This is a genomic window from Nonomuraea sp. NPDC059023 (genome assembly GCF_042740095.1).
Lineage (GTDB): Bacteria > Actinomycetota > Actinomycetes > Streptosporangiales > Streptosporangiaceae > Nonomuraea.
The window spans coordinates 1-55,102 of sequence record NZ_JBHYIO010000055.1 but is presented as its reverse complement, the minus strand read 5'-3'; the positions used below and the strand labels follow the sequence as shown (position 1 = coordinate 55,102).

Here is a 55,102-nt window from a genome sequence, read left to right as displayed (position 1 = left end):
TCAAGGGAGCAAGCCTGGCCTCCAGCCGCGCCGGCGACGTCCTCGAACTTCTCGACCGACTGCTGATCCGCCCCTGACCCCCGTCGGCCCCAGCAGAAGGAACATTCCATGTCCGCATGTCCACTCCGGGTCGTCATCGTCGGCGGCGGCATCGGCGGCCTGTGCCTGGCCCAGGGCCTGCACGCCGCCGGGATCGACGTCACGGTTTACGAACGCGACGCCGCGCCCGATGCCCGGGTACAGGGATACCGGCTCAACATCGAACCGGTCGGCAGCCGGGCGCTTCACGACTGCCTTCCCGCGCCCCTCTGGCACATCCTGGTGGCCACCGCCGGTGATCCTGGCTCCGGGATGGGGGTGTTCACCGAGCGGATTCGGCTGCTGATGCGAGAGGACACCCCGCCCGCGGAGCGCGACCCGGCCGAACAGACGCACGCGGTCAGCCGGATCACGTTACGACGGCTGCTGCTCGCCGGCCTGGATGACATCGTCCACTTCGGCAAGGAGTTCACCGGCTACCGGCACAACGCCTACGGCACCGTCACCGCCCTTTTCGCCGACGACACCACGGCCATCGGCGACCTGCTGGTCGGCGCGGATGGGGCCAACTCGCGCGTACGCCGGCAACTGCTGCCGCACGCGCGACGCTCCCCCGCACCCGGCGTCGGGATCGGCGGCAAACTCCCGCTCGGCGAAGGGGCGGCGTGGCTGCCCGAGGAGGTGATCAGCGGTAAGCGCCTTGGCCGACCACGAACGTGACCTTGCTGGGCGATGCCACTCCATGCCACCGGTCGGCGGGCTCGGCGGCAACGCCGCGCTGGACGACGCCAACGCGCTGCGCCGCGCGTTGATCGCGGTCGGCCGGGGTGAGGACGACCTGCTGCCCGCCATCGCCGGGTACGAGCGCACGATGTTGGAGAACGGCTTCGCCGCCGTACGAGCCGCGACCACGTACCTGCGCCTGGCCACCCTGCGCAGCCGCGCGGTCCGGACCATCGCAAGGACGTTCTTCCGGCTGTGCGGCCTGCTCCCCCACTGCGCCGCGCGATCTTCTCGGACTGACCTCAACGCCCGATCCCGGCCGCGGAAGTGTCGCCGCGCCGCATCGGGTCGCCACGCAGCGACAGGTAACGGCGCTCGGCCAGCCACCGGATCGCGGCGAGCTCGCCGAGCATCTGCCGCGGGGCGGTGGCGCTGCCTGGCTCGCGTACGGCGATCGCCTCCCGCGGGGTGATCTTCCCCCACACCCAGGGGATGTGGCGGGCCACCTCGCCATCGGCGAAGTTGTAGAGGACCGCGTGCACCACCTCGGCCGGTGCCGTCCCCAGCGGCGCGGCCCGGCCCGCGAAGTACCCGTCCCAGTAGGTGCGCATGCCGACGGCCAGGAACGCCGCGTTGGGCACCTCGGAGAAGGTGACGGTGGCGATCGGCTCGACGAGCTCGAACATGCGGTGGATCTTGACCTGTGGGTGCGGCATGGTCGGATCTCCTGCGATCGTGGCTGCGCCCCGGATGGGCGGCCTCTCATCCTGGCTACGAACGATGTCGCCTGGATACGACAAAACTCCGGCGCGGCGACGGGGTGGTCGTGGGCAGGCCGTTGGCCACGGGATAGATGCTGCGCTGCAGCGGCAACGGATGCCTCCCTTGGCGACCGGCCTGCCGTACCACCTGCACCATGCCCACCACCGGGCACAGCGCATGCTCAGCCGAACAGCCGCATCCGTGCCATCCCACCGGGGAGGGACGCTTCACGGGTTCGTTTCAGCAGCTCGGGAGTGTGCAGCTCGGGCACGCCTCCGGTGGACGTTCATCGAGCGACCACTCATGCAACCAGCCTCCGGCCCCCCTTACATAAAGCAGATCTAAAGCGCGTGTCATTACCATCTCCGTCGTGATCAAGAAGGCCGCAGCCCACCCCGGGCCCGGTGGCCAGGAGTTGGTCGGCGGACAGCACGATGAGTCCTGCACAGTGCCTTCGCGAGGCACCCGGGCCTCATGAGTCACGCACCCACAACCCTCGGCACTGATGCAGGCGGAAAGGTAGAGATGGCAGACCCCAACGTCCTAGAAGCGCAAAAGTGGGTGAACGCCACCTACCTCGGGAAGGCCCCCGGCTACATCCGATGTATCGAGGACGGCCGCACCGGCTGGGGCGTCGTGTTATCCCTCACTCAGGCACTTCAGCATGAACTGGGCATCTCCCCGACGGTGCAGAACTTCGGGCCCGGCACCTTCGCCAAGGTGGCGAGCGGCATCAAGCCGGATCTGACCCAGCAGACGAACACGAACATCCTGCGCATCTACAACTACGCGTTGTGGTGCAAGGGGTACTACGGCTCTTCGAACGCGGGCACCTGGGACCACCGCGCCAAGCTCTCCATGGGCGAACTCCTCGGGGACATGGGCCTGCCCGACACCCAGAACCCGATCGAGCCTCGCATGTGGGCGCACGTCACCAAAGCGCTCCTGCGGATGGACCAGTTCCGGCTCATACCCGGCGGCGACGGCGTCATCCGAGAGTTCCAGCAAACCCTCAACCGTGACTATGTACGGCTGGGCGTGGTACCGGCGATGGGCCTGTCGCCCTGCGACGGCAACTATGACCGCGTCACCCAGCAGTGCCTGATGATGGCCATCCAATACCGCCTCGGCCTCAACCCCGCCGACATCACCGGCTACTTCGGCGACGGCACCACGCGGGAACTGAAAAAGCACACCCTCACCACCGACAGTGCCGCCTCCGAGCTCACCTACCTGCTGCACGCGGCCTGCTACTTCAACTCTCCCGCCTACAAGGGCGCACCGTACGGGTCCGGCGGCGAGACGTTCGATTTTCCCTGGGACACGATCCGCCGTGTCGGCAACGGCCGCAAATTCACCGCCGACACCGCAGCGTGGCTCCGGCACTACCAGGAGTTCATGCTGCTGGCCACCAGTGGCAATGCCACCTTCGACACCTGGGCGCAGTTGCTGATCTCCCGGGGGGACCAGTATCGGGCCGCCACCGGCTCCGACACCTCCGTCACCATCACCCCCGAGCGAGCCAAAGCCCTGGTCGCCAAGGGCTACAAGGTCGTCGGCCGATACCTCGATGAGCATCTGCCGCCCGACGACCCCTACTACATCGGCAAGGCCCTGGTTCCCGGCGAACCCAAAACCATCATCGACGCCGGGCTGCGACTCATGCCGATCTTCCAGTACAACGGCTCGGTACCCGAGAACTTCACCTTCCAGAAGGGCTACGACCAGGCCGGCAAGGCGCACGACAAGATGGTTGAGCACCACATGCTCCAGGGCGCGTGCATCTACTTCGCCGTCGACTACGACGCCCAGGACCATGAGATCAGCCAGTTCGTCATCCCCTACTTCAACGGCGTCCGCAAGGCCCTCGCCGACAAGGGCGGCTGGTATTGGTTCGGGGTGTACGGCACGCGCAACGTGTGCACGCGGGTGTCGGAGGCGACCGGGGCCAGGTGGTCGTTCGTGTCCGGCATGTCGTTCGAATTCTCCGGCAACCTGGGATTCCCGATGCCGCAGAACTGGTCGTTCAGCCAGATATACGAGTTCAACCCCGCCAACGGGACCGGGTTCATCGACGGGAACATCACACCGATCGGGCTCGACAAGAACGTGTGGCGTGGCGACGGCTACGACCCGGCCGTCAAGTCCCTGCACCTCAAGGATGACCAGTACGCGGAGATCACCGCGTTCATGGGGTATGTCAAAGCCTTGGAGAACGCGTTCGCCCGCTACCGCCGCGACAACGGCGAATCATTGGCGATCGCCGACCAGCGCCAGGATCTGTGCCTGTTCTTCCGGCAGTACAAGTACATTGATCTTCACTGGAATGAACTACTCGGCGCCCCAGACGCCGAACGCAACAACTATGCCGCCGGCCAGGCCGGGGCCCTCACCGAGAACAACGCCTGGCCGAGGGATCCGATCCTGGGCATCACCCTGGACATGCAGCATTGCATCTCCAATGTGCAGGGCTACTTGAAGTCCACCAGCGGCGGCGACGAGGTCCGGATGGGGGACGCCACCGGCTGGTTCGGTGACGCGATCACCCTGTACGTCGAATGGCGCAACACCTACCGGCATCTGTCCGGGGCGGAGATGGTGAACCGCTACCTGGCCAGCACCACCCACTCCAGCGCGTGGGCACTGGACGACTACCTTTCCGACGCCGACGCCCTCAGCCTGAGTCAGCTACTCCTCGGCAACCCGGACTTGCTGTTCTCCGACGTCCTCACCCACTACTACTCCCCCACCAATCCGAGCGTCCACGCCCGCCACCGCTACCGCAACTTCTTCAAGGGCCGGTTCCAGAGCGACCAGGGCACGGCACGCTCCCGCATCACCGGTCAGATGCTGGGCGAGGACATGCTCGGCAACGCCATCGTCTACGCCCTGGCCAGGGAACTGATCCTCAAGGGCGAGATGCCCGACGACCTGCCCCTCGCCGAACTCGAAAGCTTCACCCACGCCATCGCCGACCGAATGTACCGCGACGCCACCGAGGAGCCCACGTGACCACCCCCACCCGCCGGAGTGTCCTCATCGGCGGCACCATCGGCGCCGTGGCGGCACTGATCGGGTCAGCACCCACGGCTCTGGCCGCATCAGCATCCGCAAGCGGTGGCGGCGCGGTCGGCCGTACCTGGAACCGCGACACCAGCCGCAACGGATGGCGCATCGACCCGCGAATCGTCCAGCCCTTCTACGTGTCCGGGGCGGCGCGGACGGTCACCCTGCATCCGGCCGCCGCGCAGGTGCTGCTGCACGTGGTGCGCCGCTGGCACTACGAGATCCAGCGGCTCACCGACGGCACCGGAACCACGCTGCACGGGCACACCACCGACCGGACCGTGTACGCCGACTATGAATCCAATCACCTGTCGGGGTCGGCGGTGGCGCTGCATCCGGGGGCGTTCCCAGCAGGCGGCGGAGACGGCCTCTATCCGCATCAGCAGCGCATCGTCGGCGACATTATCGCCGACTGCGATGGCCTGGTCACCTGGGGTGGGGACCTGAAACCCGCCAAGTACGGCCACTTCCACATCAACGTGCCCGCAGCCAGCCCCCGGCTGAAGGAGCTGGCCAAGCGCCTGGGAGACCCTACCGGGGAACGCCCCTACGACCCCGCCGGAGCGCCCGCCGACCCCGCCGACCCGGCACGCCGCCAGCAGGCCGTACGAGCCCGCGGCCTCGCCCGCCGCAACGAGCACTAGACACCCCCACCGGGTAGACCATGGGAATGAAAACCGGCGGCGGGTGCCGTGCTCACCGCAGCATCCGCTCAGGCCGCGGAACCCAAGCCCAACTACTGTCAGCGCGGTCAGGCGCCGACGCAGGTTCTCGATGCGCTCGCGCAGGCCGGGGTTACGGACGGCAGATCACACGACAGCGGACGCCCTGGACGTCCCCGCCCACCACCCGGACGTCCAGGACGTCCCGCCCCTCGTCCTGGACGTCTGCGTCACCCACGCCGCCGGGGCCGTGGCGGGTGCCTGCCACGGACGGGACGGAACTGTGCTCTTCCGGGTAAAAATGATCTTGAATGGTTCTGCCGCACGCGACGGCCGGTGGGTGCCAGGCCGGATGCCGAACTTGGCCGGGAGCGCGGTGAGGAGGTCGTTCAGCGCGTCAGCTTGACGCAGCTTGGTTCGGCGGTCTCGCTCATCGCGCGTCTTGGTCCTTCGCAGCGTTGGCGGAGAAGATCTCGGCGTCCACCTCCATGACGGCGTCGCGCCACCGCCGGTAGGCCTCCTCCTCGCCGATCAGGGCCCACATGCGGACGTACTCGTCCGGGAAGCGCGCAGCATCCATGGCCTCGCCGGTGCTCACGCTCTCGTTGAGGCGCTGACGCACGATCGGGATCAGCGACGGCCCGGTGGTGGCGGCCGTGGGCGGCTCGTGGATCAAGGCCGGGTTGTACGCCACGATCTCCCACCTGGAGCCTTCGGGCAGGGTGATGCTCTCGCGGGCCTCGTCCAGGGTGGCGATCCACTGCGGAGCGTGGTGCTCGGGGATGGGGCCGATGCGGACAGTGTCATATCCCGGCTTGGTGATGACGATCGAGACGGGGACGTCGGCAGCGTTGAGCTCGTCCATGATGGCGACCTTCTGGGTGTGCTCGGTGAGTGTCCGGTCCGAGACCTTAGAGGGCTGACGGCCGGAGCGTGGCGGCGATGTCGGTCTCGATGGCCTCGACGGCGGTGATCACGCCGTAGGCCAGCAGGTGGGTGGTGCAGTGGTCGCTGAGGCGGCGGTCACTGGCACGCCATTCCGCGACGTCCTCGTCGGTGAGGGCGTCGGGGGCCAGGCCGGCCAGGATGGCGATCTTCGCGCCCGCCCGGCCCCCGCCCTCCAGCGGGGCCAGGGCCTGGTCCAGCCACGCGCCGGCGGGCACGCGGCGCCCGCGATGGGTGGTGATCGTGGCGGTCACGACATCCGACGCGGCCGGGGAGAGCAGCGCGGCGCCCTGGCCCGCGATCGCGGTCAGCGCGGCGTAGGCGGCGCCGACCGGGGTGCCCTCGGCCCAGGCGGGCTCCTCCAGCGAGGGCAGGCCGTCGAGCAGTGCCAGGGTGGCGCCCGGCTTCAGGTCGCCGGTGGGCTCGCGCAGAACCGGGGCGTCGTCGAACGCGGGCGGGTCCTCGGGGTCCAGGGTGCCGGGGGTCAGGCCCGCGGGCAGCATCGCCGCGGCCACCCGGTTGATGAAATGAGTGAACAGGACCGTGCCGACCAGTTCGGCGGCGGTCTCGCCGGTGAACGGCGGTTCGCCCGGCTCGCGTACGCCGGTGGAGGAAGCCCAGGCAAGCAGCGCGCCGAGCCGTACATCAGCCGGACCTTCACCACGCTGGACGGCGTCGGCGAGCGCGCCCGCCCCCAGGCGGCGGACCACCACCACAAGCGTCTCGATCTCGTACGGCACGCCGTTGGCCAGCGCCGTGCCCAGGGCGGCGACCGCCTTGTCGAGCATCGGTACCGCGCCGGCCAGTTGCGCCTCGCGCATCAGCGACCACCCGGCCGCCATCAACTCCTCCGACGGCGACAACATCATCACCGCCGGGCCGATGCTGCTGAACTCCCTGTTCACCTGCGCGTACACCTCGGCGACCAGGCCGCGGGCCCGCTCCGGCCGGACAGGGCTGATATGGCGGATGAGGGAAGACATCCCCGACGCTCCTCACGATCGTGCGAGTGGAGCCTCGATCCTCGCCGCCCGGCCCGCGGTGTGTCGTCGCACCGGGGAAGGCATCCGGCGGTGGTAGGGCGGCTACGACGAGGGGCGTAGAAGGACAGCTCTCGCGGTCCACAGCGGGCAGGCTACGTTTCACGCCGGGTGAGCACCAAGGGGACGTCGTCGGTGATGGCGATCGTGTGCTCGGAGTGGGCCGTGCGTGAACCGTCGGCCGAGCGGATGGTCCAGCCGTCGGCGTCGTAGACGATCCGGTCGGTCGTACGCGCGAACCAGGGTTCGAGCGCGAGGGTCAGCCCCGGCCGGAGTATCAGGCCGCGGCCCGCCCGGCCCTTGTTGGGAACGTGGAGCTCCTCGTGCATGGTACGCCCGATGCCGTGGCCGCCGAACTCGGTGTTGACCGGATAGCCGTAGTCGCGCGCCACCGCCCAGACGGCCGCCGAGATGTCACCCAGGCGATTGCCCGGACGTGCCGCCTCGATCGCCGCCTCCAGCGCCTCCTCGGTGGCGCGGATGATCCGCAGGTCCTCCTCGGCGGCGGTGCCGACGATGACGGTACGCGCCGAGTCGGCCACCCAGCCGTCGATGCCGACCGCGAGGTCCGCGCTGAGCACGTCCCCGTCGCGCAGCGTGTAGTCGCGGGGCAGGCCGTGCAGGACGGCGTCGTTGACGGACAGGCAGATGACATTGCGGAACGGGCCGCGCCCGAAGGAGGGCGCGTAGTCCCAATAGCACGAGTCCGCCCCGCGCCGTTTGATCATGTCGCGCACGTGGCGTTCCAGGTCCAGCAGGTTGACGCCCACCTCGGCGAGCCGGCCGATCTCGGAGAGCACCTCGGCCACGAAACGCCCGGCCACCCGCATGCGCTCGATCTCGGCAGGCGTCTTCAGTTCAATCACGGAAACCTCGCGTCAAAGTTGGTATTACTATACCGGCACCCTAACACTTGCCGGTATAGTAATACCAACCCTATGCTGGGGACATGGTCCGCCAACCGCTCACACCTGAGCAGATCGAAGCCGGCCGGCGTCTCGGCACCCTGTTGCGCCGCGCGCGAGCGGGACGCGACCTGGCAGAGGTCGCGGACGTGGCCGGCATCTCGCCGGAAACCCTGCGCAAGATCGAGACCGGACGACTGCCGTCCCCCGGATTCGGCACGATCGTCCGCCTCGGCGAGGCGCTCAATGTGCCGGTTCAGGAGCTGGCGGCCAGCTGGCGCGGCAGCGACGTACCCCTGGAGGCCGTCTCGTAGCCCGTTGACTTTGTCGCAAGGCTTGTCGCACCATGTTGCTACAAAGCTTGCGACAAAGGAGGCGTCGTGACCCGTGACACCGACGAGCTGCGGCTGGCGGGTGAGTGGCTCGCCCGGCACGACCTTGCCGGCGCCCGGCCGACCCCGCTGCTGGCCGGCCGGCTGGCGGCTCGCAGACGCGCCCGCCTGGCCACGTACGTCATCCTGGCCGCGCTGATCATCGTGTGCGCTCTCACCGCCACTTCCAGCTTCGGCGGCCTCCAGCCGTATCGCCCGCTGCTGCTGGTGGCCCTGGCCGTGTCGGTGGCCGGGCTATTGCTGGCGCAGTCGCTGCTCGACCGGTGGGTACGACGCGTCGACCAGCGGGCGGGGGCGACGCTGTCGCGCCGGGCCGCCCATCCGATCCAGCCCGGCTGGCGGACCGTGCTCGGCCGGCCGTTCGCCGTCTTCGTGGTCGCCACGTTCGCCGGCGCGATGGCGCTGGCCGCGAGCGCCCTGACCGTTCCCGGCCCCACCGTGCAGTTGGCCGTCGTCGTGCTGATCGGCCTGCTCGGCGCGACGGCCATCACCGCGATGCAGCTGCGCCACCTGCTCAGGTTCCCGGTCGTGGCGGAGGACGAGGAGTCGCTGACCGCCGACGTCATCATGCGCGTCGAGGACGCCCGCGAGCTCACCACGCCGAGCGTGCAGTGGTCGCTGCCAGTGGTGCTGTTCGGCACCGCGCCCGGCTGGTGGGGCGCCGCCGCGTTCGCGTACATCGTCCTGAGCCTGGCCGCGTGCGTCGCGCTCCATGCCAGGACGGCGTCGTGCGCGACGGTGGCCCGGCAGGTCATGATCGTTCGATGATCGTCATCGACGCGACCTCGCCGGTGCCGCCGTTCGAGCAACTGCGGGTCCAGCTCGCCCGGCAGATCCAGGACCGCACGCTGGCCGTGGGCGCCCGGCTGCCGACCATTCGCCACCTCGCGGCCGACCTCGGCCTGGCCGTCAACACGGTCGGCCGGGCCTACCGGGAACTGGAGGAGGCGGGGCTGATCGAGACCCGCGGACGGGCGGGCTCGTTCGTGTCGGCCGCCGGCGAGGACGGCCGCGAACGCGCCCGCCAAGCCGCCGCCGACTACGCGGCCGTGATCGCCGGCGTCGGCCTCGACGCGGGCGAGGCGCTCCGCATCGTCCAGGCGGCATTGGCCGCGCGCTGACCGCGGTCCTGATGGTTGGAGCGGGTACGGCGAGCGCGGGCCGGCGGCGCCCGGATCATGATCCACAAAACGTCGTTTCGGAATATTCGCGGAATGATCAACGTTGGAGGATGCGGCCGGCCCCGCTCCAGCGCTGATCAGGCGACGATTTCGCACGCGAATCGATATTGCACATCGAGTGGGGCGCCTGCTTTATGGTGGGGTGCGCCGGAGCGAGATCGATTCAGGAGACCTGTTGCTGTACCAAGTGGTCAAGTTCGCTGCCACCCCCCTCGCGAACGTCATGTGCCGCCCGCACATCTCGGGTGGGTCGAACGTCCCCAGGACGGGCGGTGCCATCCTGGCCGCCAACCACCTGTCGATGATCGACTCCTTCCTGCTGCCCGCGCTGCTGCCCCGCCACGTGACCTTCGCCGCCAAGAGCGAGTACTTCTCCGGCAACCCGGTCTCCCAGTGGTTCATGCGGCTCGGCGGCAGCCTGCCCACCGACCGCGACAGCGCCCACGCCGCGCAGGCCATGCTCGATGCCGCCGCCGACCTCCTGGAGCGCGGCGAACTGTTCGGCATCCACCCCGAGGGCACCCGCTCCCCCGACGGCCGCCTGTACCGGGGCAAGATCGGCGTGGCGTGGCTGGCGCTCAAGACGGGCAAGCCGGTGCTGCCGGTGGCGCTGTCCGGCACCGAGAAGGTCATGCCGGTCGGCGCCAAGGTCCCGCGCCCGGCCAAGATCGGGATCACGATCGGGGAGCCGATGCGCTTCGAAGGCGACTACAAGAGCGCCCGCGACCGGCGCCGCGTGACCGACGACATCATGTCCGCCATCCAGCACCTCTCCGGCCAGGAGTACGTCGCCCGCTACGCCGCCAGCCTCAAAGCCGCGTCGTAGACGACCTCACTATCCTCACAACATTCCGTCACGGCGCCAGACCCTTGTCGTGTCCTTCCCTCACGCCGCTCATCCGCTGTGGGATCTTCTCCGTCACGCCGCTCATCCGCTGTGGTGTCGCCTCCGTCACGCCCCCCATCCGTTACGGCAAGCCGCCCCACCCCCACCCGCCGCCGTGCGCGGGCGCCGATCGTGGGGATCGCTTCTCACGTCGGACAAACGCACCGCCGTAACGGCCCACGTGGACCAGCGGCGCTGTGACGACGCGAACGGCCGGGGTGGGATCTCCCGCCCCGGCCGGCCCCCGCATGCTAGGTGTAGTTCTGGACCCGGACGTAGGCCGTGCAGTTGACGGCCGCGACCCGGACGTCGTAGTAACGCGACGGGTCCAGTCCGGTGATCCTGGTGGATCTCGGGACCGGGAACGCCCACCTGCCGCCGAAGTAGCTCTCCCTGTTGGTCGTCCGGTCCGTGTACCAGAACTTCAGGTAGCACGACGCGGAGTTGACCGAGGAGTAGCGCACGTAGAGCCACCCCTCCGGGTTGTGCGGTTCGATGGCGCCGGACTGCGAGCCGGCCTGGTTGACCACGCAGTCGATGATCACGTAGCTGGGGGCGCACCAGCGCCACCCCCAGGGGTCGGCGCTGGCCGGCGCCGGGTTCGCGGTGAACAGGGCCGCGGCCGTCGCGAGCGTCGTCGCGAGCACGACCAGGGTCCGCTTGATGCGTTTGCGCATGTCTCTCCCCGTGCTGTCGAGCAGGTGTGAGCTACCGATCGAGGCCAGCGAAAGGGATCTCCGGGGCGAGCGGCAACGGGCCACGAATTCTCCGCACAAGGCCGCACATAAGGCCCGGCGCTCCGCCACTATGGGTGCGATGTCGCGCCAGGTTCGCGGAGGATGGCATGCCCGATGGCTTAGATCGTCCCGGCCCCGACCGGGTCACCACCCCCGAGGAACCTCACCCCGATCGGGTCACCACCCCCGACGTTCCCGACCCCGATCGGGTCGCCACCCGGGAGGATCTGGCTCGTGAGCTGACCCTCCTGCGCAACACGGCGCGAAAGACGATCAGGGAGCTCGGCAAGGCCGTCGACGTCCCCTACGGCACGCTGGGCGGATGGTTTCGCGGGGCGAACGTGCCGCTGGCCTCGCAGGCCGACCAATACGAGAAGGTCCTGCTCACCTGCGGCGTCACCGACCCGGAGCAGCGTGAGCGATGGGTGCGGGCGCTGCTGCGCGTACGGCGGGCGCCGGGCCGCCGCTCGGCCGACCAGGCGCCGCCGTACCGGGGACTGGAGTGTTTCCGACCGGAGGACGCCGGCTGGTTCTTCGGGCGGCAGGAGCTGACCAGGCGGCTGGTCGACCAGGTGTCGCCGGGGCTGACCATGGTGGTGGGGCCGTCCGGGTCGGGCAAGTCGTCACTGTTGCGGGCCGGGTTGATCCCGGCCCTGCCGTCCTGGGTGCTGCTGAATCCCGGCGAGAGCCCGTACCCGCGAGCGACCGACGGGGTGGTGATCGTCGACCAGTTCGAGGAGATCTTCACGGCGGCCCTCACGGAGGGCGAACGGCGGCGTTTCATCGGCGAGCTCACCGAACTGGCCGAGGCGGCGCCGGTCGTGGTGGGCATGCGCGCGGACTTCTATCCGCACGCCCTTCGGCACCCGGCGCTCGCCGGCGCGCTGCAGACGCGTCAGCTCGTGGTCGGGCCGATGACCGAGAGCCAGCTGCGCCAGGCCATCGAGGGCCCGGCCCGCCGCGCCCGCCTCGACATCGACACCGGGCTGGTCGAGCTGCTCCTGCGCGAGATCGCCCCGCACGAGGCGGGCACGCTCCCGCTGCTGTCGCACACCCTGCTGGCCACCTGGGAGAACTCCCGCGGCCGCAGGATGACCGTCGAGCACTACCGGGCCGGCGGCGGCCTGCGGGGAGCGGTGGCGGCCACGGCCGAGTCCGTCTACGCCGAGCTGACGCCCGCCGAGCAGGAGCTGGCCAGGCAGGCGTTCCTGCGGCTGACGCACATCGGTACCGACACCGCCGACACGCGCCGCCGCGTCACGCGGGACGAGCTGGCCGGCGAGGCGGGGGCGGTGCTGGACCACTTCGTACGGCGCCGCCTGCTGACCGTGGACGCCGACACCGTGCAGATCAGCCACGAGACCCTGTTGTCGGCGTGGCCGAGGCTGCGCTCGTGGATCGACGCCGACCGGGCGGGACTGCGCGTGCTGCGCCAGCTCACCCAGGCCGCCCAGTCGTGGGAGGCGGGCGAACGGGACCCCGGCGCCCTCTACCGGGGCGGACGGCTGGAGGCGGCCAGGGAGTGGGCCGGCGACCCGGTGCGCCGCGCCGAGCTGAACCCGCTGGAGCGGCAGTTCCTCGACGTGAGCCTCCAGCAGCACCGGCGCAGGAACCGCCACCTCTACCAGTTGCTCGCCGCCCTGACCGTGCTCGCCGTCCTGGCGGGCGGGCTGGCCGCGTACTCCCAGTGGAAAAGAGTGGAGGCCGACCAGGCGCGGGACATGGCGATCTCGCGGACCATGACGATGACGGCGGCCCGGCTGCGCGCCACGGACCCCGTGCTCGCCGCCCAGCTCGCGGTGGCCGCCTACCGGCTCGCGCCGACGGTCGAGGCGCGTACCGGCCTGGTGGAGGCGGCCGGCGCGCCCGCGGTCACCCGGATGGTCCGCCCGGGGCGGGCGCTGCAGGCGGTGGCCACCTCACCGTCCGGGCGGCTGCTGGCCGCCGCGGGCGCCTCCGTCACCGACAGCGCGGTCCTGCTGTGGGACCTGTCCGACCCACGCCATCCGGTACGGCTCGGCCCGCCGCTCACCGGGCACACCAGCTCGATCTACGCGGTGGCCTTCAGCCCGGACGGCCGCATCCTGGCCACCGGCGGCAAGGACCGCACCGTCCGGTTGTGGGACGTGTCCGACCCGGCACACGCGAAGCCGCTGAGCACCCCGATCAGCGGCCCGGCCGACACCGTCTACGCGCTGGACTTCAGCCCGGCCGGGCAGGTGCTGGCCATCGGCAGCCGCGACGGCACCATCCGCCTCTGGGACCTGCGCACCTCCACCCTCACTCCCCCGCTCACCACCCCGGCCCCCGCAGAGGACCAGAACACCACCAAGGGCATGAAAGACCCGAAGGGCGCACAAGACCCACAGAGCGCTCAACACGTGGAAGGCGCACGAGGCGCGACACACGCGGACGGCGCGGGAAGCGTGGACGCACCGGAGGGTGCGGTGCGGGCGTTGGCGTTTCGGGCGGATGGGCGGGTGCTGGCGGCGGGGAGCGGGACCGACACCGCGGGGTCGCTGCGGCTGTGGGACACCGGTGACCTGAGCGCCGTGCGGCCCGCCGGTCCCCCGCTGCCGCTGCCGAGCCGGGTCAACGCCCTCGCCTACCACGGCACGCTGGTCGCGGTCGGCAGCAACGACGGCTCCGTGCGGCTGTGGGACACCACCCGCCCGGACCGGCCGGAGCCGCGAGGGCGCCCGCTGGTGGCAGAGGTGAGCGTGTGGGTGAACGTGGTCTCGTTCAGTTCCGACGGCCGCCTGCTGGGTGTCGGCAGCGCCGACAACAGCGCGCGGGTGTGGGAGGTGGCGACCGGGCGGGTGGTCGGTCTGCTGCCGCACCCGGAGCCGGTGACCGCCGTGCAGTTCAGGAACGGCGACCGCCTCGTCGTCACCGGCGGCGCCGACGGCGTGGCCCGCGTCTGGGACCTGCCGGGACCGGTGATCGAGGCGAGCGAGCACCCGATCGACAACGTGGCTTTCAGCGGCCGCTCCACCCTGCTGGCCGCCGCCGCGGGTGACCTCAGGCTCTGGGACGTGGCCGGTCGCCGTCCCTCGCCGGTGAGCCCGCCGCTGACCGCGCCGGCGCCGTACGACCGGATGGGCAGCACGGTGGCGATCAGCCCGGACGGCCGCACGCTGGCGGGTGGCACGCGGCTCGGCAACGCCGTACTGCTGTGGGACATCACCGACCCGGCGCGGCCGGTGCGCCGCGCCACGCTGCTCGGCCCGGCGGCGCTCGTGCAGGGTGTGGCGTTCAGTCCCGACGGCGGGCTGCTGGCGGCGGGCAGCGACGACGGCACGGTTCGCCTGTGGGACGCGCGCACGTGGCGGGCGCTGGCCACGCTGAACCCGGGCTCGGGGCAGGTCTTCGCGGTCGCGTTCAGCCCGGACGGGCGGCGGCTGGCGGCGGCGACGCAGGGCGGCGTGGTGGCATTGTGGGACGTACACGATCCGGCCGCGCCGGGGCGGGCGACGACGCTCCTGACCGCGATGGGCGACGACGTGCGCTCGGTCGCCTTCAGCCACGGCGGCGCGCTGCTGGCCGCCGGCAACGCGTCGGGGGCCATCCGGCTGTGGCGGCTGGGCGAGGCGGCCGGTCCCGTGCTCGCGGGCGCGCCGCTGACCGGGCCGGACGGGCGGGTGTTCGCGGTGGCCTTCGACCCGCGCGACGGCATGCTGGCGGTGGGAACCGGGGCGGGCCAGCTGTGGCTCTGGGACATCACCGACCCGGCGGCGCCGCTGCTGCGGGTGGCGGTCAACAGCCCCGGCGAGAGCTACACGGAACTGGCCTTCAGCGCCGACGGCGGCATGCTGGCCAGCGCCGGGGGCGACGTGCGGCTGTGGGAGGTGGATCCGGCACGGATCACGGCCAGGCTCTGCCGGGAGTCGGGGGACGCGATCACCGAGCCGGAGTGGCGCAAGCACGTGACCGGCGTCGCCTTCAGACCACCCTGCCCCGCGTGAAATTCGCGATGTCCGGGCTACACCTCATGCTCGCCGAGCCGTCGCCGCGGAGCGAGGTCCACAAGGCTGGCGCACGGGCCGAGCGCCGCACGCCATGGCGGGGCCGCGTGGGGTGAGGGCTGTTCATCTTCTGGTCCAGGTGGGCTGGGCGACGTCGAAGACGCGCAGTTCACGGCCGCGCAGGCATACCTCGGCGAACTGCCACAGGATCGCCCCCGTCGGCGCGTGCACGAGGATCGAGGGTCCCAGCGGCATCTGCAGCAGGGGCCCGCGCCAGCGCGGCACACCGGGGGCCAGCAGCCGGTCCAGCGGCACCTCGTGCACGGAGGCGACCTCCCGCGGGTCGGGTACGGCCCGCTGATCGCCCCCGAACGCCACCACCGGAGTGATCACGAACCCGGAGTCGGTGACGAAGTCGTCCAGCAGCCCCGCCACCCGCACCCCGGTGATCCCGGTCTCCTCGGCCAGTTCGCGCAGCGCCCCCCGCACGGGCTCCTCGCCGTCGTCCAGCCGCCCGCCCGGCAGCGCCCACTGCCCCGCGTTGCGCCCGCGCGGCGCGCGCTTGATCAGGATCAGGTACGGCTCGCGCCCCTCCAGCACGCACACCGTCACCGCCGCCCCACGCAACCCCTCGGCCGGCGGCGCCGCCCGGCGCTCGAACCCGTCCAGATTCGCCCGAACCTCAGCCTCTAACGCCTCGAACACCGGCCCAGGATCTCACCCCGCCCCGGCTCAGGAGGCGGCGGGCCGTACCGGAAAGGCGAGGGAGAGCTGGTGGAAGGCGCGCCCGGCGGCGGCCACCGCCTCGGGGTGGACCTCGTCGGCGGCGCGCCCGCGGGAGAGCTCCAGCCACGTACGGCGGGCCAGCACCCGCTGCGCGGCCGGCACCTGGGCGGCCAGCAGCGCCGCGGACAGCTCGTCGTAGTGCCCGGCCAGGGCGTCGGCGAGTGCGCTCTCGTCGGCGGCGACGTACACGGCCACGCGGGCGGCCAGGCTGGGCGTCTCGAAGACCATGCGGTGGAAGGCGAGCACCGCGGGGTGGTCGTTGAGCCCGGTGACCGGGTCGCGGCGGGCCAGCCCCGCCAGGAAGTGGTCCCGCAGGGCGGACAGCGGGTCGCCGTCCGCGGCGCGCACGACGCGGGCGGCCTCGCCCTGGTGGTCGGCGATGCGGTGGACGACGAGGTCCTCCTTGGTGGCGAAGTACTTGAAGAGCGTGGGTTTGGAGACGTCCGCGGCGGCGGCCACCTCGGCCACGGACACCTCGTCGAAGCCCCGCTCCAGGAACAGCGTGATGGCCGCCGCCGAGATCGCCTCGTGTACCTGCTGCCGCTTGCGCCGGCGTAGTCCCGTCATGCCATCATGTTAACCTGGTAAATAACTTAACCGAGTTAAAGGAGTTGGATGAGCACGCTGGACCAGGAGCGTGACTACGTCGAGACGTGCCGCGCGGGGCTGCGGCGCATGCTGGCGGGGGCGCGCGAGAACGTCGTCATCGGCGAGAGCGTGGCCGGCGACCGCTACAGCGCCGAACGGCTGGGCCGCCACCTGAAGAGCCTGGCCAAGGAGCTCAGTGAGGAGCCCGACGGGCCGCCGTTCTTCGGGCGGCTGGCGTTCGGCCAGGGCGAGCACCGCGATCGCTCCTACTACATCGGCCGCCGTCACATCGCCGGCGAGCACGGCGGCGTGCCGCTGGTCATCGACTGGCGGGCGCCGGTCTCGCGCGCCTTCTACCGGGCCGGCGCCCGCGACCCGCAGGGCGTGGCGACCCGGCGCCGCTACGGGTGGTCGGGACTGCGGCTGACCGGGTTCGAGGACGAGGACCTGGGCCGGGGCGAGCAGGGCGGCGGCGCGATCCTGACCGCCGAGATCGAACGGCCGCGCGTGGGCCCGATGCGCGACATCGTGGCCACCATCCAGCCCGAGCAGGACGACCTGGTGCGGGTGGAGGTGGGCGAGTCGGTGTGCGTGCAGGGCGCGCCCGGCACCGGGAAGACGGCGGTGGGGCTGCACCGGGCGGCGTACCTGCTGTACGCGCACCGGGCGCGGCTGGAGCGCTCGGGCGTGCTGGTGCTGGGACCCAACCGGGCCTTCATCGGCTACATCTCCGCCGTGCTGCCCGCGCTGGGCGAGGTGGAGGTGGAGCAGACGACGCTGGAGGAGCTGCTGGGCGGCGCCGAGGTCGGGGCCACCGACCCGGCGCCCGCGGCGGCGGTCAAGCACGACGCGCGGATGGCCGAGGTGCTGCGCCGGGCGCTGTACGGGCGGATCGCCAGGCCCGTCGAACCGGTCGTGGTGAGCGACGGGGCGGCGCGGTGGCGGGTGTACGAGGACGAGCTGCGGCGGATCGTGGACGACACGCGGCGCGAGAGCCTGCCGTACCTGACGGGGCGCGAACGCGTGCGCTCACGGATCATGGCGCGCGTCGCCCGCCAGGCCGAGCTGCGCGGGCACCTCGTCAACCCGGCCTGGACGAAGCGGATGGGCCGGCAGGTCACGCCGTTCCTGGACGCGGTCTGGCCGGCGCCGAAGCCCGAGCAGGTGCTGGCCGACCTGCTCACCGATCCCGCGAAGGCGGCCGGCGGCGTCCTGGAGGAGCACGAGATCGAGGCGATCACCTGGGCGCGGCCGCCGCGCTCGTACAAGAGCGCCCGCTGGTCGGCCGCCGACGCGGTGCTGCTGGACGAGCTGGCCGGGCTGCTGGAGCGGCCCGCGGGCTTCGGGCACGTGATCGTCGACGAGGCGCAAGACCTGTCGCCGATGCAGTGCCGCGCCATCGCCCGGCGCAGCGAGCACGGCTCGCTGACCGTCCTCGGCGACCTGGCCCAGGCCACCACGCCGTGGGCGGCGCGCGCGTGGGCCGCCCAGCTCGCCGCGCTCGGCAAGCCGGCGGCGCGCACGGTCGAGCTCACCACCGGCTTCCGCGTCCCGGCGGCGGTCGTGGAGCTGGCCAACCGGCTGCTGGCCGCCCTGGAGGCCGACGTGCCGGCGACCCGCTCCTTCCGCCGTGACGGCGAGCTGAGCGTGCGGGAGGCCGCCGACCTGCCGGCGGCGGTCGTGGCGGCGGTGCGGCGGGCGCTGGAGCTGGAGGGCTCGATCGGGGTGATCGCCGCCGATCCGGCCGTGGACGGGCTGCGCGCGGCGCTGTGGGACGCCGGCCTGGACGCCACCCTCGTCGAACCCGGGACCGGCGGCGACACGGCGTTCCGGGTCAGCCTGGTGCCCGCCTCGGCGGCCAAGGGGCTGGAGTACGACCACGTGATCGTCGCCGAGCCCGCCGAGATCGCCGAGGCCGAGGCGCGCGGGCTCAACCGGCTGTACGTGGCGCTGACGCGGGCCGTCTCCCGGCTGGACGTGCTGCACGCCCGTCCGCTGCCCGGCCCTCTGAGCACCGCAGACTCGACAGGACGTGCGGCTTCGGTGTGAGATGAATCCTAGACAGGCACGACTTTCGGGGGTCCACACCTAGGGAGAAGTCCTATGACCACACCAGACGATCCGAACGCCCGGCCGCAGTGGTCACCACCGCCCGAGCAGCCGGGGCCCGCTCCTCCCTATGACCAGCCGTACGGCCAGCCCGGTCACGGATCCCCGCCCAAGAGCGGCTCGGGCGTCCAGATCCTGTCGATCATCGGGTTCGTGTTCGCGGCGATCGCGCTGCTGTTCATCCCGATCCTGTTCGGCCTCATCGGCATCGTGCTCGGCATCGTCGGCCACACCCGGGGCGAGTCGCTCGGCAAGTGGGCAGCGGTCGCCTCCGGCGTCACCATGATCCTCGGTATGCTCATCGGATTCCTGGTGGTCCGGAGCATGAGCGCTTGACCTTGTCGTAGCGTCAAGGTCTTTCATAGAGGTATGCGGATAGGAGAACTCGCCGCCCTGGCCGGCGTGTCGACCAGGGCGGTGCGCCACTACCATCACCTCGGCCTGCTGCCGGAGCCCGAACGGCGGGCCAACGGCTATCGCCTCTACACCCTGCGCGACGCCGTCACCCTGTCGCGCATCCGGCGGCTGTCGGAGCTGGGCCTGTCGCTGGAGGAGATCCGCGACGTACTGGCCGACCAGCAGGGCCGCGAGCTGCGCGAGGTGCTGACCGAGCTCGACGCCGACCTGGAGAGACAGGAGGCCGAGATCAGGGAACGGCGCGCCCGCCTGGCCACCCTGCTGGAGCAGGAGAATCCGCAACCCGACGACGCCCTCTCCCCCGAGATGGCGCGCATCCTCGGCCGGCTGCCCCAGGGCGGCGGCGGGATGGCCGAGCGCGACCGCGAGTTCCTGGCGCTTCTGGACACCTCGATGCCCGCCGATCAGCGGGCCGACTTCGTGGACCCCGTCCTGGCCCTGCCGGAGACCGACCCGGAGTTCCACGCCCAGGTCATGCAGGTCTACGCCGAGCTCGACGCGTTCGCCGACATCGTCCCCGACGAGGACGACCCGCGGGTGGAGGAGCTGGCCTGGCGGCTGATCGAGCTGACGCCGCGCGAGCTGATCCCCGAGGGCAGCCTGCCGATACCCGGTGAGGAGGACCCGTTCGTGCGGGCCTTCTTCGCCGACCTGAGCCCCGGGCAGGCGGTCGTCATCCGCCGCGTCATGCAGCTGCTGAGCAAGCCGTGAGGGTGGCGCGCCGCATGCTGGCGCACGAACTGCGCGCCCTGGCCAGTCTCGGCTACTGGGCGCTGGGCCGCCGCCACGGCGTCGGGCCCGGCCAGGTGGCCCTTTCCTATCACGCGGGCGGGTCGATCACGCTGTGGTTGTTCCTGTTCGCGATCGTGGTGGAGGGCGTGGCGCTGGAGCTGTGGCTGGGCTGGCCGATCCTGACCGTCGTGCACGTCTACTTCGTGCTCGCCAACCTCGGCATGATCGCCGCCGCGCGGTCGCGGCCGCACGTGGTGGGCGAGCATATGGTACGGCTGCGCCAAGGAGCCGCCTTCGACCTCAGCATCCCCCGCGAACTGATCGTCTCGGCGCGGGCCGCGAGCCGTATCCACGACTCCGGGTTCGTCACCCTGACCGAGGGGCGGCTGGAACTGGTCGTCGACTCGCGTACCAACCTCGTGCTGGAGCTGTCGGAGCCGGTGACGGTGACGCGGCCGCTGGGCCGTACCGGGGAGGCGAGTTCGATCAGGTTCTTCGCCGACGATCCGCGAGAATTTCTCCGGACGCTGTCGATTTCCGCGCCGCCCGCGCGTCATGGCAGTGACTGAAGGGAGAAACCATGAAGTACGTGCTGCTCGTCGTGGGCGATGAGAGGCCGTGGGCGCAGGCGGGGCCCGAGGAGCGTGCCGCCGTCTACGCCCGGTGGGGCGCCTACACCGCGATGCTCACCGAGCGCGGGGCGAACCTCGGCGGCAACGAGCTGGCCCACTCCTCCACCGCCACCACCGTCAGGAAGAACGGCGACCAGGTCCTCATCACCGACGGACCCTACGCCGAGACCGTGGAGCAGATCTCCGGCTACCAGATCGTGGAGGCCAAGGACCTGGACGAGGCGATCGAGCTGGCCGCGGCCATGCCGTCCGACGTGGAGATCAGGAGGTGCGCGTCGTGAAGTACGCCCTGCTGCTGTACGGCGACGCCACCGAATGGGCCAGCGCCACCCCGGAGCAGATCCAGGAGGGCATCGCCCGCCACGGCGCCTACATCGAGATGCTCAAGGGCCGCGGCGCCTACCTGGAAGGCGAGGAGCTGGGCGCGCCGGGCGAGGCGGTCTGCCTGCGCCGGGGCGAGGGGGAGGTGCTGCGCACCGACGGGCCGTTCGTGGAGACGGTCGAGCACCTGGGCGGCTACTACCTCATCGAGGCCAAGGATCTCGACGAGGCGATCGAGCTGGCGACCGCCTGCCCGGAGCGGACCGTGGAGGTGCGGCCGGTGGTGGAGTACTCGGGATGAACGCCGTCGAGCAGGCGTACCGCGAGCACTGGGCGCGCCTGCTCGCCATCCTCACCACCGAGCTGCGTGACCTCGACCTGGCGGAGGAGTCGTTGCAGGACGCCTTCGCCGCGGCGGTGCCGGCCTGGCCGCCGGTGCCGGACAACCCGCCGGCGTGGCTGCTGACCGCGGCGCGGCGGCGGGCGGTCTCGCGGCTGCGCCACATGGCGGTCGCGGCCCGCAAGCTGCCGCTGCTGGTGGTCGACGAGCCGCAGGCGGGCGACGACCTGCTCAGCCTGATCTTCACCTGCTGCCATCCGGCGCTGTCGATGGAGGCGCGGGTGGCGCTGACGCTGCGCTGCGTGGGCGGGCTGGGCACGCGGCAGATCGCCCGGTTGTTCCTGGTCGGCGAGGCGACGATGGCGGCCAGGATCACCCGCGCCAAGAAGAAGATCAGCCAGGCCGGCATCCCGTACCGGGTGCCGTCAGGCCCGGAGCTGGTGGCGCGCCGCGACGGGGTGCTGGCCGTGCTGTATCTGATCTTCACCGAGGGGTACGCGGCGGCTGAGGGCGAGGACCTCATCCGCACGGAACCGGCGGCGCAGGCGATCGCGCTGGCCCGGATGCTGGCCGCGCTGATGCCGCACGACAGCGAGGTCAGCGCGCTGCTGGCGCTGATGATGCTGCACCACGCGCGGCGCGATGCCCGGCTGGACGAGCGGGGGCGCATCGTGACGCTCGCCGAGCAGGACCGCGGGCGCTGGCACCGCGAGGAGATCGCCGAGGCCCTGGGCCTGCTGCGGCCGGGCCCGCCGGGCCTCTACCAGGTGCAGGCGGCGATCGCCGCCGAGCACGCCTCGGCCGTCCTGCCCCAGGACACCGACTGGACCGCGATCGCCCAGCTGTACGAACTGCTGGAGGCGCTGACCGGATCGGCCGTGGTCCGCCTGAACCGGGCCGTCGCGGTGGCCGAGTCCCGGGGGCCCGCCGACGGGCTGGAGTTGCTGGCGGGCCTGGAGGAGCGGTTGCCACGCCACCACCTGCTCCCGGCGACGAGGGCGGAGCTGCTGCGGCGGCTGGGCCGGCTGGAAGAGGCGGTGGAGGAGTACGGCAAGGCGCTGGCCCTGGTGGGGACGGCGCCGGAGCGCGAGTTCCTGCAGTCCCGCCGCGCCGCCCTACGCCCCTAGACCCGCATCCCGACCCGCGCCCTTAACCCACGCCCCTGACCGATCCCCCCGGCCCGCTCCCCTGACCTGCGGCCCCGACCCGCACCCCCGACCTGCGGACCTAACCTGCGGCCCCGGCCTGCGGACCTAACCCGCACCCCCGACCTGCGGACCTAACCTGCGGCCCCGGCCTGCGGACCTAACCCGCGCCCCCGACCTGCGGACCTGACCTGCGCCCCTAACCTGCGCCCCTGACCTGTGGCCGACCGAGCCGGTCGGCGGGGGTGACGATCATGCGGGCTTGTTCAGCCAGGTCTCGTGCAGGTGCAGCCAGCGCAGGTCCCCGCCCGCGCGCCGGAAGACGACCGTGGACTGACGGGCGCCGCCCTCCTGCCACTCCTGGTAGGCGGCCACCAGCAGCGGCCCGGCCTCGGCCACCACGCGCACGTCCCGGATCTCGATCCGCAGGCCGGGCACCGCGCCGCGCAGGTCGCGCACCTGGCGCATGACCTGCTCCCGTTCCAGGGTGCGGCCGTCGGGCCCGGTCAGGGTGAAGGCGGCAGCGTGGGCCCGGTCGAACTCCTCGAACTCCTGCCCCGGCTCCCCCGACAGCCACCGTTCGATCACCTGGTGGTGGCGGACGATCTCCTCTCGCGCCGTCATCGGGACCGTCCGGTGAGCCAGTCGATCGGGGCGGCGGGCCGTACGCCCAGAAGGTGGAGCGCGGCGGGGTCGGCGGCCAGCAGCGGGCGGTCGGCGGCGGCCCAGCGGTAGGTGTCCGCGACGGCCGCGGCGGTGGCCGGGCCCGCCAGAGCGCTCAGGGCCGCCTCGAAGGCGGCGGGGTCCTGGGCGTGGAAGCGGGCGCCGATCGCGGCGGCCAGGTCCGCGCCGGTGACGGCCTCGGCCGCGCCGACGTTCAGGATCGCGCCCTCCAGCCCGTCGAGGGTCAGCGCGGCGTGGGTGGCGGCGGCCAGGTCGGCGTGCGACAGCCAGGCCACGGGCAGGTCGGCGGGCAGCGGGTAGGCCAGTACGCCGTCGGCGGCCAGCGGTCCCGCCACCCAGGGGGCGGCCAGGTTGTCGAGGTAGATCGGCGGGCGCAGCTCCACGACCGGCAGCCCGGCGGCGCGCAGGTCGTCCCCGGCGCGGCGGCGGGTCTCGAAGGCGGGCACGCCGGTCTGGGCGGCGGGCAGGCGGTTGCCGGTGTTGAACACCAGCCGCCGCACCCCCGCCGCCAGCGCCGCGTCCCGCACGTTGCGGACGTAGAGGTCCACGGTGCCGGGGTCGTAGACCATGGGCAGCATCACCGAGGCGTGGGTGACGCCGTCGAAGGCGGCCTTCACCGCCGCGCCGTCGGCCAGGTCTCCGGTGAACGGCCGCGCCCCCTCAGGAGCCCGTCCGCTCCGGGTGAAGGCGCGTACGGCAAGGCCTTCGGCCAGCAGGCGGCGGGCGACCGCGCCGCCCTGGGCGCCGGCGGCGTTCATCACAAGGAAGGTCATGGGAGACAGCCTGCCCGGCCCACGGGATACGCTCCATAAAGCACACTCTCGCAATCTTTAAGGATCGTCCGGTGGATGGGGATCTTCTCAGCGACCTGCTCGCCCCGCTGCGGCTGCACGGCGTCTTCCACAGCCGCTGGCAGGCCCGCGCGCCCTGGGGCGTGGCCGGGCGGCGGGAGAACTGCGCCCTGCTGCACTACGTCGACCAGGGCTCGTGCACCGTCGAACTGCCCGGCCACCCGCCCGTCACCCTCGCCACCGGCGATCTGGCCGTCTTCCCGCACGGCAGCGCCCACCGGCTGGCCGACCGGCCGGGGCGGGCCACCGTACCGCTGAGCGGAGTCCTTCCCGAACGCCAGCCCGGCGGCGTGCGCACCGTCGAGATCGACGGGCCGGGCGCGCGGACCGTCATGCTGTGCGGCGGCCTGCACTACGACCGCGCCGCCGCCACTCCCCTCTACCAGGCGCTGCCGCCGTTGTTCGTGCTGGAGAGCGCGCGGTTGCGGGCCCATCCGCTGCTCGGCGCGACGCTGGAGCGGCTGGCCGGCGAGTGGGACGCCGCCGCGCCCGGCGCCCAGCTCGTCGCCCTGCGCGCGTTCGAACTCGTCTTCGTCCTCGCGCTGCGCGCCGCCCTCGACGCCCCCGGCTCGGCGCTGCCGGCGGGCGCGGCGGTCCTGGAGGCGCTGCGCCATCCGGGCGTGGCCGCCGCGCTGCACACCGTGCAGACCCGCTTCGCCGAGCCATGGACCGTGGAGACGCTCGCCGTCGAGGCGGGCATGTCCCGTTCCGCCTTCGCCGCGACCTTCCGCCGCCTGGTGGGCCAGGCGCCCATGCGCCACCTGACCGCCCGCCGCATGCAGGAGGCCGCCCGCCTGCTGTCGGAGACAGCGCTGCCGCACAACCGCATCAGCGAACGCGTCGGCTACGGCACGCCGGTCGGCTTCCACCTGGCCTTCCGTCAGTGGTACGGGCTGACGCCCGGCGAGTACCGCGCCGACGCCCGGCCGTGACTACAGGAGGGTCAGCTGCTCGGCGGCCGGTCCGGGCTTGGCGGGGGCGCGCCCGGCGAGGCGGCGGGGGCCGGCGGGGCCGGATCCGCCGATGCCGTGGCGGCGGGCCAGGTCCTTCACCTGGGCGCTGACGCGCTCCTGGTAGGCGCGGGGCGCGTAGGCGCCTCTGCCGTAGAGCTCCAGGTAGCGCGGCACCAGGCGCGGGTGTTCCCTGGCCAGCCACCCCAGGTACCACTCCCTGGCCCCCGGCCGCAGATGCAGCACCAGCGGCGTCACGTGCACCGCGCCTGAGGCGGCGATCGCCTCGACGGTGCGTTCCAGCTCGGCCGGGGAATCGGTCAGATACGGCAGGACCGGTGCCATCAGGACTCCGCAGCGGATCCCGGCGGCGTTGAGGCGGGCGCAGGCGGCCAGGCGGCGTTCGGGGTGCGGGGTGCCGGGCTCCACGGTGCGCCAGGCCCGCTCGTCGACGAAGCCCACCGACACGTTGACGGACACGTCGGTCACCTGCGCCGCCTCGGTCAGCAGGTCGAGGTCGCGCAGGATGAGCGTGCCCTTGGTGAGGATGGAGAACGGGTTGGCTGCGTCCCGCAGCGCCTCCAGAATCCCCCGCATCAGCTGATACCGGCCCTCGGCCCGCTGGTAGCAGTCGACGTTGGTGCCCATCGCCACGTGCCCGCCCTGCCAGCGGGGCGCGGCCAGTTCGCGACGGGTCAGCTCGGCGGCGTTGACCTTCACCACGACCTTGGAGTCGAAGTCGAGGCCGGCGTCCAGATCGAGGTAGGTGTGGGTGTTGCGGGCGAAGCAGTAGCGGCAGGCATGGGAACAACCACGGTAGGGGTTGATCGTGTGCTGGAAGGACATGCGGCTCGTGGCGGGCACGCGGCTGATGATCGAGCGGGCGCGCACCTCGAAGAAGGTCATCCCCCGGAATTCGGGCGTGTCGAATCTCCGCGTCACCGCCTCCTCGGCGAACAGCGGCACCGCAGGATCACGGTCGTCGGCCCCGGTGAGCCGCAGGTTGTCCCAGCGCATGCCATGATTAGAACAGAGGTTCGACTGTGATCGCAAAGGAAAAGAGCGCACAATTACTGGGCAAGATCACGGCTAATGATCTTCATGGTTGGGCAGAAAGTCGGAACAGAGCTTGCGTTCCGGAGGTGCACCATGGCCTGGTCGCAGGACGAGGAGAGGTTGCTGGCCCAGATCGAGCGCCACCTCGTCGACGAGGACCCGCGGCTCGTCGCGCGCCTGGAGTCGTTCAACGAGCGAGCCCGGCGCAGCGAGGCCAGGGCCAACGCGGAGTCGGTCCCCCGCCGCCGTCCGCGCCGTTCCACGATCATCATCATGATCAGCTGGCTGCTCATCGCCACGCTCGTGGCCACCCTGCTCATCCTCGTGCTCCGCAACGAGGCCGCCGCCCTGGCGTTCTGATCCAGGCGTACGCGCCCCCCCATAGGCGAAATGTCGGATTTATGGAGCAAGTGGGTATTAACGGCGTTGATGTCGTATCAGACATCGCACATTCGTCGCGAGTACATCGGGGGAACAGAGCAATGGCAGAGCAACGCAAGAAACCCGCCGCCAAATCCGGCAAGGCCAAGAAGGCCACCATCAAGGCCACCAGGCAGGCCAAGGCCGCCAAGCGCCAGGAAACGCGCAAGCCGGTGGAAGAAGCATAAGAGCCATCGGCACTGAAAGGATCAGACAGCCGGGACACCACGTCCCGGCTGTCTGACCACGGAGAGACGATGCCCGCCTACCTGCGCTTTCCCGCCATCTTCCAGGACGTCGTGGTCTTCGCCGCCGAGGACGACCTCTGGATGGTCTCCGCCCAGGGCGGGCGCGCGTTCCGACTCACCGCCGGGCTGGCCGAGGCCGGATACCCCCGCATCTCCCCGCGCGGCGACCAGCTCGCCTTCGTCGGCCGCGAGGAAGGCCCGGAAGAGGTCTACGTCATGCCCGCCGAGGGCGGCGCCGCGACCCGCCTGACCTACCACGGCGCCCGCTGCACCGTCACCGGCTGGGACCACGACGACCGCATCCTGTACGCCAGCGACGCCGGCCAGCCCTTCGAGGGCCGCAAATGGCTCCACCGGGTCGCCCCGGGCGGGGTCCCGCAACGCCTGCCGTACGGCCCCGCCAACTCCATCGCCTACGGCCCGCACCACATGATCGTCCTTGGCCGCAACACCGCCGACCCCGCCCGCTGGAAGCGCTACCGGGGCGGCACCGCCGGCGACCTGTGGATCGACCCCGACGGCCACGGCGACTTCCGCCGCCTCATCAAGCTGCCCGGCAACCTCGCCGCACCCTGCTGGAGCGGCGAGCGCGTCTACTTCCTGTCCGACCACGAGGGCACCGGCAACGTCTACTCCTGCACCCCCACCGGCGAGGACCTCCAGCGCCACACCCACCACAGCGACTACTACGCCCGCAATCTCACCAGCGACGGCCTCCACCTCGTCTACCACGCCGGCGCCGACCTCTACCTCCTCCCGCCCGGCGCCGACCACGCGCGGAAGATCGACGTGCGCCTGGCCTCCTCCCGCACCCAGCGCAACCGCCGCTTCGTCGAGGCCGCCGACTACCTCGACAGCGCCACCCTCGGCCCCGACGGCACCACCCTGGCCCTCACCACCCGCGGCAAGGCCTACACCATGGCCGCCTGGGAGGGCCCGGTCCGCCAGCACGGCGCGCCTCACGGCGTCCGCTATCGCCACCTGACCTGGCTCAACGACGGCGAGCGGCTGGTCGCCGCGGCCAGCGGCGCCGACGGCGACGAGACCGTCACGCTCCTCGGCCCCGGCTCCGCCACCGAACTGGCCGAGCTCGGCCGCATCAACGAACTCGTCCCCGACCCCGCCCACGACCGCGTGGCCGTCACCAACCACCGGGGCGAGCTCCACCTCCTCGACCTCGGCACCGGCCAGGCGACGCTGGTCGAGGCCAACCCCCACGCGAGCCCGCACGACCCCGCCTGGTCGGCCGACGGCACCTGGCTCGCCTACGCCAGCCCGCTCAACGCCCAGACCACCGCCATCAAGCTCCACCACCCGGAGTCGGGCCGCATCGTCCAGGCCAGCGAGCCCATCCTGGAGGACGGCGCCCCCTGCTTCGACCCGGAGGGCCGCTACCTCTACTTCATCGGCCAGCGCACCTTCTCCCCGGTCTGGGACCAGCTCCAGTTCGATCTCGGCTTCCCGCTCGGCACCCGCCCGTACGCCATCGCCCTGCGGCGCGACGCGCCCGACCCCTTCGTCCCCCAGCCCCGCCCGCTGGAGACCAAGGACGAGGAGGAGAACGAGGAGGAGGACCCCACACCCCTCCAGGTCGACGCCGAGGGCCTGATCCATCGGGTCACCGCCTTCCCGCTGCCCGAAGGCCGGTACGAGCGCATCGCCGCCCTGCACGGCAAGGCGCTCATCCTGTCCAGCCCGCTGGAGGGCGAGCCCGTCCTGCACCTGTACGACTTCGCCAAGGCCAAGAACGAGACGTTCGCGGAGGACGTCACCGACCTCGAACTCGCCCGCGACCACAAGACGCTGCTCTACCGCGCCGGCGCCCGGCTCCGCGTGGTCAAGGCCGGAGAGGTCCCCGAGCACGACGACGACCCGCCCAGCCGGGAGAGCGGCTGGATCGACCTGGCCCGTGTGAAGGTCTCGGTCTGGCCGGAACACGAGTGGCGGCAGATGTTCCGCGAGGCCTGGCGGCTGCAGCGGGAGAACTTCTGGACCGCCGACATGTCCGGCGTCGACTGGCAGGCCGTCTACGAGCGCTACCTGCCCCTCGTCGAACGCGTCAGCACCCGGGGCGAGTTCTCCGACCTGCTGTGGGAGCTGCACGGCGAGCTCGCCACCAGCCACGCCTACGAGAGCGGCGGCGAGTACCGCCCGGGTCCCGACTACAGCCAGGGCAAGCTGGGCGTCGACTGGGACTACCGCGACGGCGTCTACCACATCGGCGCCATCGTCACCGGCGACCCCTGGGATCCGGAGGCCACCTCGCCGCTCAACCGCATGGGCCTCGACGTACGGCCGGGCGACGCCGTACTGGCGATCAACGGGCACCCCATCGGCGCCGAGACCACCCCGAACGAACGCCTGGTCAGCCAGGCCGACCAGGAGGTCGAGCTCACGCTGCGCCGCGGCGAGGACACCTTCACCGCCACCGTCAGGGCCATCGCCGACGAGGGGCCCGCCCGCTACCGCGACTGGGTCAACCTCAACCGGGCCCGCTGCCACCAGCGCTCGGCCGGCCGCATCGGCTACCTGCACATCCCCGACATGAGCACCACCGGGTTCGCCGAGTTCCACCGCGGCTTCCTGGCCGAGTACGACCGGCACGCCCTCGTCGTGGACGTCCGCTTCAACGGCGGCGGCAGCGTCTCGGCCCTGCTGCTGGAGAAGCTGGCCCGGCGCCGCCTGGGCTACGACTACCCGCGCTGGGGCCACCCCGAGCCCTATCCGGCCGAGTCCCCGCGCGGCCCGCTGGTCGCCATCACCAACGAGTGGGCCGCCTCCGACGGCGACATCTTCAGCCACACCTTCAAGCTCCTCGGCCTCGGCCCGCTCATCGGCAAGCGCACCTGGGGCGGCGTCGTCGGCATCTGGCCGCGCCACCGGCTGGCCGACGGCACCGTCACCACCCAGCCGGAGTTCTCCTTCGCCTTCGACGACGTCGGCTGGAAAGTGGAGAACTACGGCACCGACCCCGACATCGAGGTCGACATCACCCCGCAGGACTACGCGGCCGGAATCGACACCCAACTGGAGAAGGCGATCGACACCGCCCTTGACCTGCTCGAACGCAAACCCCCGCACACACCCGCATCTCGCGTGCAACCTTGACGGGGTGAACAGCGTCTAAAAGGTCATAGAAGGGGCAGTGCCACGGGGACATCGGTGCTGCCCCGGCTACGTAGATCCTGGAGCCGGTGGCGGGAACATTCCGTCACCGGCCACGTGTGTCATGACACCGGACGAGGGGACAAGGACAAGGTGCGCGCACTGGCACGCAAAGGGAAGGCCGCGGCCGCCCGGCTGTACAGGGGATACAACCGGCGCAGGCAACGCAACGCGCCGCCTCCCTCCATCGGCACGATCCGCATCCTGCTCCTGCACGCCAACGGCATGGGCGGCACGATCAGAACGGTGTTCAACCTGGCCAGCTACCTGGCCGCCACCGGGCGCGACGTGGAGATCGTCTCCATCCTCAAGGAGGCCGAGCGGCCGTTCTTCCCGGTCGACGAACGCGTGAAGTTCCGCTTCCTCGACGACCGGCTCAAGCCGCGCCGCGGCGTACGCGCGATGCTGTCGAAGCTGCCCAGCCGCCTGATCCCCGAGGGGGAGTCGGCCGCCCACCGCTTCAACGCCTGGACGGACCTGCAGCTGGCCCGCTACATCCGCTCGCTCGACACCGGCGTCCTCATGGGCACCCGCCCCGGACTCAACCTGGCCATGGCGCAGCTCGCCAACCCCAACGTGATCACCGTCGCGCAGGAGCACGTCGGGCTCAACGCCAAGCCCGAGGCCCTGCAGGAGCTCATCAAGTGGCGCTACCGCCGCTTCGACGCCCTGGTCACCCTCACCAAGGCCGACCTGCGCGACTATCGCAACACCCTGCCGAAGCGGCCCAGGCGCCTGGTGCGCATCCCGAACGCGGTGCCGCCCATGACCGGCGACCAGGCCAAGCTCGACGCCAAGCTCGTCATCGCGGTCGGCCGCATCACCCGGCTCAAGGGCTTCCACCGCCTCATCACCGCGTGGGAGCAGATCGCCAAGGCCCATCCCGACTGGAAGCTGCGCATCTTCGGCGACGGGCCCCAGCTCGACAACCTGCGGACCCAGATCGCCGAGGCGGGCCTGGAGGACAAGGTCGAGCTGCCGGGACCCACCCAGGACGTCGGCGCCGAGCTGGAGAAGGCCTCGATCTTCGTGCTGAGCTCGCGCCACGAGGGCTTCCCGATGACGATCCTGGAGGCCATGGCCAAGGGTCTTGCCATCGTCAGTTTCAACAGCCCCCACGGCCCCAAGGAGATGATCAGCGACGAGGTCGACGGGCTGCTGGTCAAGCCCCGCACCAACGACAACCTCGCCGCCTCGATCCTGCGCGTCATCGAGGACGAGCAGCTGCGCCGTTCCCTGGCCGCGGGCGCCCTGGAGACCGCCCGCACCTACGACGTGGACGCGGTCGGCCGCATCTGGGACGACCTGCTGGAAGAACTGCTGGCCCGCCGCAACGGCACCTACGTGCCCAAGCCCGTCGGATAGTCCCGTCCGACCGGCCGTCCCTCCTGGAGACGGCCGGTCAGACGGTCAGCTCCAGCGGCTCGGCGATCACGTCCACGAGCGCGCCGTTGCGGTAGACGGTGATCGGCAGCGGGCGGCCGATGGCGTCGGCGAACATCAGCCGCTGCAGGCTCTGCGCGTCGCCCACCGGGGTACGGCCCGCGCTCAGCACCAGGTCGCCGCTCCGCAGCCCGGCCCGCTCGGCGGGCGAACCGGCCACCACCTCCACCACCCGCAGCGCCGCCGCCTGCCCCGTGCGCCTGCGCAGCGGCTCCGGCAGCGGGGCCGGCGAGGTCACCAGGCCGAGGAAGGCCCGCCGTACCCGCCCGTCGCGGATGAGGGCCGCGATGATCGAGCGCGTCGTGCTGTTCATGGGTACGGCCAGCCCCACCCCCATCCCGGCCACCGCGGTGTTCACGCCCACCACCCGGGCCCGCGAGTCGGCCAGGGCGCCGCCGGAGTTGCCCGGGTTCAGGGCGGCATCGGTCTGGATGACGTCCTCGATCATCCGTACCGCGGAGCCGGCCCGCGCCGGCAGCGAACGGCCCAGCCCCGAGACCACGCCGGCCGTCAGCGACCCGGCCAGCCCGAGCGGGTTGCCGACCGCCACGACGAGCTGCCCGACCACGAGCTTGTCGCTGTCGCCCAGGACCGCGGGCTCGGGCGTGGGCCCCTGCGCCCTGATCACCGCGAGGTCCGACAGCGGGTCACGGCCGACCACGGCGAACTCCTCCACCGTGCCGTCGGCGAAGGCCACCGTGCCGGCCCGCGAGGAGCCGACCACGTGCGCGTTGGTGAGCAGGAAACCGTCGGAGGTGAACACCACCGCCGAGCCGCTGTTGCGTCCCGCCCGTACGCCGGCCACCTTGGGCAGCAGCTCCGCGGCGACGGAGGAGACCACTTGAGAGTAGGCGTCGAGGGGATCCGCCATCGCGCGCTCCTTCATTGCTTACAGGATTACACGCTAACTCGTCACGACCGGGCGCGCGTCTTCACGACCAGGCGTTCGCGAGGGCCGCACCGGCCGCGGCGGCGCCCAGCCCGGCCGCCACGCTGAGCACCGCGTTGCCCGCCGCCGCCGGCCCCGCGCCGCCCTCCGCCAGCCGCAGCGTCTCATATCCCAGCGTCGAATAGGTGCTCAGCGCCCCGCACAACCCGGTGCCCGCCAGCGCCATCAGCCCCTCACCGGTGGGCCGGGCCACCAGGAACCCCAGCACCGCCGAACCGATCACGTTCACCACGAGCGTTCCCCAGGGTAACGTCACCGAGCCCGCCCGGCCGCGCGCCGCCACCCAGCCCTGGACCGCCCGGTCCAGCAGGAACCGCATCGGCGCGCCCACCGCCGCCCCGATCGCCACCAGCAGCACGTTCATCCGGCCCACCGCCGGGCCAGCAGGCGCGCGAGCCGTACCCCGGACCAGGTCGCCACGACGGCGCCCGCCATCGTCGCCACGAGGTAGACGAGCGCGAGCCAGAACGGCCCCTCCCCCGCCAGGAACCGCACATCCACCACATAACCCGAGAACGTCGTGAAACCCCCCAGAACCCCGACCCCCAGGAACGGCCGCGCCAGCCGGTGCATCCGCGGCACCGCCACCATGAGCATCCCGATCAGCAGGCAGCCCGACACGTTGATCACCAGGGTCGCCCACACCGACGGCCACCACGTCTGCAGCCCGAACCGGGCCAGCGACCCCGCCACCCCGCCCGCCGAGACCGCGCCGAGGACCTGCCACTGCCCCACAACACCCTCCTTCATCGTGTCAAAGCAGGCGATCATGGGAATTCACCGAGAAGAGGCCAAGCCTACGGAGGCTCCTTGAGCACACGGGACGCGGTCGCCCTCCTCGCCGGCGGCGTAATGATCGTTTCCTTGCTCGGCACCACGAACCGCACCCAGGCGGGCACCGCCACCAGCCCCCTGGCCAACACCACCGGCACCGGCCCGAGCCTGGCGCCCCTCACCAGCCAAGCCGACAAACAGGACGCCCGTGCTCTCATCTCCCGCCTGCGCGTCAAGGACCGTGGCTCCAGCACCGGCTACCAGCGCACCAACTACGGCGGTAACTGGGCCGACTCCGCCACCGGCGTCCCCTACGCCGGCAACGGCTGCCGCACCCGCGACGACCTGCTGGCCCGCGACGGCCGCGACGTCGTCCGGGCCGGCTGCACCGTCCTGTCGTTAACCCTGACCGACCCCTACACCGGCCGCGACATCGACTGGCGCGTCTCCGACGCCGACGAGATCCAGGTCGACCACGTCGTCCCCCTGTCCTACGGCTGGCGCATGGCCGCCAAGTCCTGGCCGAAGTCCAAGCGCCTCGACTTCGCCAACGACCCCCTCAACCTCCTGCCCGTCGACGGCCGGGCCAACGAGGAGAAGGACGGATCGGGGCCCGCCGCCTGGCTGCCGCCCCAGCGCCGCATCCGCTGCGCGTACGTCACCCGCTTCGCCCAGGTCGCCGTCAAGTACGACGTCCCCGTCACCCGCGCCGACAAGCAGACCATGCTCGCCCAATGCCGTTAGCGCGCGTCCGTCCAGTCGAAGCCGTGCTTGAACGTCTGCTCGGCCAGCGCCCGCTGCCCCGCCGCGTTCGGATGGAAAAAGTCCCACTTGCTGATGTGATCCAGCGTGTACGGGAAGGAGAACACCGCCCCGCCGTCGCTGCGGCAATTGGGACCGTAACCGGCGCAGGCCCGCTCCAGCACCCGGTTGAAGTCCACCACCCGCTCCCGCACCCGCGCCCGCCGCTGCGCGTCCTTGCGCTTGGCCGAGTCCGGCGCGGCCAGCATCGGCCGGCAGATCCGCCCCAGCGTCCAGAACGTGCGCGCGATCGGGTTGTCCTTGCCCGCCTGCCACAGCCGCCGCAGGTCCGGAATCGAGGCCACGAACACCCGCGCCCCCGGCAGCCCCGCCCGCAACGCCGACAGCGACTCCGACACCCGCCGCTCGAACACCGGCACCGGCGTCATCGTCTTCTCGGTGCCCGCGCACACGTCCTGGGCGCCGATGAGAATCGTCACATATTCCGCCTTCGCCGCCACCGCCTTGCCCACCTGAGCGCGGAGATCGGCGCTCGTCGAGCCCGGCACCGCGAAGTTGAGATTGCCGTCCTTCATCCCCAGCCGGGTGAAATGACTGCCGACCGAGCGGTCCTTGCCCGCCGCCCACGAACGCGACGTGCACGAGACGTACCACCCGCACGCGTTGAACCCCGACGTGATCGAATCTCCCAGCGCCGCCATGACCTGCGGAACCGGAGCGACGATCGACCCAGACACCAGCACCGCGACCGCGGCCAAAGGCGTGATCATGGACACAAGGTAGATCGACCCTTGCCTCCCGGCCAGGCGAACGGCCCGCACCACACCCACTTCGCATCGCCGCTTGACACGCCCGATCCGCAACACGCGAAAATTTTCGTGTTCATGGTCCGTAACCGGTCATTCACGGGGCCGGGAGTCGAACGTGTTCAGTTCCCGCATAGAGTGTCTTGAGTGAGTGTCGCGCTCGGAATCACCCGCCCTCTGCCGGTTCGCACCACCTCGGTAGGCGACCCCGGCGACCTGCTGCAATCCCTGCCGAAGACCGCGCCCTATGCGTGGATCCGGCATGGAGAAGGACTGGTCGGCTGGGGGGAAGCCGCCCGCGTGGCCGTCCCGCCCGGCGCCGGGCGCTTCGCGTGGGCCCGCGAGTGGCTCACCGACGTCTTCGGCCACGCCGCCGTCCGCGACGACGTGGGCACCCCCGGCACCGGGCCGGTGGCGTTCGGCACCTTCACCTTCGACGAGGACTCCCCCGGCTCCGTCCTCGTCGTCCCGCAGGCGGTCCTGGCCCGCCGCGACGGCCACGCGTGGCTCACCACGATCGGCGACGCCCCCCTCGAACGTTTCAGCCCGATCCGCACCCCCGGCCGCATCAGCTACGGCGACGGCAGCCTCACCGCACCCGAATGGGAGGCCATCGTCGCCCGCGCCGCCCAGCGCATCCGCGACGGCGAACTCGAGAAGGTCGTCCTGGCCCGAGACCTGCTGGCCACCGCCGAACGCGCCATCGACATCCGGCTGCTGCTGGGGCGCCTGGCCACCCGCTACCCCGACTGCTACACCTTCTCCGTGGCCGGCATGGTCGGCGCCACGCCGGAACTCCTCATCCGGCGCACCGGCCAGGAGATCGAATCCCTGGTCCTGGCCGGCACCACCCCGCGCGGCACCAGCCCCTCCGACGACCTCTCCCGCGGCGCCGCGCTGCTGGCCAGCGCCAAGGACCGGCACGAGCACGAGTGCGCGATCGCCAGCGTCCGCGACACGCTGGCCCCGCTCTGCTCGGCCCTGCAGACCCCCGACGAGCCGGAACTCCTCGTCCTGCCCAACGTCCAGCACCTGGCCAGCCACGTGACCGGCCGCCTGGCCGACGGCGCCTCCGTCCTGGACGTGGTGGCCGCCATGCACCCCACGGCCGCCGTCGGCGGCACCCCCACCGACACCGCCATCGACGTGATCCGCGAACTCGAGGGCATGGACCGCGCCGGCTACGCGGGTCCGGTGGGCTGGATCGACGCCCACGGCGACGGCGAGTGGGGCATCGCCCTGCGCTCGGCCCAGATCAGCGGCCGCCGCGCCCGCCTGTTCGCCGGCGGCGGCATCATGTCCACCAGCGACCCCGCCCTCGAACTCGCCGAGGCCCAGGCGAAATTTCGCGTCATGCAGTATGCCCTCGAAGGACCCTAAATCCCCTTTTCTATCCTTTACGGCTCCGCCACCCCCCCACACCACCCGCCGACGTCGGCGCGCGCAGGTCGGGGGGATCGCTTCTCACGTCGGACGGGCCGGGCGCCGCAACGGCGCCCGTCAGCCACCCGAACGGGAAATCCCCACCGAAACCCCCCGCCGTCCCAACCCCTTTTCGCCCGGATACCGGAGGTCGGGTTGCCCGGATGCCGGGGTGCCCGAGTGCCGGGATGGCGGGTGCCGCGGATGCCTGGGGTGCTCAGATGCCGGGGTGCTGGCGTTGGGGGTTGGGGGTTGGGGTAGTGGGTGGTGGTTGAGGCTAGGGGGTGATGCCGGCTGCCGCGATTCTGCGGCGGGTGTAGCCGATTCGGGTGTAGACACCCAGGGCCGGTCCGTTGTCGTCGTCGACCATCAGTGCCGCCCGGCCATAAGCGTGCACCAGTTCCCGCGACACCCACCGGCACACCCGCTCGCCCAAGCCCCTTCCGCGGAACGGCCCCGCGGTCGCGACCCCGGCCAATAAGCCCACGTCCGGCGCGCTCCACGCGTCCGCCGCCACCGCGGCCAGCCTGCCTTCCGCCCGCAGGCCCGCCCACCGCCTCACCCCGGCGGCGCCGGGCACCGCGTAGGACTCCGGGGCGAAGGCCGTCAGCAGCGCCGTCACCTCCGGGGACGTCTCGCCGGGCAGCCAGCCCACCTCAAGGCCGTCAGCCGGAACCGGGACGGCCGGCTCGCGAAGCAGGCTCATCCAGGAGAATTCGCCCGCCACCTCCATCCCGTCGACCTTCGCCGCCACCTCGGCGATCGTCCGCGTGTCGCCCAGCGGGCGGTAGGCCGGGCCCAGTTCCGCCAGAGCGTGGCGGACCAGCGGGACGGCGCTCGCCGTACTGCCGGAAACTGCCAGGCGGGCGCGGCGGGCGAGGTCCGGTGCGGCGGTCACCACCGCGTCGCCCAGTGACCACGCCCGCGCGCCGGGCCCGAGACCCTGGGCCGCCCACATCAGCAGGTCGTCGTCGCCGCACGCGGCCCGGACCTGCGCCGGAGCGGTGAGCTCGTGGATCACAGAATCGAACCCGGCCGGTACGCCGCCGCCTCCGGGTGGGCCGAGACCACGTGGCCCACGCGCTGGGAGACCGACTCCACCTGGTCGGCCGCGGCGCCGGTGAAGGAGACGCGGTCGGCCAGGAGCGCGTCCAGGGCCGCGCGGTCCAGCGGGAAGCGCTCGTCGGCGGCCAGGCGGTCCAGGAGCTCGTTGGCGGCGCCGCGCGAGCGCATCGCCAGCGCCGCCGCCACCGCGTGCTCCTTGATCAGCTCGTGCGCCTGCTCCCTGCCGACCCCGGCCCGCACCGCCGCCATCAACATCTTCGTCGTCGCCAGGAACGGCAGGTAGCGGTCCAGCTCGGCGGCGATCACCGCGGGGAAGGCGCCGAACTCGTCCAGCACCGTCAGCATCGTCTCCACCAGCCCGTCGAAGGCGAAGAACGCGTCCGGCAACGCCACGCGGCGCACGACCGAGCACGAGACGTCGCCCTCGTTCCACTGGTCGCCCGCCAGCTCGCCCACCATCGAGGCGTAGCCGCGCAGGATCACGGTGAGCCCGTTGACCCGCTCGCACGAGCGCGTGTTCATCTTGTGCGGCATCGCCGACGAGCCGACCTGGCCCTCCTTGAAGCCTTCGGTCACCAGCTCGTGCCCGGCCATCAGCCGGATCGTCTTGGCCAGCGACGACGGCGCCCCGGCCAGCTGCACCAGCGCGGTGACCACGTCGTAGTCCAGCGAGCGCGGATACACCTGCCCCACCGAGGTGAACCGCCGCTCGAAGCCCAGGTGCGCGGCGACCCGGTTCTCCAGCGCGGCCAGCTTCTCGCGGTCGCCGCCCAGCAGGTCCAGCATGTCCTGGGCGGTGCCGACCGGGCCCTTGATCCCGCGCAGCGGGTAGCGGGCGATCAGCTCCTCCAGCCGCGTGTACGCCACCAGCAGCTCGTCGGCCGCGCTCGCGAACCGCTTACCCAGCGTCGTCGCCTGCGCCGCCACGTTGTGGGAACGGCCGGCCATCACCGTGGCCTCATGCTCCTCGGCCAACGTCGCCAGCCGGGCCAGCAGCGCCACCGTGCGCTCGCGCACCAGCAGCAGGCTGTCGCGGATCTGGAGCTGCTCGACGTTCTCGGTCAGGTCGCGCGAGGTCATCCCCTTGTGGACCTGCTCGTGCCCGGCCAGCGCGTTGAACTCCTCGATACGCGCCTTCACGTCGTGCCGGCTGACCCGCTCCCGCTCGGCGATCGAGGCCAGATCGACGTCCTCGACCACCTTCTCGTAGTCGGCGACCGCGCCCTCGGGCACCGCCACGCCCAGCTCCGCCTGCGCCCGCAGCACCGCCAGCCACAACCGCCGCTCGGCGACGACCTTGTGCTCGGGAGACCACAGACGCGCCAGCTCAGGGGAGGCGTAGCGGGCGGCCAGGACATTGGGGATACGCGGCTTAGTCACGTTCCATGAGTCTATGGTGCGCCCACCGACCAAGGCACGCCGCCCCGGCCGGCCGTACCAGGGAGAAGAGCCGATCGCGGCGCCGAGGCCAGGCGCATCGTGTGGATCAGACCGCTCGTAGCCAGCGATCGAGGGCGGCGAAGTCATCGTCGATGAGACCCCGGGCCGACGGGACATGATGGAGCAGAGCTTGGCCGGGATGATGTGCGGACACCCAGTCCCGGTCGGCATCGGTGATCTCGTCGTCGACCCAGGCGAAGGGACGCCGGTTCGCCCACGCCACCAGTGTTCTGGTCTTCCAGCAGAGCCCGAGCCACTGGTCCTCGCGTTCGTCCTCGCCGGAGGGCTCGGGCCAGTTCACGACCGGTAGCCGTGGCAGCCCGATCCGGGGCGCGATCTCGGCGTTCGCCTGATCTTCCCAGGTCGTGGCCCAGACCAGGTCACACGGCAACGCCGCCAGCCGAAGCCCTGCCCGCGGGTCGAGCCGCGCCAGGTGGTCGGTCTGCCCGCTCCCTGACGGCCGGCGCTGCGACCCACCGCCGAACGGCAGGAGCGGCCCGTCGACATCAAGGAAGAGCAGCGGCCCGGTCATGCCGCGGTGACCCGTCCGTGCCCGAACCGGGCTCCGGTGCGCGCAAAGTGCGACAGGGTGGGGTGCGTTGACAGCACGCCGGCGGATCTGGACGGGCTCGATGAGCCTGAAGGCCACGGCCGGGCCGAAGGGCGACTCGATCGGGAGCAGGTGGTGGCGGACAGTGCGACCCGCGTGTTGGGGATCACGGTTGGAGTGATCTGCATGGCATTCTCCGGGGGATGTGGCGGGCAGGCGCACTGGTATCCGATCGAGTCCGCCGTTGTAGCTCCGGATGGTCGCACGATAACAGCGACGATTCTCACCAACCGCCCGACCCCGATGGAACCTCCTGCCACGTGGTCACCAACAAGCAGCTTTCCGAGAGCCGCGGGCAGGTGGTGATCGGCGTAGAGGCTCGTGATGAGTGCGAACCACTCTTCCCCTGGGAAGAAGGGATCACCACATTCGCCGTGGGATACCGGCGCGAGCTCCGCTTTGATCTGAAGAACCCCCTGGATGGGCGGCAGATCATAGACAAAGCCAGGGCCGTACGGCCCGCATTCAGAGAGGTTCCCTTCTGCGTGGCGGGGTGAAAAGGCGCTGCGGCGGGCGGGGCACCCCGCCCGCCCGCCGCAGCGCGCTCAAACCCCCCGGATCAGGGTGCCGAGGCCAGGACCTTCGGCTCTTCCTCCACCTCGGCCGCGGGCTTGCGGCGCAGGCGGTCCTTCGTACGCTCGACCATCGTGTACAGGGTCGGCACGCCGAACGCCGGAACTGATGCAAAAAAGACTCGATTGCCGCAGCCCGTCAGTTACGTCAGCGACCGATCCAGTGCGCCCAGCACGACCCAGGTATGCAGTGAAGCTCTGTGGACTGCCTAACTTGCGGCACGGACGTCGCTAGGATCTGGAAGGTGTGACGCACTTACCGACATACTCGGAGGACCCACAGGCGCTGGTCGTGACCGCATCTTTCGGATGGCCCGACGAGTGGGGGTCAGATCAAGGTCCGCCGATCCAGATGGTTGCATCGTTCCTGCAATCTCTGAACAAGTTCATAGATGCAGTCGATGTCGCTCTATTCATCAGGGGCCACGTGCGCACTGACCGCTTCTCTGACGCACCCCGGTATGAAGTTGCCCTTGACCAGGTTGGGGAGGCTGTTGCCGCGCGATCGACCAGCGCTGTGCGGATAGCCCGCATGTCCATGGGGTCCCCGCTCGTGGCGGAAGTGATCATCAACGGGTTGACGGGAACCGCTGCCGCCGGCGCGGTGGCATACCTCTTCAAAAACCCCGATCAGATCGGAGGATGGTTCCCACGGCTTCAAACCGCTTGGTACAACGGGCTCGCAGAAAGAGAGAAGGCCAAGCGTGAATACCGGGAGCTGAGAGAGGAAGGCGGCGATATCCAGCCTCGTGAGCTTGAACCCTAGGGAGGCCTGCCAAGGCCTTATACGTATCCAATCGGTGACCGTCGCTGCACAGGGGGTTAGGGCCTGTCCCGTGATCATGTGACGGGACGGTCGGTCTCAGGTGCGGGGGTCGGCACGGGCTCGGAGGAGCTGCGGACGTGCGCGGGGTGTTAGCTTCCCTTCCCATGATGGAGCACCAGGACCAGATCAGGGCGGCCTACGAAGGGGTCGTCGAGCTGTATGCGTCGATGTTCGCTAATCGGTTGGAGACGCAGCCGTTCTCGCGGAACATGATCGGTACCTTCGCCGAGCTGGTACGCGAGACGGGGAATCTGCGGGCAGCCGACGTCGGGTGCGGGCCTGGACATCTGACGGCCATGCTGCACGACCTGGGGCTGGACGCCTTCGGGCTCGACCTCTCCCCGGGCATGGTCGACTACGCCCGGCGGGCCCATCCGGCGCTGCAGTTTGACGAGGCGCGGATGGAGGCCCTGCCGGTCGAGGACGGCGCGCTCGGCGGGGTGCTGGCCCACTACTCGATGATCCACACCCCTCCTGGGGAATTGCCCGCGCTGCTCGCCGAGCAGGTGCGTGTCCTGGCGCCAGGGGGCATGCTCCTGGTCTCGTTCTTCGCGACCGACGGATCGGAGCCGGTCCGCTTCGACCACAAGGTGACGCCCGCCTATAGCTGGCCGGTGGACCGGTTCGCCGAGTTGCTGGCCGGGGCCGGGCTCGTCCCGTTCGCCCGGCTGCTCCACGACCCGGCCTCCGAACGGGGCTTCCTCGACGCCCACCTGCTGGCCCGCCTCCCCTAGCGAGACAGTAGCCCGTGATCATGTGACGGGGTGGCGGAGCCAGATGCGGATCGAAGCGACGTCGATGGTGCCCTGGTAGATGCGTTCTCGCTTGATGCCCCTATGGATGTCAAGCGCGTCGGGGCGCCATGATGATCTTGTGGATTTCGCGGGCGATGTAGCGTTTGAGGCAGCGGATCGCTTCGCGCCTGGTCTTGCCCTCGGCCTGTCGCCGCATGATGTAGCCGCGGGTGCGGGTGCACCAGCGCAGGCGGGCTATGACGATGGTGTAGAGGGCGGAGTTGGCTCGGCGGTCGCCGCCGCGGTTGAGGCGGTGGCGTTGGGTTTTGCCTGAGGACGCCTCGATGGGGCTGACGCCGCAGAGCGCGGCGAAGGAGGCCTCGCTGGCAAGCCGTTCGGGATTGTCGCCTGCGACGATGAGCAGTGCGGCGGCAGTGTCAGGACCGACTCCGTAGCAGTCGAGTAGCTGCGGCCGGTGGCTGTTGATCGCTTCGGTGATCTGCGTGTTCAGCTCGTTGATCTCGTCGGTGAGATGGATGATCCGCTGGGCCGGCGACCGCAGGGTGTGGGCTGCGGCGGCCCTGGCCGTGGTGATCGGGCTCGTGGTGAGGCCGGCGCAGCAGCGGATGAGTTTGGGGTTGCTGAGGCCGGTCAGTTGCTCGCGTAGGACCGGGTCGGCGCGGACCAGGATGGCCTTGAGCTGGTTGATGGCCTGGGCTCGGGACTTGGTCGCTGATTCTTTGGCGGTCTTGAACAGGCGGATCATCTCAACAGGGCCGTCGCTGGTCTTCGCGGTCGCGGTGGCGCGGCCGGAGAGCACGGCGCGGGCTGCGGTCTCGGCGTCGATCTCGTCGGTCTTGCCCCGGCGGCGGCGTTCGGCCTTGTCGGGTTGGTTGACCTCGAGGACCTGGATGCCGGCGGCGTGCAGGTGCCGGGTGAGTGCGGTGCCGTAGGAGCTGGTGCCTTCGACGCCGGCGCGCCGCAGGATACCGAGTGCGCTGGCCCAGGTCAGCAGGTCGTGGTATCCGGCCGTGGTGGTCGGGAAGCTACGGCTGCCGAGGGGCCGGCCGCTGATGGTGATGACGGCTGCGACGTGGGTGTCCTTGTGTGTGTCGACTCCCAGGACCACGCTTTCGTCGTCGTGGTGATGACTGGAGGTGGCGTCGTCGGGCATGCTGGGCATGGTTGGTCTGGCTCCTGATGGCTCGGGACGTGGGCTGGCCGACGCCGGGCCGAGGCGGAGCGGTCAGGACTGTGATGGCGCTCTTGTTCGCAGCAAGGCCCCTATCGGGACATGCCCGTCCGGACCGGCGGCAGCAAGCACCGCCACGGATAGTGGCCGACAGATCAAACGCAAGGCACATGGCCAGTCGTAACGCGGGTCAGACCACCGCCCGAGGCGGCACCCCTTTATCCTCACAGTCGTAGCGGGTAGCGACGGCACGGTGCTGACACAGCTTGTTGACGCAGCGCTCGACGGTGTTGCGTTCCTTGTAGGCATCGCGGTCAAAGACCGGTGGCCGGCCGCCTTTGGAGCCGCGGTTGACGCGGTGGGCGGCCTGGTCCTTCTTGACCGGAATGACGGCCTTAATGCCGCGTCGCCGCAGGTAGCGCCGGTTGGCGCGGGAGGAATAGGCCTTGTCGGCCAGGGCACGGGCCGGCCTCTTGCGAGGGCGGCCCACGCCGCGGCGGCGGATGCGGATGGACTCCATCAGCGCGAGGAACTTCGGGCAGTCGGCGTGCTGGCCAGGCGAGGTGAGCCGGGCGATCGGACGGCACCGCCGGTCGGCGACCAGATGGATCTTCGTTGTCAGGCCGCCCCGGGACCGTCCGAGCGCTTCCCGACCGCTTTTCGTCACCCGCTCGTGATCTTTACCGGCCCCTTTTGAGTGATGTCGACGGCCGGGGCTCGACGCGCCCCGGCCGCATGCTGGTGCGCCCGCACGATCGTGGAATCGGCGCTGACCGTCCAGTCCTGGCCCTCTGCTTCGTCGCACCCGGCGCGCAGCCCGTCCAGGATCTGTTCCCACGTCCCGTCCAGTGACCAGCGGCGATGCCGGTTGTAGACCGTCTTCCACTTGCCGTAACACGGCGGCAGGTCCCGCCAGGCGCAGCTCGCTCGGGTCCGGAAGAACACCCCGTTAATCACCGTCCGGTGATCGCTCCACCTGGCACCATGCACGTTCTGCGCCGGCAACAGCGGCGCCAGCCGCGCCCACTCCTCATCCGTCAGATCATGACGCTTCAGCCGTTCATCATCCACACGGATGATCTACACCAAACCGCCAACAAAGATCACGGGACACGCCCTAGATCGTTGATGTGAAATTCGCTGATCGTCTGCGGGCACAGCGAAGGGCGTCCAAGATCGGTTTGTGAAGACTGAGCTGGACGCCCTTCTGACGGCACTCTATGTCCATCTGGACGATCATGTGATGCCTTCGCGGGGCCGGCCTCGCAAACGAGGCCGGCCGCCGGTACTGACCTCGGCCGAGGCGGTGGTCGTGGCGGTAGCGCAGGTGCTGCTGCGATGCGACCAGGAACGTTTCTGGTTACGGACGGCAGCGGCCAGGATCGGTCATCTGTTCCCGCGATTGCCGTCCCAGGCCGTCTACAACCGGCAGTTGCGAGATCTGGGCCCGCAGATGTCGGCGGCGGCATCGTGGATAGCCCGCCAGGTCCCGACCTGGCACGAACCTTTGCGGTTGATGGACGGCACGCCGGTCCGCTGCGGAGCCTCGCGGGTGACGGTCAACCGATCCGGCCTGGGCGAGATCGCCGGATACGGCATGGACAAGTCCCACCACGCCTTCTACTGGGGCGCCAAGCTGATGCTCATCACCACCGCCGATGGCAAGGTGACCGCCTTCAGCCTGGCCCACCCCAAAGAGCTCGACGAACGCAAACAAGCCCTGCACCTGCTGCACGTCGCCCAGATCGCGCCCGGGCCGTGCCCGATCGTGTGCGACAAGGGCTTCGCCGGAGCAGGCATCGAGAAAGCCGCCGCCGACCTAGGCCACCCGCTGATCCGACCCAACCGCCAAGACGAACACGAACCGACCCCGCCGTTCCCGTCCTGGTTACGCCAGCGCATCGAAGCGATCATCTGGACCCTGCCGGTAGCGGACGGTCGTGCCGTGCAATTCGGTGGCCAGCAGGCCGCTGATGCGCATCCAGGCCAGGTAGCTGGCGATGGTTCGAGTGCTGACGCCGAGCTCTTCGGCGAGCAGGGTCCAGGTAGCGCCCTTCTTAGGCGAGGTGAGCATGTCGCGGGTGGAGCGCTTATGAGCTGCCACGCCAACTGGAGGATGCGGCGTCGCCAGTCGTTGCGGCGGGTGGCCGCGCCGGACAGGTAGTCGACGGCGTCCAACCAGAGGCCGAGCGCGGGCGCGACGATGCGCTGATCGTCTTCGGCGAGGTGGACCGAGAGGCCGGGGACGGCGAGCTGCGTGCCCGTTTCTGGGCATGCAGAACTAGCCGCTTGGCGAGGTGCTACGGTAGATCTCCAAGCGATTGTGGATCTTCAGCGACGCGCTGCTCTTGGCCGGTTTGGTTGGTCGCCTACGGGGCCAGAGCGGAGCGAGTGATCCGCTTGCTGTTCAGATGTAAGGGACGCCCCGCAGTGCGGGGCGTTTCTGCTTTTCAGGGGCTCCTTGAGCGAGTTCGCTTCGGGGTCTGGGCAAGGTCTGGGGTTCGGACCCCAACGCGCACAGGTTGATATTTATCATCTTTGCGCGAACTTCCCGAACGATCCGAACGAGATGTGCGGGTCTCTGACCAGAGCGGAGCGTGCCCTCCAGCGTCAGCAGCGCCCAGGGGTCGCCGTCACCAGCGGTCAGCGCTCACCGCGCCGCAGGCAGCGAACGGCCAAGTCACCGATTCAGAACGAAGCGTCATTGACCGTGCACACTGGCGGCCCGCTGCTGCACCATGCGGTCGTGCGGCGATGGCGTAGGCGCTTGGTGGCGCCACGATGGCGGAACCGCCGGCTTTGGCTGGTCGCGACTGAGGTGCCGCTTGCCAGCCTTGGCCGTATGTACTCCAGTCTGGCTGCGGGCTTCTCAACGCTGGGGATCGCGGCTAGCCAGGGCCAGATCTTTCGGTGTGGGATTGACCGCGGGGGCATCGCGACCACTCTGATCGCCGCGAGGCAGACCGCTGGCGGCCTGCCCCGTGTCCGTACCGGTGCGGGTTGAGCTAGTTGGTGCAGCAGCTACCCGCGAAGGGGTGACCACTAAAGCCGCAATTAGGAGCAACCGATGAGCTTTAGCGAAATCGCAACAATAGTTGGAATATTTGGCGTTGTGTTCGCTATTGCCTTCAACGCCCTACAGGTACGCGAACTATCCCATCAAAGACGCATTGGAAATAGGGCGAGCTTCCTTGCAGCCGGATTCAACAGCATAGAGAGATTGCACGACATAGATAAAATAATCGTCGAGAGACCCTATCTGCATTACTATATGTACGAAAGCAAGCCGCTTCCCAGAAACCGAAAGACCCGCGTAGAAGTTGAAACCATCACTCGAATGATGGCCGATACCATTGAATACGGTCTCGCAAATACAGGCAATATTCATGGGACTGATATCGACATGGGCTGGCGGCCTTTCGCTCTTATTATGCACGAAAAGTGCACCATGCTGAGATTTCTCGTTGCTAAGTACCCCGAGCTATGGCCGTCTCTGGTTATCTACTGGGAGTCACAGAATTTTCAGTGGCGCCCCTGATAGAGCTGCGCCACTGATGTATGCCCTCAGGGCGTTCGTGACCGGCAACGCGTCCGGCTTGGTCCTCGAGCCAGCGGTGCCATACTAGGTGAGGTATCTGCATGTCCTTCGGGTCGTGGCTCACATTCGGGTGAGGGAGATACAGCGGCCTCCGGAGCGTTTGGCTAACGCATCAACCCGGAGGCCGCATCTCCCGCTCACAGCCACCGGTCAAGCGCGCCAGCAGGCTGACCACCGCTGACGATGCCGACCGCGCCGTACCTGAGATGGACTTCCCATCGGAGACTTCACAGCTACCTGATTGCCGCGGACGTCCGCAGGCCGTAGATGAGTGCTTCCAGCCGCTTTAGGAAAGCGTCAATGTCCGTGCGGCGTTCGGCGCTCACCCACACCAGGCGGATCAGCTGGAAAGCAGCGTGCCGGTCGTCACCGGTCAGGCCGGTGATGCCGAGCTTGCGCCACAGGTCGGTACGGCCGTAGATGCTGCGCTGGTAGGCCGCCCGCTCCTCCTCGCCGGCGTCGTCGGCAGGCAGCGGCGGATGCAGGCGCTGCTCAACCTCGGCCGCGGTGATGCCGAGCCGGACCGCGTGCGCGGCCAGCCCGTCGACGTAGCGGATGTGCAGGGCCTCGTGCAGCACGTGCCCCATCGCGGTCACCGCCCGGGTGCGCCGCTCCATCAGGGCGCCGGTGCTGCGGTCGACCAAGTCGGCGAGCTCCACCAGGGCGTCGCCGTACTGCCGGTGGTAGCCGAGAAGCGTCGGGAACACCTCGCCAGCGGCCAGGAGCGCGCAGGCCAGGGTGCGCGCCTGCGCGGCCATTCTCCGACAATGCGTTTCGTTCACATGTTCGATAATAGCGGCGAACCGAAACCCCGGCATGGAGGCTGGACGTCGCTAACCCGGCTGTCACCCGCCATCATTCCCGCCTGATCACGACTTGAGCACCCCAGCCTCGCCGGAACTTCAGATCGGTTGCAATGAGGGCATGAGGCTCCTCCGCCGCTCCCCCCGACCGCCATCACGCCCGCCCGAGCTGCGTCCGCCCCGCTCGATGCTGTGGTGGGTCCTGCCCGGCGCGCTGGTCATCGGTGCCGCCGCCTGGGGCACCGCGCAATGGCTGCTCCAAGGTCTGCCGCAGTTGCCGATCCCTCAGCAGGTCTCCACCCGGATCGAGGCTCTGCGCACCGCGCTGGCAGCCGCGGCCGGAGTCGGCGCCGGTGTGACGCTGCTGCTCGCGGTACGGCGTCAGCGTCATCAGGAGGTGGCCACCTGGCATACCACTCATGATGCCGCCGAGCGTCGGGTGACCGAGCTGTACACGAAGGCGGTCGAGCAGCTCGGCAACGCCCAGGCCCCGGTACGGCTCGGCGGCCTGTACGCGTTGGAGCGGTTGGCCCAGGACTCTCCGGCGCTGCGCCAGACCGTGGTGGACGTCGTCTGCGCGTACTTACGTATGCCCTACCAGCTTCCGGACGATGAGAAGCCCGAGCGCGAGCCTAGAGTTCCCCGGCCCTCGGTCGGTGGTGTTACCAAATCCCTGCCCGCCCCCAAGCACGACCCCCACGAGGAACGCCAAGTCCGGGTTACGGCCCAGCGCATCCTGGCCGCTCATCTCCGCTACCAGGTTCCGGTCACGCACACTTGGTGGCGACCCCGTGCCACTGATCCCAACGTGCGTCACTGGGCAGACCAGCGTCTCGACCTCACCGGCGCCACCCTGCTCGGTCTTGACCTTAGCAACTGCCGCATCGGCCCCATCGTCCTCGATAATGTGACGTTTACCGGCGATGCCAGGTTCGACGACACGACCTTCGGTGGCGACGTCGACTTCAGCCATATCACCTTTACCGGCCATGCCAGGTTTGACGGCGCGACCTTTACCGGCGATGCCAGGTTTGACGGCGCGACCTTCACCTGCGGCACTAAATTCAGCTACGCCACCTTCATTGGTAGCGCCGGGTTCGACAGCGCGACCTTCGACATCTTCGCCGACTTCGGCCACGTGACCTTCGTCGACGTCGCCTGGTTCAATGACACGACCTTCAGCGGTGATGCCGACTTCGGCTATGTCAGCTTCACCGAAGATGCTAGGTTCGACAACGCGACCTTTACCGGCGAGGCCTGGTTCAATGACACGACCTTCACCGAAGACGCCATGTTCGAGGACGCGACCTTTACCGGCGAGGCCTGGTTTAGTGACGTGACCTTCATCGATGACGTCGATTTCGTGGGGGCAACATGGCAGGAGAAAGCTATGTTGATGGGTGCCCAAATGGCACCGGTCGAGGGCCGGGCGATGCGGGCGCTGCCCGCTACCTGGCGAGCGGTGGCGGGCGCGGACGGGTGGCAGATGCTGCGACTGGCCACTCCCGAGGAACTGGCGCAGGCTGACGGCGCGGAGAACCCATCTGGAAACGGGTGAGACGGAGGGCAGCCCCTGCCACGAGGGCGGGCTGGCACGAGCATGGGAACACGCAAGACGGCCTCCGGAAAGCTGCGCCACCCCTAGCGCCCAGAGGCCGTCGAATTGCCCGAAACCAAGCCAACACGAGGCCCGAAGACCACCATGAACAGCCGGTTGCCTCCATCATGACACCTGTGGCGGCGAGAGGAAGGCAAGAGCGCCTTCGTGTGAGCCGTACACGAGCGGTGGTGGCGACCGCTGCTGGCCGCGAACATCTCTGACACCTCATGCGCCCCCGCATCTTCGGTGCGTGCTCCGTCGCGCTGCACGAATACAACGTGGAAGCCGCCAGCCGTCACCGCCTGGGCACCTCATCTGGGATAGAAAGCTCGGTGCGGGCGGCGTCGAGGAAACCGTCCTGTATCGGGTCTATGTGATCCCAGAAAGTGGTTCCCTCCTCTAGGGTCCACATGGCACTGTCGAGCGCCTCGACGTAGGTATGGCTGGCTGACAGCAGACCGCGTGACCCAACGAGGCTCAGGCGTCGATGGAGCCGCCACACCTGCTTGCTATAGGCGCTTGACTGCTGACGGATCTCCCGCTCAGCACCGAGCACATCGCGGCGATGCCAGAGCATGTAAGTGTGGACCTGCATGTCCTGGGCAACGTCGAGGAAGGCGAGGATGGCCTCCTTGCGTTCTTGCCGTAGCGCGGCTATCCGCTGAGTTTGGGCCTGCTGCCTGGTGGTTCGCGTAGCGAAGAACGTTCCGAGGAACGTGCCAGCAGCTCCCACTACAGCCCCGAGCAATGAGAAGAGTGCAGGCGCGAGCGTGGACCACTCCATCGACTCATCATCGCGTGATCGCCAGTCCCCATCAATTGGCATTGTGGTGGCGAGGGGCGAAACCCTAAGAGATAGCACCTGATCACCAAGGGCTGCGAGCCTTCCACCCGGAGTAAGACAACCGAGAGTCACAGAAGGTTGCCACAGAGTGGCGTTCTGTTGAGGCGCCTGCTGTGCACCCACGATCAAGCGTCTTCTGGCTCGTCGGGTAGCGCACGCAGCGGAAGGAACGCATGCAACTGCTCCACCAGCGGTCGTACTCCCGTACGGCCGATCGTGATGAGTCCCATTTCTGTGAGAGCGTTGATGTCTCTCGTCACTGTCTTTTTCGTCTTGGTGGCGTAGTCCCGCGTAAGCGTTGGCGTCAGCTCGACGAGCCGGCTCTTCGGAGTAAACGCTCCATGGGGCAGCGCAAGAACCAGTTTGCGTTGGCGGATGCACGCCGTGGAGTTCCTGTCCCGAAAGAGGCTGTGCACGAAGTTCTCCCACGTGACATACAACTGCTGCTCGCGGATCACGCCGATCTGCTCTCGGAGCTCATCCACGAAGCCCTGGAGTGCGTACTTGATGAAGTCCTCGACGGGGAAGTGGGGCTCGCGGCTGGTCTTGGCCAGAACCCGGTAGTATTCGCTGCGAGTGCGGTTGTAGAAGTCGGCCAGGACGTGCGCTGCAAGCGTGGGAACTCCGGCTCGCACGAGTACCTGAAATTCGATCAGCCTCGCTGTTCGGCCATTGCCGTCCCAGAACGGGTGAATCCAGGCCAGGTAGAGGTGAGCCACGATCGCTGAAAGGATCGCTACGGGTTTACGGGAGGGGCCGGTGGCGGTGGCGCGCAGGTCTTCGAGCCACGAGCAAAGCCGCTGAAGGAGATGCTCGCAGTCCTCGGCAGGGGCTCCGCGGTACACACTTCCGACAATCACGCTCTTGCTCCGGATCTCGCCCGGATTCACCTCGTGGTGGGCTGGCAGATCTTGCAGAATCAGACGGTTGAACTGCTTGACTCGATCTACGGTCAGGGTGAGAGGTCGGCTGTGCAGCACGTCATCGACGATCTCGTTGTACGCCGCCACCACATTGTCGATCTCTTGCCCAAGGTATTCCTGTGATGGAGGAAGCGGCAGCTCGTGGCGGACACGCTTGAGAACCTCTTCCTCCGTAAGGGTATTGCCCTCGATCTGCGTCGTGGCGTGTGCATTCTTGCTGAGGTAGACCTCGTTGAGGCGCTGGGCCACTGCAGGTTGTAGCGGGACTCCAGCAACGTGCTCGCACTTTGAAATGGCCTCACCGAGCAGCATCCAGATCTCGTTGTCCAGATACTTGGGAAGCCTGAAGGTGATCCATGGGTGAGTCTCCTCATATGGCCTACTCATAGTCTCATCCTATGCAGTAGAACCATGCGTCTGACCAGGGGATATGCGATTGTGACCCCGTAACATGTCCCACGCTTTGGTCGGGGCTCCTGCCCAGTGGAAGGGCGCCCACCTCCACTGCCTGGCGCTGGAGGCGAATGCGGAGCCTGAGCGGCAGGCGGACTGGCGGGGGCGCGGTCTGAGCGGCTGCGGATCGTGGGCGAGATCAACCGGCACCCGTGGTGGTCCGGTATCGAGAACCGGTCGGAGGGGACTGGGGCCGCGGCCCTCACGGAGGAGATCCCGGGGCGCCGCACGCTGCCCAGAGGTCTCGCCCGTTAGACGCTGAAGATGCGCCCGCGGTTCGCCCTCGATCAGCGGTACGGATGCCGGTAGGCGTCTCGGGCTCGCTCCGCCACCTCGGGCGGTATGACTTCCTCGTCGGCGGCGTTGACCGCCATCAGGATGTGCAGGCGTTGCTCGGGCGTCATCGCCGCCCACTCCTCGTCCGGGAGCCCGCCATACTCAAACGCGTCGTCGTCGCTCTCATGCACTGATCCAGAGCGCCCGGCCCTGCAGCCCAGTGGAGGCGAGACGCCGATAGGTCCGGATAGGTCGCCTCTTTGCTCGATTTCGGCCTGACGTGTTATCGGATGATGGACGACCAGCACTCGCGACTTTGTGTGTCGTGTGGGGGAGCCGAGGCGGATGCTCCCGGGCAATCGGCGCTCACCCCGCCGAGGTGAGCTGAAGGCGTTGCAGCGCGGTGATACCCAGCGCCTCGATCTCCGGAAATCTCCGCCCTGCTGTTCGCAGGGCCCGCTGAATCTGGTGAGGCAGCCGCAGAGCTTCCGCCGTCAGGATCGACTGCCTGAGAGCGGCCGTCGTCGCTGAATCGTCCGCGACCAGGCTGAACGCTTCAGCCACGGTCACCTGTTCAATGGCTCGCCATTGAGGAGCCACCCCACCGACATCCGGCGCGTCCGCTTCCGCCAGGCGAACGGCTTGCCGAACTCGTCCGGTGGCGAGCAGTCCACGTAGGTGGACCTCTCGGACGACGAACGGATTGACCAGTGGCGTCTCCTGGGCGGAGTCCATGAAGCGATGAAGGTCCCTGACGGCTGCGTCGAAGCCTGCTGTGTCGCCGAGTTCTGCGAGGGTCCGGGCGAGCGGGATGAGCACAGTCCCGCGTTCGGTAGCGGGCGCGACGTCTGCTGCCTGCCGCAGCCGTACAGCGGCTGCGATCTTCCTCTTCACCTTGCGTAGCTCGTTGCCGTGGGCGCGAAGCGCTCGGGTGAGGAGGACGGCGTCATCCAGCACGCCAGCGATGTTCAGTGCGCGCCCAGTCCATCGTGCTGCTGCTGCCAGGCTTTCCTCGGGCAGGATGTCGCCGAGGGCCACGCCCAGCACGACGCGTGCCTGCGTGAGAAGGTGCGCAACGTAGCGATCTGAGTGTCCCGCGGTCAGACGGTTCTCCAACCTCCAGACCAAGGGCCACAGTTCGTTGATGGCCTCGGCGCTGTGCCCGGCCTCGCGGGCGAGCGCGGACAGGCGGACGGTGGATTCTCCGAATTTGATCATCGCGGCGAAGTCAGCGTCTGCTTGGTCGGTGACGCCGAGCGCGTGCGCCGGCAGGCCCAGATGTTCAGCAAGGCGGCGGAGCGCGTCCACATCCGTGAGCGCGCGCTGGCCGTTCTCCAGCCTGACGATGTACGTCCGGTCGTATTGCAGTTCTTCCGCGAGGTCGGCCTGGGAGGTCCGGGTCGCCTTGCGGTAGGCGCGGAGTATCTCGCCGAGGTGGCCCCGGGACAGCGCCGCCTGCGCTTCAGGGGACGTCCAGAGCCACAGCGGGGCGGCACAGGCCTGGTGCGGCAACTGAGCTCCCGCCACGACGTGGCAGGCCGGGCACAGCGGCGAGGCGTTCCATGACTCATCGACAGCTGCCCCACACGCTGTGCAGTGCATGGCTACCTCACAGGTTCCTGAAGCCGCTCGAACCAGTCGAAGATCGACCGCTTGTATCCTTCGGGCATCGGCAGGTCGGCGATCTCGTCCTTGGCGAACATGCCGACTTCCTTGTGCTCGTGGCTGAGGACTGGGGCGGCGTCGGTGTCGATCGTGGCGCCGTACGTCACGATCAGCACGTCCACGCCCTCGCGGATGTGGTACTGCCAGGAGTCGAGGATCGGGCCGACTGTGGCCTTCCAGCCGGCCTCCTCGCTGATCTCCTGCGCGAGTCTGGCTGGCGGGTCCTCGCCCAGTTCCAGTTTTCCGCCGGGCAATTCCCATTCGTCGCGTTCATTGCGAAGGAGTAGAACGTGCCCATCTCGGACAATTACTCCTTTTACCGACACGGGGAAAGCGTGTGGGCGGTAAGTCATTGACGGGGACCTTTCCGACGCGGAGGCGGCTGTGTTTGGAACCTAACACGCTGCATGACCTCGCGTCGGGCCTCCTGGGGCGGTGTGACAATCTGTCACTTGTCTCTGGTCGAGAACCTCATTCAGGCTGATGCCGAGTTCCTCACCGGAAGGAAATCCCACAATGGCGAGCCGATCTAAGGGCCTGTCCGCGCATGCGGATCCAGCGACCGTCAATGCTCTTCTGCAGCGTGACGGCCTGGTCATGTTCGAAGGCGTCCATGGGCGGGCCGCCGTGGTTCGCCTCGCGCGCCGACTGGTGGTGCCCTGGCAGCATCGCGATGCCGAACCCGATGGTGTGACGGTCATCAGCGACCGCGGCCCCATGGCGGAGCAGCCGGGCTTCGCTGGTTTCGGCGCGGGAGAGCTCAGCCCTCACACGGAATCGTCGGCGCTGGCGGTGCCCCCCAGGATGCTCCTCCTGATGTGCGGTTCACCCGCCGCGTGTGGAGGGGAGTCGCTCGTTGTCGATGGTGCCGCCGTTTACCGTGACCTCTCTTCGGATCCCGACGTGATCGCCAGGTTGCGCCAACCGCGTAGCGTCCAGTTCGCACCCGGCCGGTGGGGGTCGATCTTCGCCAACACCGCAGACGGCAACATGGCCCTGCGTCTGCGTCTGCGTCTAGATGATCTCGCACATTTCACCGAACCGGTCCACGCGGTGCTGCCTACGCTGATCGGAGCCATCCGCCGGCACCAGCGGCTCTTGCCGCTCAAGACCGGCGAAGGCTTCCTCCTCGACAACCGGCGCATGCTCCATGGCCGGAGATCATTTACCGGCCAGTCGGAGCGAGTGATGTACCGGGTCTTGGGCAACCCCACAGCAGACATCACGCTGCCCACAGGCTTCACGGTCTCCGGTCTCGCCCTCGCCGCCCCGGCCTGCTGAGGTGCCTATGCCATCCGATCGCGCGGCCCCTAACTCGCCCATGGATGTCACGGCGGGTCCCGCCCGCACGTACAACGAACTCTTGGGCGGCAAGGACGGCCTCGGCAGCCGTAAGGTACTCGCCGCTCTCGGCGAACTGCTGCCGCAGCTACCTGTTGCGGCCAAGGCCAACGCGGCGTTCGTGCACCGCGGGGTCGAGGCCGTGGCCGACGCCGGCGTCCGCCAATACCTCGATCTGGGGTGCGGTCTCCCAACCCCGAACGACCGCACTATCCTGCGCAGCGCACGCGAGTACCAACTGGAAGCGCGGGTGGTCTACGTGGACAACGACCCGTCGGTGGCGGCGAACGCGCGAGCACTTCTTGACGTGGCAGATGGATACACCTGCTGTGTTGAGGCGGACGCTCGCGACGTGCCGCAGGTCATCTCCGCGGCTGGTGAGTTGCTGGACTTCCGGGAGCCGACCGCGATCATCATGGGCGCTTTGGCGCATTTCTGGCCCGCCGACCAGGATCCGTACGGCATCGTGCGCGACTACCTGGCCGCGTTCAAGTCCGGGTACCTGATCTTCTCACACGCGTGCGATGAGCTGCTGTCTGCCGAGGTCAGGGCGCAGGCTGTCGCGCTATACGAACGCATGGTGGCGCCAATCTACCCCCGCAACTCGGCCGAGATCCTCAAGTTCTTCGACGGGCTCGACCTCCTGGAGCCTGGCCTTGTCGAGGCGTCAAAGTGGCGGACCGACTACGCGGTGCCCCCCGATGTCGGGGACGCCCAGTTCCTTGCCGCGGTGGCTGGGTTCCGCGGCGGTGGGCCCGGCAACTAAGCCCCGGTCAGGGGTGCACGCGCAGCTGCCACCTGACCGGTCGCGGTCGGAGAGGACGATCCCGCCCGACCGCTCGGCGGGCCGAGCATCGCCCCGATAGGCAAGCTCGGCCCGCCAGCCTCAAGCCCCATGACATGCGACCAGAGGAGATCCCAACCATGAGCACGCCACAGCTCGCACCGCCTCCTATGCCCACACCGGGGTTGTGGGCTGCGATGAAGCGGCCGTGGCATCAGGACTGGATCGCCTTCTACCTCGGGCCAGCCGAAGCCGCCGACCCGGTGACCGCCCACGACATTGAGACGCTGGCCGCGTTCGCCAGCGTGGCGGAGGTTGCGCTTCGGCAGACAGGCGTCTGGCCGCCGCCGGTGGTTCCCCACCAGCGGACTCCCGACGGCGGCGCTGGTGGCCGCCGCCTCATGCCGGGAGAGCTGGCCAGCCGAGGCGGCCAGGGCCTCCGCGACGAGCACCGCCACGCTCTGCCAGTTCGT

At 69.8% G+C, this 55,102-nt stretch carries 59 protein-coding genes and 1 pseudogene (1 of these 60 cut by a window edge); 33 read left to right on the top strand and 27 right to left on the bottom strand.

The genetic code is table 11. From position 1 onward, the window contains the following. The 3 genes and pseudogenes from ACFWYW_RS52735 to ACFWYW_RS52725 form a co-directional block, all read left to right on the top strand. On the top strand, positions 1–77 hold the 3' end of the coding sequence (locus tag ACFWYW_RS52735) for a TetR family transcriptional regulator C-terminal domain-containing protein (RefSeq protein WP_379624329.1). The gene continues 313 nt to the left of window position 1, outside the view; 77 of the gene's 390 nt are visible here — the last part of the coding sequence; the start codon falls outside the window, past its left edge; the stop codon is at positions 75–77. Between the two features lie 31 nt (positions 78–108). Continuing rightward, positions 109–759 (top strand): FAD-dependent oxidoreductase, encoded by a 651-nt coding sequence (locus ACFWYW_RS52730; protein ID WP_379624327.1) that lies wholly within the window; start codon positions 109–111, stop codon positions 757–759. A 22-nt stretch (positions 760–781) separates the two neighbouring features. Further along, positions 782–859 (top strand): annotated as a pseudogene (locus ACFWYW_RS52725) (hypothetical protein); the annotation flags it as partial. Positions 860–1,064: 205 nt separating this feature from the next. Here the strand turns inward: ACFWYW_RS52725 and ACFWYW_RS52720 are convergent. Next, positions 1,065–1,478, bottom strand: coding sequence for a hypothetical protein (locus ACFWYW_RS52720; protein WP_379624325.1), 414 nt, complete (start codon positions 1,476–1,478; stop codon positions 1,065–1,067). Positions 1,479–2,085: 607 nt separating this feature from the next. Here ACFWYW_RS52720 and ACFWYW_RS52715 point away from each other — a divergent pair. Further along, the gene (locus ACFWYW_RS52715; RefSeq protein ID WP_379624323.1) at positions 2,086–4,536 is read left to right on the top strand and encodes a glycoside hydrolase domain-containing protein; all 2,451 of its coding nucleotides are present in this window, start codon (positions 2,086–2,088) and stop codon (positions 4,534–4,536) included. Then, positions 4,533–5,234: a hypothetical protein gene (locus ACFWYW_RS52710; protein WP_379624321.1), complete on the top strand. Its 702-nt coding sequence runs from the start codon at positions 4,533–4,535 to the stop codon at positions 5,232–5,234. Before ACFWYW_RS52715 ends, ACFWYW_RS52710 begins: the two co-directional genes overlap by 4 nt. Before the next feature lie 151 nt (positions 5,235–5,385). On the opposite strand, the gene ACFWYW_RS52705 is transcribed toward ACFWYW_RS52710, so the two are convergent. The 4 genes from ACFWYW_RS52705 to map form a co-directional block, all read right to left on the bottom strand. Next, the gene (locus ACFWYW_RS52705) at positions 5,386–5,520 is read right to left on the bottom strand and encodes a hypothetical protein (protein WP_379624319.1); all 135 of its coding nucleotides are present in this window, start codon (positions 5,518–5,520) and stop codon (positions 5,386–5,388) included. A 162-nt stretch (positions 5,521–5,682) separates the two neighbouring features. Next, positions 5,683–6,117, bottom strand: a complete 435-nt coding sequence (locus ACFWYW_RS52700) for a hypothetical protein (RefSeq protein WP_379624317.1) — start codon at positions 6,115–6,117, stop codon at positions 5,683–5,685. A gap of 46 nt (positions 6,118–6,163) precedes the next feature. After that, positions 6,164–7,180, bottom strand: coding sequence for a hypothetical protein (locus ACFWYW_RS52695; RefSeq protein WP_379624315.1), 1,017 nt, complete (start codon positions 7,178–7,180; stop codon positions 6,164–6,166). Positions 7,181–7,332: 152 nt separating this feature from the next. Then, positions 7,333–8,103 carry a type I methionyl aminopeptidase gene (map, locus tag ACFWYW_RS52690; RefSeq protein WP_379624312.1) on the bottom strand — a complete coding sequence of 257 codons (771 nt, stop codon included), beginning with the start codon at positions 8,101–8,103 and terminating at the stop codon, positions 7,333–7,335. Positions 8,104–8,186: 83 nt separating this feature from the next. Here map and ACFWYW_RS52685 point away from each other — a divergent pair, with 83 nt between their 5' ends. The 4 genes from ACFWYW_RS52685 to ACFWYW_RS52670 all read left to right on the top strand — a co-directional run bounded on the left by ACFWYW_RS52685 (position 8,187) and on the right by ACFWYW_RS52670 (position 10,541). Continuing rightward, positions 8,187–8,456: a helix-turn-helix transcriptional regulator gene (locus ACFWYW_RS52685; protein ID WP_379624310.1), complete on the top strand. Its 270-nt coding sequence runs from the start codon at positions 8,187–8,189 to the stop codon at positions 8,454–8,456. Between the two features lie 66 nt (positions 8,457–8,522). After that, positions 8,523–9,302, top strand: coding sequence for a hypothetical protein (locus ACFWYW_RS52680; protein ID WP_379624308.1), 780 nt, complete (start codon positions 8,523–8,525; stop codon positions 9,300–9,302). After that, entirely contained in the window at positions 9,299–9,655 is a 357-nt protein-coding gene (locus ACFWYW_RS52675) for a GntR family transcriptional regulator (protein WP_379624306.1), read from the top strand. The genes ACFWYW_RS52680 and ACFWYW_RS52675 overlap by 4 nt, the downstream gene beginning before the upstream one ends. Before the next feature lie 235 nt (positions 9,656–9,890). Then, on the top strand, positions 9,891–10,541 hold the full coding sequence (locus ACFWYW_RS52670) for a lysophospholipid acyltransferase family protein (RefSeq protein WP_379624304.1): 651 nt from the start codon (positions 9,891–9,893) through the stop codon (positions 10,539–10,541). Positions 10,542–10,852: 311 nt separating this feature from the next. On the opposite strand, the gene ACFWYW_RS52665 is transcribed toward ACFWYW_RS52670, so the two are convergent. After that, positions 10,853–11,278, bottom strand: coding sequence for a hypothetical protein (locus ACFWYW_RS52665; RefSeq protein WP_379624302.1), 426 nt, complete (start codon positions 11,276–11,278; stop codon positions 10,853–10,855). A gap of 167 nt (positions 11,279–11,445) precedes the next feature. Between ACFWYW_RS52665 and ACFWYW_RS52660 the strand changes: the two genes are divergently transcribed. After that, positions 11,446–15,303, top strand: a complete 3,858-nt coding sequence (locus ACFWYW_RS52660; protein ID WP_379624300.1) for a hypothetical protein — start codon at positions 11,446–11,448, stop codon at positions 15,301–15,303. A gap of 123 nt (positions 15,304–15,426) precedes the next feature. Here ACFWYW_RS52660 and ACFWYW_RS52655 read toward each other — a convergent pair whose 3' ends face one another. Together ACFWYW_RS52655 and ACFWYW_RS52650 are read right to left on the bottom strand one after the other, a co-directional pair. Beyond that, the gene (locus tag ACFWYW_RS52655) at positions 15,427–16,008 is read right to left on the bottom strand and encodes an NUDIX hydrolase (RefSeq protein WP_379624298.1); all 582 of its coding nucleotides are present in this window, start codon (positions 16,006–16,008) and stop codon (positions 15,427–15,429) included. Between the two features lie 27 nt (positions 16,009–16,035). Continuing rightward, the gene (locus ACFWYW_RS52650) at positions 16,036–16,656 is read right to left on the bottom strand and encodes a TetR family transcriptional regulator (RefSeq protein WP_379624296.1); all 621 of its coding nucleotides are present in this window, start codon (positions 16,654–16,656) and stop codon (positions 16,036–16,038) included. 48 nt (positions 16,657–16,704) lie between these two features. Between ACFWYW_RS52650 and ACFWYW_RS52645 the strand changes: the two genes are divergently transcribed. From ACFWYW_RS52645 to ACFWYW_RS52615, 7 genes are read left to right on the top strand one after another with little or no spacing between them, the layout of a single operon-like run. Continuing rightward, positions 16,705–18,726: a HelD family protein gene (locus ACFWYW_RS52645; protein WP_379624294.1), complete on the top strand. Its 2,022-nt coding sequence runs from the start codon at positions 16,705–16,707 to the stop codon at positions 18,724–18,726. A gap of 54 nt (positions 18,727–18,780) precedes the next feature. Further along, complete coding sequence (locus ACFWYW_RS52640; RefSeq protein WP_379624292.1) at positions 18,781–19,122, top strand: hypothetical protein; 342 nt, start codon at positions 18,781–18,783, stop codon at positions 19,120–19,122. Between the two features lie 33 nt (positions 19,123–19,155). Further along, positions 19,156–19,914 carry a MerR family transcriptional regulator gene (locus ACFWYW_RS52635; protein ID WP_379624290.1) on the top strand — a complete coding sequence of 253 codons (759 nt, stop codon included), beginning with the start codon at positions 19,156–19,158 and terminating at the stop codon, positions 19,912–19,914. 14 nt (positions 19,915–19,928) lie between these two features. Then, on the top strand, positions 19,929–20,504 hold the full coding sequence (locus ACFWYW_RS52630) for a hypothetical protein (RefSeq protein WP_379624288.1): 576 nt from the start codon (positions 19,929–19,931) through the stop codon (positions 20,502–20,504). A gap of 11 nt (positions 20,505–20,515) precedes the next feature. Continuing rightward, entirely contained in the window at positions 20,516–20,848 is a 333-nt protein-coding gene (locus ACFWYW_RS52625) for a YciI family protein (RefSeq protein WP_379624286.1), read from the top strand. After that, positions 20,845–21,189, top strand: a complete 345-nt coding sequence (locus ACFWYW_RS52620; RefSeq protein ID WP_379624284.1) for a YciI family protein — start codon at positions 20,845–20,847, stop codon at positions 21,187–21,189. The genes ACFWYW_RS52625 and ACFWYW_RS52620 overlap by 4 nt, the downstream gene beginning before the upstream one ends. Beyond that, entirely contained in the window at positions 21,186–22,355 is a 1,170-nt protein-coding gene (locus ACFWYW_RS52615) for an RNA polymerase sigma factor (RefSeq protein WP_379624282.1), read from the top strand. The genes ACFWYW_RS52620 and ACFWYW_RS52615 overlap by 4 nt, the downstream gene beginning before the upstream one ends. Before the next feature lie 270 nt (positions 22,356–22,625). Here ACFWYW_RS52615 and ACFWYW_RS52610 read toward each other — a convergent pair whose 3' ends face one another. Together ACFWYW_RS52610 and ACFWYW_RS52605 are read right to left on the bottom strand one after the other, a co-directional pair. Then, the gene (locus tag ACFWYW_RS52610) at positions 22,626–22,997 is read right to left on the bottom strand and encodes a DUF4440 domain-containing protein (protein WP_379624280.1); all 372 of its coding nucleotides are present in this window, start codon (positions 22,995–22,997) and stop codon (positions 22,626–22,628) included. After that, positions 22,994–23,830: an SDR family oxidoreductase gene (locus ACFWYW_RS52605; protein ID WP_379624278.1), complete on the bottom strand. Its 837-nt coding sequence runs from the start codon at positions 23,828–23,830 to the stop codon at positions 22,994–22,996. The genes ACFWYW_RS52610 and ACFWYW_RS52605 overlap by 4 nt, the downstream gene beginning before the upstream one ends. Positions 23,831–23,901: 71 nt before the next feature. Here ACFWYW_RS52605 and ACFWYW_RS52600 point away from each other — a divergent pair, with 71 nt between their 5' ends. Next, a complete protein-coding gene (locus tag ACFWYW_RS52600) occupies positions 23,902–24,840 on the top strand; it encodes an AraC family transcriptional regulator (RefSeq protein WP_379624276.1) in 939 nt (312 codons plus the stop codon). Here the strand turns inward: ACFWYW_RS52600 and ACFWYW_RS52595 are convergent, their stop codons facing one another. Further along, positions 24,841–25,875, bottom strand: coding sequence for an Rv2578c family radical SAM protein (locus ACFWYW_RS52595; RefSeq protein WP_379624274.1), 1,035 nt, complete (start codon positions 25,873–25,875; stop codon positions 24,841–24,843). Between the two features lie 132 nt (positions 25,876–26,007). Here ACFWYW_RS52595 and ACFWYW_RS52590 point away from each other — a divergent pair, with 132 nt between their 5' ends. The 4 genes from ACFWYW_RS52590 (at position 26,008) to ACFWYW_RS52575 (ending at position 31,112) form a co-directional block, all read left to right on the top strand. Beyond that, entirely contained in the window at positions 26,008–26,274 is a 267-nt protein-coding gene (locus tag ACFWYW_RS52590) for a DUF3040 domain-containing protein (protein WP_379624272.1), read from the top strand. 122 nt (positions 26,275–26,396) lie between these two features. Next, positions 26,397–26,522 (top strand): hypothetical protein, encoded by a 126-nt coding sequence (locus ACFWYW_RS52585; protein WP_379624270.1) that lies wholly within the window; start codon positions 26,397–26,399, stop codon positions 26,520–26,522. A 69-nt stretch (positions 26,523–26,591) separates the two neighbouring features. Beyond that, entirely contained in the window at positions 26,592–29,690 is a 3,099-nt protein-coding gene (locus tag ACFWYW_RS52580; protein ID WP_379624267.1) for a S41 family peptidase, read from the top strand. Between the two features lie 150 nt (positions 29,691–29,840). Further along, positions 29,841–31,112 carry a glycosyltransferase family 4 protein gene (locus tag ACFWYW_RS52575; RefSeq protein WP_379624265.1) on the top strand — a complete coding sequence of 424 codons (1,272 nt, stop codon included), beginning with the start codon at positions 29,841–29,843 and terminating at the stop codon, positions 31,110–31,112. A 37-nt stretch (positions 31,113–31,149) separates the two neighbouring features. On the opposite strand, the gene ACFWYW_RS52570 is transcribed toward ACFWYW_RS52575, so the two are convergent. From ACFWYW_RS52570 to ACFWYW_RS52560, 3 genes are all read right to left on the bottom strand, one after another. Next, positions 31,150–32,061 (bottom strand): S1C family serine protease, encoded by a 912-nt coding sequence (locus ACFWYW_RS52570; protein WP_379624263.1) that lies wholly within the window; start codon positions 32,059–32,061, stop codon positions 31,150–31,152. Positions 32,062–32,122: 61 nt separating this feature from the next. After that, complete coding sequence (locus ACFWYW_RS52565) at positions 32,123–32,503, bottom strand: fluoride efflux transporter FluC (RefSeq protein ID WP_379624261.1); 381 nt, start codon at positions 32,501–32,503, stop codon at positions 32,123–32,125. After that, entirely contained in the window at positions 32,500–32,874 is a 375-nt protein-coding gene (locus ACFWYW_RS52560) for a fluoride efflux transporter FluC (RefSeq protein WP_379624259.1), read from the bottom strand. The genes ACFWYW_RS52565 and ACFWYW_RS52560 overlap by 4 nt, the downstream gene beginning before the upstream one ends. 75 nt (positions 32,875–32,949) lie before the next feature. Here ACFWYW_RS52560 and ACFWYW_RS52555 point away from each other — a divergent pair, with 75 nt between their 5' ends. Continuing rightward, complete coding sequence (locus tag ACFWYW_RS52555) at positions 32,950–33,657, top strand: HNH endonuclease family protein (protein WP_379624257.1); 708 nt, start codon at positions 32,950–32,952, stop codon at positions 33,655–33,657. Here the strand turns inward: ACFWYW_RS52555 and ACFWYW_RS52550 are convergent. Next, on the bottom strand, positions 33,654–34,445 hold the full coding sequence (locus ACFWYW_RS52550; RefSeq protein WP_379624254.1) for a GDSL-type esterase/lipase family protein: 792 nt from the start codon (positions 34,443–34,445) through the stop codon (positions 33,654–33,656). The two genes, ACFWYW_RS52555 and ACFWYW_RS52550, sit on opposite strands and share 4 nt — an antisense overlap. 183 nt (positions 34,446–34,628) lie before the next feature. Here ACFWYW_RS52550 and ACFWYW_RS52545 point away from each other — a divergent pair, with 183 nt between their 5' ends. Next, a complete protein-coding gene (locus tag ACFWYW_RS52545) occupies positions 34,629–35,861 on the top strand; it encodes an isochorismate synthase MenF (protein WP_379624252.1) in 1,233 nt (410 codons plus the stop codon). Positions 35,862–36,180: 319 nt separating this feature from the next. On the opposite strand, the gene ACFWYW_RS52540 is transcribed toward ACFWYW_RS52545, so the two are convergent. From ACFWYW_RS52540 to ACFWYW_RS52530, 3 genes are all read right to left on the bottom strand, one after another. After that, positions 36,181–36,924: a GNAT family N-acetyltransferase gene (locus tag ACFWYW_RS52540; protein ID WP_379624250.1), complete on the bottom strand. Its 744-nt coding sequence runs from the start codon at positions 36,922–36,924 to the stop codon at positions 36,181–36,183. Further along, a complete protein-coding gene (purB, locus tag ACFWYW_RS52535; protein ID WP_379624248.1) occupies positions 36,921–38,348 on the bottom strand; it encodes an adenylosuccinate lyase in 1,428 nt (475 codons plus the stop codon). The genes ACFWYW_RS52540 and purB overlap by 4 nt, the downstream gene beginning before the upstream one ends. Before the next feature lie 106 nt (positions 38,349–38,454). Continuing rightward, on the bottom strand, positions 38,455–38,940 hold the full coding sequence (locus ACFWYW_RS52530; RefSeq protein ID WP_379624245.1) for an HAD domain-containing protein: 486 nt from the start codon (positions 38,938–38,940) through the stop codon (positions 38,455–38,457). A 338-nt stretch (positions 38,941–39,278) separates the two neighbouring features. Between ACFWYW_RS52530 and ACFWYW_RS52525 the strand changes: the two genes are divergently transcribed. The 3 genes from ACFWYW_RS52525 (at position 39,279) to ACFWYW_RS52515 (ending at position 41,150) form a co-directional block, all read left to right on the top strand. Next, the gene (locus tag ACFWYW_RS52525; RefSeq protein ID WP_379624243.1) at positions 39,279–39,515 is read left to right on the top strand and encodes a hypothetical protein; all 237 of its coding nucleotides are present in this window, start codon (positions 39,279–39,281) and stop codon (positions 39,513–39,515) included. Between the two features lie 322 nt (positions 39,516–39,837). Next, positions 39,838–40,356 carry a hypothetical protein gene (locus ACFWYW_RS52520; RefSeq protein ID WP_379624241.1) on the top strand — a complete coding sequence of 173 codons (519 nt, stop codon included), beginning with the start codon at positions 39,838–39,840 and terminating at the stop codon, positions 40,354–40,356. A 164-nt stretch (positions 40,357–40,520) separates the two neighbouring features. Next, complete coding sequence (locus ACFWYW_RS52515) at positions 40,521–41,150, top strand: class I SAM-dependent methyltransferase (protein WP_379624239.1); 630 nt, start codon at positions 40,521–40,523, stop codon at positions 41,148–41,150. A gap of 109 nt (positions 41,151–41,259) precedes the next feature. Here ACFWYW_RS52515 and ACFWYW_RS52510 read toward each other — a convergent pair whose 3' ends face one another. From ACFWYW_RS52510 to ACFWYW_RS52500, 3 genes are all read right to left on the bottom strand, one after another. Beyond that, the gene (locus ACFWYW_RS52510; RefSeq protein WP_379624237.1) at positions 41,260–42,324 is read right to left on the bottom strand and encodes an IS110 family transposase; all 1,065 of its coding nucleotides are present in this window, start codon (positions 42,322–42,324) and stop codon (positions 41,260–41,262) included. Between the two features lie 208 nt (positions 42,325–42,532). Continuing rightward, positions 42,533–43,009 carry an IS5 family transposase gene (locus ACFWYW_RS52505; protein WP_379624235.1) on the bottom strand — a complete coding sequence of 159 codons (477 nt, stop codon included), beginning with the start codon at positions 43,007–43,009 and terminating at the stop codon, positions 42,533–42,535. Further along, complete coding sequence (locus tag ACFWYW_RS52500) at positions 43,006–43,413, bottom strand: IS5 family transposase (RefSeq protein WP_379624233.1); 408 nt, start codon at positions 43,411–43,413, stop codon at positions 43,006–43,008. The genes ACFWYW_RS52505 and ACFWYW_RS52500 overlap by 4 nt, the downstream gene beginning before the upstream one ends. Positions 43,414–43,525: 112 nt before the next feature. Here ACFWYW_RS52500 and ACFWYW_RS52495 point away from each other — a divergent pair, with 112 nt between their 5' ends. Both ACFWYW_RS52495 and ACFWYW_RS52490 read left to right on the top strand, forming a co-directional pair. Beyond that, complete coding sequence (locus tag ACFWYW_RS52495) at positions 43,526–44,506, top strand: transposase (RefSeq protein WP_379641350.1); 981 nt, start codon at positions 43,526–43,528, stop codon at positions 44,504–44,506. A gap of 903 nt (positions 44,507–45,409) precedes the next feature. After that, entirely contained in the window at positions 45,410–45,880 is a 471-nt protein-coding gene (locus ACFWYW_RS52490) for a hypothetical protein (RefSeq protein WP_379624229.1), read from the top strand. Between the two features lie 293 nt (positions 45,881–46,173). Here ACFWYW_RS52490 and ACFWYW_RS52485 read toward each other — a convergent pair whose 3' ends face one another. Beyond that, positions 46,174–46,698, bottom strand: coding sequence for a hypothetical protein (locus ACFWYW_RS52485; protein WP_379624227.1), 525 nt, complete (start codon positions 46,696–46,698; stop codon positions 46,174–46,176). A 232-nt stretch (positions 46,699–46,930) separates the two neighbouring features. Here ACFWYW_RS52485 and ACFWYW_RS52480 point away from each other — a divergent pair, with 232 nt between their 5' ends. After that, positions 46,931–48,301, top strand: a complete 1,371-nt coding sequence (locus tag ACFWYW_RS52480) for a pentapeptide repeat-containing protein (RefSeq protein WP_379624225.1) — start codon at positions 46,931–46,933, stop codon at positions 48,299–48,301. Between the two features lie 337 nt (positions 48,302–48,638). On the opposite strand, the gene ACFWYW_RS52475 is transcribed toward ACFWYW_RS52480, so the two are convergent. The 5 genes from ACFWYW_RS52475 to ACFWYW_RS52455 all read right to left on the bottom strand — a co-directional run bounded on the left by ACFWYW_RS52475 (position 48,639) and on the right by ACFWYW_RS52455 (position 52,857). After that, a complete protein-coding gene (locus ACFWYW_RS52475; protein WP_379624223.1) occupies positions 48,639–49,127 on the bottom strand; it encodes a hypothetical protein in 489 nt (162 codons plus the stop codon). Positions 49,128–49,312: 185 nt separating this feature from the next. Next, on the bottom strand, positions 49,313–50,422 hold the full coding sequence (locus tag ACFWYW_RS52470) for a Fic family protein (protein ID WP_379624221.1): 1,110 nt from the start codon (positions 50,420–50,422) through the stop codon (positions 49,313–49,315). 428 nt (positions 50,423–50,850) lie between these two features. Further along, complete coding sequence (locus tag ACFWYW_RS52465) at positions 50,851–51,030, bottom strand: hypothetical protein (protein ID WP_379624219.1); 180 nt, start codon at positions 51,028–51,030, stop codon at positions 50,851–50,853. Between the two features lie 175 nt (positions 51,031–51,205). Then, entirely contained in the window at positions 51,206–52,351 is a 1,146-nt protein-coding gene (locus tag ACFWYW_RS52460; RefSeq protein WP_379624217.1) for a helix-turn-helix domain-containing protein, read from the bottom strand. A 92-nt stretch (positions 52,352–52,443) separates the two neighbouring features. Beyond that, positions 52,444–52,857: an NUDIX domain-containing protein gene (locus ACFWYW_RS52455; protein WP_379641349.1), complete on the bottom strand. Its 414-nt coding sequence runs from the start codon at positions 52,855–52,857 to the stop codon at positions 52,444–52,446. Between the two features lie 163 nt (positions 52,858–53,020). On the opposite strand from ACFWYW_RS52455, the gene ACFWYW_RS52450 reads away from it, so the two are divergent. From ACFWYW_RS52450 to ACFWYW_RS52440, 3 genes are all read left to right on the top strand, one after another. Next, on the top strand, positions 53,021–53,785 hold the full coding sequence (locus ACFWYW_RS52450) for a TauD/TfdA family dioxygenase (protein ID WP_379628253.1): 765 nt from the start codon (positions 53,021–53,023) through the stop codon (positions 53,783–53,785). A 40-nt stretch (positions 53,786–53,825) separates the two neighbouring features. Continuing rightward, complete coding sequence (locus tag ACFWYW_RS52445) at positions 53,826–54,611, top strand: SAM-dependent methyltransferase (protein WP_379628255.1); 786 nt, start codon at positions 53,826–53,828, stop codon at positions 54,609–54,611. A 158-nt stretch (positions 54,612–54,769) separates the two neighbouring features. Beyond that, the coding region (locus tag ACFWYW_RS52440; RefSeq protein ID WP_379641347.1) for a hypothetical protein at positions 54,770–55,102 on the top strand (333 nt) is incomplete at its 3' end.

Excerpts from the sequence above, each read along its gene's own strand:
- ACFWYW_RS52480 (WP_379624225.1), top strand. The coding sequence starts at position 46,931 with ATGCTGTGGTGGGTCCTGCCCGGCGCGCTGGTCATCGGTGCCGCCGCC.
- ACFWYW_RS52450 (WP_379628253.1), top strand. The coding sequence starts at position 53,021 with ATGGCGAGCCGATCTAAGGGCCTGTCCGCGCATGCGGATCCAGCGACC.
- ACFWYW_RS52675 (WP_379624306.1), top strand. The coding sequence starts at position 9,299 with ATGATCGTCATCGACGCGACCTCGCCGGTGCCGCCGTTCGAGCAACTG.
- ACFWYW_RS52565 (WP_379624261.1), bottom strand. The coding sequence starts at position 32,503 with ATGAACGTGCTGCTGGTGGCGATCGGGGCGGCGGTGGGCGCGCCGATG.
- ACFWYW_RS52650 (WP_379624296.1), bottom strand. The coding sequence starts at position 16,656 with ATGACGGGACTACGCCGGCGCAAGCGGCAGCAGGTACACGAGGCGATC.
- ACFWYW_RS52640 (WP_379624292.1), top strand. The coding sequence starts at position 18,781 with ATGACCACACCAGACGATCCGAACGCCCGGCCGCAGTGGTCACCACCG.
- ACFWYW_RS52455 (WP_379641349.1), bottom strand. The coding sequence starts at position 52,857 with ATGACTTACCGCCCACACGCTTTCCCCGTGTCGGTAAAAGGAGTAATT.
- ACFWYW_RS52590 (WP_379624272.1), top strand. The coding sequence starts at position 26,008 with ATGGCCTGGTCGCAGGACGAGGAGAGGTTGCTGGCCCAGATCGAGCGC.
- ACFWYW_RS52685 (WP_379624310.1), top strand. The coding sequence starts at position 8,187 with ATGGTCCGCCAACCGCTCACACCTGAGCAGATCGAAGCCGGCCGGCGT.
- ACFWYW_RS52530 (WP_379624245.1), bottom strand. The coding sequence starts at position 38,940 with ATGACCGGGCCGCTGCTCTTCCTTGATGTCGACGGGCCGCTCCTGCCG.
- ACFWYW_RS52700 (WP_379624317.1), bottom strand. The coding sequence starts at position 6,117 with ATGGACGAGCTCAACGCTGCCGACGTCCCCGTCTCGATCGTCATCACC.
- ACFWYW_RS52610 (WP_379624280.1), bottom strand. The coding sequence starts at position 22,997 with ATGACGGCGCGAGAGGAGATCGTCCGCCACCACCAGGTGATCGAACGG.
- ACFWYW_RS52485 (WP_379624227.1), bottom strand. The coding sequence starts at position 46,698 with ATGGCCGCGCAGGCGCGCACCCTGGCCTGCGCGCTCCTGGCCGCTGGC.
- ACFWYW_RS52580 (WP_379624267.1), top strand. The coding sequence starts at position 26,592 with ATGCCCGCCTACCTGCGCTTTCCCGCCATCTTCCAGGACGTCGTGGTC.
- ACFWYW_RS52585 (WP_379624270.1), top strand. The coding sequence starts at position 26,397 with ATGGCAGAGCAACGCAAGAAACCCGCCGCCAAATCCGGCAAGGCCAAG.
- ACFWYW_RS52470 (WP_379624221.1), bottom strand. The coding sequence starts at position 50,422 with ATGCTGCTCGGTGAGGCCATTTCAAAGTGCGAGCACGTTGCTGGAGTC.
- ACFWYW_RS52595 (WP_379624274.1), bottom strand. The coding sequence starts at position 25,875 with ATGCGCTGGGACAACCTGCGGCTCACCGGGGCCGACGACCGTGATCCT.
- ACFWYW_RS52665 (WP_379624302.1), bottom strand. The coding sequence starts at position 11,278 with ATGCGCAAACGCATCAAGCGGACCCTGGTCGTGCTCGCGACGACGCTC.
- ACFWYW_RS52510 (WP_379624237.1), bottom strand. The coding sequence starts at position 42,324 with ATGCCCGACGACGCCACCTCCAGTCATCACCACGACGACGAAAGCGTG.
- ACFWYW_RS52515 (WP_379624239.1), top strand. The coding sequence starts at position 40,521 with ATGATGGAGCACCAGGACCAGATCAGGGCGGCCTACGAAGGGGTCGTC.
- ACFWYW_RS52625 (WP_379624286.1), top strand. The coding sequence starts at position 20,516 with ATGAAGTACGTGCTGCTCGTCGTGGGCGATGAGAGGCCGTGGGCGCAG.
- ACFWYW_RS52645 (WP_379624294.1), top strand. The coding sequence starts at position 16,705 with ATGAGCACGCTGGACCAGGAGCGTGACTACGTCGAGACGTGCCGCGCG.
- ACFWYW_RS52635 (WP_379624290.1), top strand. The coding sequence starts at position 19,156 with ATGCGGATAGGAGAACTCGCCGCCCTGGCCGGCGTGTCGACCAGGGCG.
- ACFWYW_RS52695 (WP_379624315.1), bottom strand. The coding sequence starts at position 7,180 with ATGTCTTCCCTCATCCGCCATATCAGCCCTGTCCGGCCGGAGCGGGCC.
- ACFWYW_RS52605 (WP_379624278.1), bottom strand. The coding sequence starts at position 23,830 with ATGACCTTCCTTGTGATGAACGCCGCCGGCGCCCAGGGCGGCGCGGTC.
- ACFWYW_RS52615 (WP_379624282.1), top strand. The coding sequence starts at position 21,186 with ATGAACGCCGTCGAGCAGGCGTACCGCGAGCACTGGGCGCGCCTGCTC.
- ACFWYW_RS52660 (WP_379624300.1), top strand. The coding sequence starts at position 11,446 with ATGCCCGATGGCTTAGATCGTCCCGGCCCCGACCGGGTCACCACCCCC.
- ACFWYW_RS52475 (WP_379624223.1), bottom strand. The coding sequence starts at position 49,127 with ATGGAGTGGTCCACGCTCGCGCCTGCACTCTTCTCATTGCTCGGGGCT.
- ACFWYW_RS52445 (WP_379628255.1), top strand. The coding sequence starts at position 53,826 with ATGGATGTCACGGCGGGTCCCGCCCGCACGTACAACGAACTCTTGGGC.
- ACFWYW_RS52570 (WP_379624263.1), bottom strand. The coding sequence starts at position 32,061 with ATGGCGGATCCCCTCGACGCCTACTCTCAAGTGGTCTCCTCCGTCGCC.
- ACFWYW_RS52630 (WP_379624288.1), top strand. The coding sequence starts at position 19,929 with ATGCTGGCGCACGAACTGCGCGCCCTGGCCAGTCTCGGCTACTGGGCG.
- ACFWYW_RS52720 (WP_379624325.1), bottom strand. The coding sequence starts at position 1,478 with ATGCCGCACCCACAGGTCAAGATCCACCGCATGTTCGAGCTCGTCGAG.
- ACFWYW_RS52730 (WP_379624327.1), top strand. The coding sequence starts at position 109 with ATGTCCGCATGTCCACTCCGGGTCGTCATCGTCGGCGGCGGCATCGGC.
- ACFWYW_RS52550 (WP_379624254.1), bottom strand. The coding sequence starts at position 34,445 with ATGATCACGCCTTTGGCCGCGGTCGCGGTGCTGGTGTCTGGGTCGATC.
- ACFWYW_RS52490 (WP_379624229.1), top strand. The coding sequence starts at position 45,410 with ATGAGCTTTAGCGAAATCGCAACAATAGTTGGAATATTTGGCGTTGTG.